The sequence below is a fragment of the Echinicola pacifica DSM 19836 genome (assembly GCF_000373245.1).
Lineage (GTDB): Bacteria > Bacteroidota > Bacteroidia > Cytophagales > Cyclobacteriaceae > Echinicola > Echinicola pacifica.
Genome location: NZ_KB890760.1, coordinates 1 through 57,671, shown reverse-complemented (window position 1 = coordinate 57,671; position 57,671 = coordinate 1). Strand labels below are relative to the sequence as shown.

Here is a 57,671-nt window from a genome sequence, read left to right as displayed (position 1 = left end):
ATCCATCCACACCTGGATCCAGGCCAGGGAAATTCCTTGGAGATACCTTTGAGTGAAATACCTGGCAAGTCTCCTATCACCTCGGATAGAGAGATGGCCTCATACCCATTATAGGTGATGTTTTGATATATCTCATCGGCAATCAGGAGTAAGTTAAATTCCCGAGCAATGGACACAAATCGCTCCAGCACCTCCCGAGGATACACCATTCCGGTCGGATTGTCAGGATTGATGATCAATAAGCCCACAATATTGGGATTATACTTCACCTTATTATAGAGGTCTTCCATGTCCGGATACCAGTTATTATCAGGATCCAGCCTATAGGTGATAGGCAGAGAGTTGGCATGTGCTGCCTCTGCAGAGCTATGGGTGGAATATGCCGGTGAAGGGCCGATAATTCTGGCCGTAGGAATAAGGAACTGGTACAGTTTGGCAATCGCATCGCCTAGGCCATTAAAGAACAAGATATCCTCAGCGGTAATCTGTACACCGCTGCGCTTATTATTCAATGCAGCCAGGTACTGACGGGTTTGCAACATTCCTTTGGAGTCTGCATAGCCGTAAGTTTTGTCATCACTGACCAATTCCTGCACGATTTCCTTCATCCATGCAGGTATGGTATTACTTTTTTGGATTGGATCACCGATATTTTCCCAGGTGATCTCAAAGCCTAAGCTTTCAATAATTTTCGCTTTTTTTACGATCCCGCGGATCTCATAATTGAGTTCGTCCGCTCCAGGAGCAAGCAAAATCTGTCTGATCATAATTCCACCAATAAATCTCTCAAAATTTCGGCCAAAGGTAGGGAAAATAATCTCCCCGACCTTAAGCAAACACCAACAATATTTGGCGCGGCTGCTAAGCGCTAAACTAGATAAAGGCTTATTTCAGCTTTTTGTATTTAATTCGCTTAGGAGCCACATCTCCAAGTCTTTTCTTCTTATTTTCTTCGTAATCCGAGAAGTTCCCCTCAAACCAATACACCTGAGAATCTCCCTCAAAGGCCAGGATATGGGTACAAATACGATCCAAGAACCACCTATCGTGGGAAATCACCACTGCACAACCCCCAAAATTCTCTAAAGCTTCTTCCAAGGAACGAAGGGTGTTTACATCCAGGTCGTTGGTAGGTTCATCGAGAAGAAGTAGGTTTCCATTCTCCTTAAGGGTCATAGCCAGGTGGACTCTATTTCGTTCCCCACCGGATAGTTTGCCCACTTTCTTTTCCTGGTCAGAGCCTGAGAAATTAAATTTGCTCACATAAGCGCGGGCATTCATTTCTTTATTGCCCAGTTTTATAAATTCATTACCTTCCGAAATGGATTCATAGACCGACTTACCGGCATCCAGCTGGTCATGCTCTTGATCGACATAAGCCAGTTGCACCGTCTCCCCTACTTCAAAACTCCCCTCATCGGGCTTTTCATTTCCGGTGATTAGCTTAAAGAGCGTGGATTTACCAGCTCCATTTGGCCCAATAATCCCTACTATCCCTCCTTGAGGTAGGGCGAAAGTAAGGTTGTCAAATAGCAACTTGTCTCCAAAAGCTTTAGAAACGCCATTTACTTCTATCACTTTGGCTCCCAACCTAGGTCCTGGCGGAATATAAAGCTCCAATTTAGATTCTCTTTCTTTGGACTCTTCGCCCACGAGTTTGTCATAAGCGGACAGCCTAGCTTTCCCTTTGGCTTGTCGGGCTTTGGGAGTCATTCGGATCCAGTCGAGCTCTCTTTCCAGGGTTTTCTGACGTTTGGATTCAGTTTTCTCTTCCTGAACCAATCGTTTTTGTTTCTGGTCTAGCCAGCTACTATAGTTTCCCTTCCATGGAATCCCTTCACCTCTATCGAGTTCCAGTATCCATCCGGCTACATTATCCAGGAAGTAACGATCGTGAGTTACTGCAATCACAGTACCTTTATATTGCTTCAGGTGTTGCTCCAGCCAAAGGACAGATTCAGCGTCCAGGTGGTTGGTAGGCTCATCGAGTAATAATACATCTGGCTCCTGGAGCAGAAGGCGGCACAGGGCCACTCTTCTCTTTTCACCACCGGAAAGGTTTTTTACGTTAGCATCACCGGGGGGAAGTCTGAGAGCATCCATTGCCTTATCCAGCATCACATCGAGCTCCCAGGCATTGGCAGCATCGAGTTTTTCCTGGACATCGCCTTGGCGCTCGATCAGTTTATTCATAGCATCAGGATCCTCCATCAGAGCGGGATCCATAAACTTCTCATTTATTTCTTCAAATTCCTTGAGCAGGTTGACGGTGGTGGCCACCGCTTCTTCCACGACCTCCTTCACGGTCTTGTCGGGATCCAGCTGTGGTTCCTGCTCCAGCATTCCAACAGAATAGCCAGGAGACCAGACCACTTCACCCAAGAATTCCTTATCCATTCCTGCAATAATTTTGAGAAGGGAGCTTTTCCCTGAACCATTGAGGCCGAGTACCCCAATCTTAGCTCCGTAAAAAAATGACAGGTATATATCCTTTAGCACTTTTTTCTGCGGAGGATAGATTTTTGATACTCCTGCCATGGAAAATATAATTTTCTCGTCACTCATACTTTTATCTTTTACCTGTTGGTTATAATTTTATGAAGGAACAAATATGGCAAATAATCGCCTTCTTTAGGATAAATGCATCTTAATTAATTAATTTGCAGGAAACAAGCATTGGCCAACTAACCACCAACTTATTTTAAATTGAGATGGAGCATCCATACGGGTATATCAAAGACGACAAAGTTTATTTAAAAGGATTTTTAAATCAGGAAGACAGAGTGATTGGTGAGGTTAAGGAGAGCGAGGCTTCCACCATCAAATACTTTGAGGACCGGTTTGAGCTAGCGAAGAAGAAAGTAGCTGACCTTAAGCAAGATATAGAAGACAATCAGAACAAAGGGTCATTCCTCATGAAGCTAATCCACCTGCGTGAGGCGCTTATGAAATATGATGCTTTGGGAGATTTCATTCCGTTGATTGAGGAGCTCAATGAGCAGGAAGAATCCTTAAATGTAATAATTCAGTCCAATAGAGAGCGGAATTATGAGATCAAGGAAGCATTGATCCAGGAGGCTGAGGAGCTGATGCACGACACTGATTGGAAAGAAACCAGTGAAAAATTTCGTGATATCAAGCTACGATGGATAAAAACCGGACCTGTTGACCCTGAGCATAAGGAAGAAATCGATAGGAGATTTAAAAATGCGCTGGACACTTTCTATGAAAGTCGTACCAACTTCTTTGAAGGCCTTGCCCTACAAGCGGAGCAAAATATCGTGGTATATGAAGCTTTGGTAGAACAAGCCAAAGAAGCCTATAATATGCATGATGTGAAGCAGGCCTTTGAAATAAGCAAAAAAATCCAAAAGCAATGGAAGGAATCCGGTAAAGTACCCGCCGAACGTCGCCAGCCATTGTGGGATGAATTTTCACGGCTGAACAATAAGATTTTTGGACGGTATAAGAGAACCATGCAAAGCAAGCAGCAGCTCAGACCCTTTGAAGTGGTCAAGAAAATCGAGCAGCTGGCCCAGTCCATGAGAGACCTATCACTAGGCATCACCAATCCAGAGAAAATATCCAAAGCCAAACGCCTCCAGGCGGAGTTTAAAGCACTGCCTCCCAAAAAACCAAGAGAGGCACAACAATATTCTAGATTGTTCGTCTTCTTTACTGATATTGTTTTTGAGAAATCATTCTTACATAAACTTGCCAGGTCAAAATATGATAACTATTATGACTTAAGCGAAACCGAACAGAATCAGATCAAAATCAATATATTGAAGGACCTCATCAATACTGATGAGAAAGAATTAAGCACTGTTAAAGAGAATTCAGAGAAGTTTCGATCTCAGGAGAGTGATTTTGAAACCATGTTATACCGAAAAATATCCACGTACAAAAGGAAGCTTGATGTAAAAAATCATATACTTAAGGAACTTTCCAATAATTAATTGGTTAGAGTTTAACAAAATAAAAGATTTTATATTTTTGCTTCACCGTGTACAGCGGAAAACTTAAAATGTTGAGACTATGTATTGGACTTTAGAATTAGCGTCTTATCTTGAAGACGCACCATGGCCAGCGACCAAAGATGAATTGATCGATTACGCTATCCGTACAGGTACTCCTCTGGAAGTAGTAGAAAACCTGCAGGAACTGGAAGATGATGGCGAGCCTTATGAAAACATCGAAGAGATTTGGCCAGATTATCCAACAAAAGATGATTTCTTCTTCAATGAAGACGAATATTAACTAAAAGCCCTTAATTGGGCTTTTTTTTATATCCCTAGCACCTTCTTCAAGCGGACCATTCCCGTGCGGCTCACAGGAATCCCCTCCCCTGTCCTGAGCCGAACCACATATCCATCCTTCTCATAATTTTCCACTTTCTGGATAAAACCCACATTCACAAGATAGGAGCGATGGACCCTGACAAACTGCGCCTCATCCATGCCCGACTCAAAATATTTCAATGTCTTATTCTTCAGGAACTTCTTACCTCCACGATAAATATTCACAAAATCGTCATTGGCCTCCATATGCGAAATTTCCCTAGTCGGGATCACAATTATCTCATTCTTATCCTTCAGCACCACCCGCTGCGCCACGGAAGACTGCAATCCAGACTGCACCAGGTCAGCCACCTCGGCCTTTGCCCCCAGCTGATAATAGCGCTTCAAGGCGGCATCAAAGCGTTCTCGCGAAAAAGGCTTGAGTAAATAATCCACCGCATGACTGTCAAAGGCCTTCATCGCATACTGATCAAAAGCCGTGGTAAAAACAATGGCAGGAGGCTCCTCCAATAGCTCCAGCATCTCAAAACCAGAAATCCTTGGCATCTGCACATCCAAAAAGACCAAGTCAGGCGCATGCTTTTGGATTGATTTCAAGCCTTCAAAGCCATCCTGGCAAATATCCACCACCTCAAAGTCCGGGTATTCTGCAATATACTCCTCCACCAAGGAGGCCGCCAGAGGCTCATCATCTATAATAATTACTTTCTTCATACCAGTGTATTTCTTATTGGGATTTTCATCACTACACTAAACAATCCATTCTCCGAAGATACGGAAATCAGATCTCGCCGTCCAAAAAGTAAATAAAGCCTTCGGCGAACAGAGTCCAGGCCAAAGCCGGTCCCACTTTCTGCCACTCCATTGGGATCATAAGGATTCTGAACGCTGATCAAGATCATGCCTTGGACCACCTTCACCTCCACCTCTATTTTTACCTTGCCCAAGAGTCCATACACCCCGTGCTTGACGGCATTCTCCACCACGGGCTGGATCAGCAAGGGTGGGATGATACATTTCTCCACGGAGGTATCCTCAGCGATATCCACCTCCAGCCGATGGCCGAACCTAACCTTTTCTATACTTAGAAATAGACGTACCGTATTGATTTCTTCCGCCACAGTGACCCATTTCAAGTCATTCTTACGGATAGTGCTGCGGAGAAACTCAGACAGCTGTAAAATCATCTCACGTGCTTGCTCAGGCTGTCTTTTGAGCAAAGCGCTGATGGAGTTGAGGCTATTGAAGAGGAAGTGGGGCTGAAGCTGCTGACGGAGATGATATAGCTCTGCCTCCTTGGACAGCTGCGCCATCTGCTCCTCGCGCTCATGAGCGGCCAGCTGGTCTTCCAGGCGCCCGGCAACGATCATGAATATCGCAAAACCCGAAAGAATCAGCATCATATACGCTAGGCGAAGCCAGGATATATAGGCAATCCACTCCAGGTACATAGGATCATCGGTCACCAGTTTTCTAAGGGCGAAATTGCCGCCAAACACAATGGTAAAGGCCAGCAAAATAACTAGAAATAAGACCACCCCATAATTCCTTTCCTCGGGTTGGTAATATCGAAAAATATTGGACAATAAAAACAAGCCCCCCACCAAGAGTCCCCCAAAGACCAATGCGTCCATAATCGAGCGATAGGGACTCAGTCCATAATGGTAAAGCAATAAAGCCTGGCCGCCAGCAATGACGACCAGGCCTATTAATACTTTGATCCAGGCCTGCTTAAAGCCATTTGCAAATCTATTATTAATCATCCGGGGCAAGGGCTTAAAAGGACTTGATTTCCAATCCGCCAAATAGCACCGTACCGGTTATTCTAAGCACTTTAGGCTGCTCTTCGCTATGCTGGGGATACATGCGCTTGTCTTCCACTCCGGCGAATACGTTGGTCACATCCATTTTGACCTCCCAGTTGGCTGGCATCATTAACTTGACGCCACCAAAGGCCACCTCAACATTCAATACCGCATTGGGGCCGAGCTCTGCCTGAGTAAGGTCAATTTCCGTTCCTCCAAAAATAGCGGATACCTTGCCGCCAATAAAATTTTTGGACAATACCCTCTTCTGAATCCCACAAAATAAGGCCTGAGAGAAAACCCGGTCATTTTGCTCAGTGGTAAATCCCGCCGACCCCAGGTCAGAATAGGAAGATGAATCACTGGTTTTGGAGCTACCTCCTATCCCTTGTTCCTTGCCATAGTCCATACTATTCATACCGGACCAATTGAGATAATCCTTTTTCCCTTTGGTCAACATCAAGAAAACACCCAAGGCGATTAAGCCTGCCGGAATCAGAAACGTTTCGATTTCATGGGGGATATTGAGCTCCTTCTTTAACAAGAAATACCCTCCAAAAATCACCATAAAGAGCCCAAAACCACTTTGAAAATTATGTTTAGCCAAGGAGATGATCCCTACAGCCACAAAAATCATTGGCCAGGAGAAGATCCAATCAGGGATAAAAATCCCCATCTTACGTACCAGTAAAAATAAGCCTACAGCCAAAACAATCATTCCAGTGGTCATACGTCCACCATCTCCACTTTTATAATACTTTCCCATTGTTAAAATAGTTTTTGGTTACACTTTCGGTTTTCTTCTGAAATTCATCTTTCGGATGCGACCGAGTCTTAGATGATCAGTTATAAGATATTCGAAGGTAAGCAGACCACTCGCGCCAGACTATAGGAAATATGCAAATGGAGACAAAAACTCGGTTAATCAACGAAAAATGGCGGTAAGTGGATCAGGACTTCAGCAGCAAAAACTGCGCGTAATCCATATCCTCCGGACTGGTGATTTTAATGTTTTCAGCATTCCCTGCGATCAGGTGCACCTGCCATCCCTGATGCTCAAACACCGTGGCATCATCGGTAAAATGATGCAGTTCGGTAACGTCAAAGGCTTTTTTGATACGAACCAGGTCAAAAGTCTGTGGGGTCTGGACCAGCCTAAAGTATTGTCTTTCCTGGTAGAAGGATTTTCCTTCATCGGTCAGTTTCCGGATGGAATCTTTTAGCGGCACCACAGCTATGGCACTTCCGTACTGCGAGGCCATCCGGAAGCTCTCTGCGATCACTGAAGGGCTCACGAAGGGTCTTACACCATCATGTATCGCCACCACTCCTTGGGTGTCCGCAATGGCATTTAAACCATTTTTGACAGACTGGAACCTGGATGGTCCTCCAGCCACGAGCTGATGTGGGATCTCAAAGTCGAACTTGTCACATAATTCTATCCAAAAATCCATATCCACTTCGGGGATCACCAGGATCAGCCTGATCTGGGCATCTAGCTGGTAAAAAACCTCCAGCGTATGCATCAACACTGGCTTGCCACCTATCTCTAGATACTGTTTTGGTATGGGTGAGCCCATGCGGGTCCCCTTTCCTCCTGCTACAATTATTGCAGACTTATTCATATATCAACGATCTCTAATTCAGCGCAAAAGTAAAAATAAATTCTGAAACAGGGCCCATGTGTATATTACCCTACCATGAAATAATGGTCAATAAAAAAGGCTCCTTTCAGAGCCTTTTTTATTAAAGTATTAACATGGCATCTCCATAGGAGAAGAACCTATATTTCTCTTTGATCGCCTCTTGGTAGGCTTTCATGATCAGATCATAGCCTCCAAAAGCGGCCGTGGTCATCAGCAAAGTTGACTCTGGAAGGTGAAAATTAGTCACCAAAGCATTGGCAATCTTGAACTCATAAGGAGGAATGATGAATTTATCCGTCCATCCGCTGGAAGGCTTCAAGCGATTGCTAGCGGTCACGGAGGATTCCACGGTCTTGAGGGAAGTGGTCCCCACAGCGACAACGCGTCTCTTCTGGTCCAGCGCGTCATTTACATAATCGACGGTTTTTTCCGGGATATTATAATTCTCAGAATCCATCTTGTGCTTGGTAAGGTCTTCCACGTCCACCTGGCGGAAAGTACCTAAGCCAATATGTAAGGTAATTGGAGAAACTTCCACACCCTTGATCTCAAGTCTTTTCAGCAAGTGAGGGGTGAAGTGCAAGCCGGCCGTTGGAGCGGCTACAGCGCCTACGTGCTCAGCATATATGGTCTGATAGCGCTCCCGGTCTTCTGCTTCCACCTTACGGTCGATGAAGTCTTTCAGGATAGGGGTCTCCCCAAGCGTATCTATGGTCTTATAAAACTCCTCATCGGTACCATCAAAAAGGAAACGAATGGTACGGCCACGAGAAGTGGTATTGTCTATCACCTCAGCGACCAAATCACTGTCTCCAAAGTAAAGTTTGTTCCCAACACGGATTTTACGAGCAGGATCCACAAGTACATCCCAAAGTCTCAATTCCTGATTAAGTTCTCTCAAAAGGAAAACCTCGATCTTCGCGCCTGTTTTCTCCTTATTACCATATAGTCTGGCTGGGAAAACTTTAGTATTATTAGTGACAAAGACATCGCCTTCATCAAAATATTCAATAATATCCTTGAAAATCCTATGCTCAATCTCACCAGTGTCGCGATGGACCACCATTAGGCGGGATTCATCCCTGTTTTCTTGTGGATAAAGAGATATGAGTTTTTTAGGAACTTCGAATTTGAAATCTGATAATTTCATATGTATTTTTATAGAAATATGATGAATATTTTGATTTACGATTTAGTCGTAAAAACCGCAAAGTTAATAAGAATAATAGCGAATTCTAGTTATATTGGCAAATAGTTTTTTACTAAAGTTTTGAAAAGTGGTGGTTGTTAGACAGATTTTGGAGAGTATTAGGTTTGCGATACAAGCGTTGAGGTCTAACCTTACACGAACAGTATTATCATTATTGGGTGTAACCATTGGTATTTTTGCGATTATAGCGGTATTTACAATGGTTGATTCATTGGAGAAGAATATAAAGTCCAGCTTCTCATTCTTAGGAACTAACGTATTAAGAGTGGATAGGTTCCCATTTTCTAACGGGCCTGGCGAATACCCCTGGTGGAAGTATTTCCGTCGACCCCCGGGGACTTATGGGGAATTCGTATATCTCAAGGAGCGGCTGAAGAACGCGGAAGCGATCACCATTTCTGCCTCCGCCAATACGACGCTCAAAAGGGGCAGCAGTTCCTTTGAAGGCGCTGACCTGCAAGGGGTGGTGTTTGACCATCAGGAAGTCTATGATGTTCCTGTGATGGATGGGCGATATTTCACCGAATTAGAGATCTCTGCCTCACGGAATGTCACCATTCTTGGAGCCAAAATAGCCGCTGCCCTCTTCCCCCAAGGCACGGCCATAGGTAAGGAACTTAAAATTAAAGGGCAGAAATTCGTGGTGATCGGCTTATTGGAGGAAGAAGGAGAAGGCTTATTTGACCTTCCTTCCAAGGACAATGCCTGCTTGATCCCATTTGGCGCTTTTGGAAAGATGTTCTATATGGGTCGCTGGGGAATAGAGCCCACCATCGCCGCCAAAGGCAGCGACAGCGACAAAGGATTGGTCGCCTTGGAAAATGAAATGACAGGCCTTCTTCGAGGAAAAAGAGGCCTAAAACCTATAGAAGTGGACAGTTTTGCCTTAAACAAATCGGAGTTTATTCAAAATGCCATCGGAGCGGTATTTGACGTTATCAGTATTGCAGGAGCGGTGATTGGCGGATTTTCTATTCTCGTAGGAGGATTTGGGATAGCCAATATCATGTTTGTCTCCGTCCGTGAGCGTACCAATATCATCGGTATCCAGAAGTCCCTTGGTGCCAAAAACTATTTTATTTTATTGCAATTCCTATTCGAATCCACCTTCCTTAGTATCATAGGTGGTCTCACAGGCTTAATGATGGTCTTTGCTTTCACCTTTGTGCCCTTTGGTTCATTAGAGATTTTCATGTCTGCCAATAATATCATCCTTGGGCTTGGGCTTTCGACGGTCATTGGGATGCTGTCAGGGGCCATCCCCGCCGCGATGGCTGCACGAATGGATCCTGTGGAAGCGATTAGAACAAATTGACAGGCGGCACAAAATGACAAGGCCATAAGAAGAAACTTCAAGCCAATGTCCCGCCCTAACAAGCTGACACTTTCTAGTCTTCCAGCCTCTCATCCTGTCTCACAGGGCCTCACTTCATTATCCTAATAAGTGGATATTATACAGGCGGATTATTCGATTCATTTTGCGGATCATCCGCATCATATAAAACTAAAAAGGGCATCCTGATATTCAGGATGCCCTTTGCAATAAATCAATCTTGAGGTATTGTATTATTCTTTTACTGGTTCTTCTTCCACTGCTCCACCCAGGCCCGCTTTGGCTTTAATCTTCACTTCTAGTTCTTCCATCAATTCAGGATTATCCAAAAGGAGATTTTTCACTGCATCACGTCCTTGTCCTAGCTTATTTCCTTCATACGAGAACCAGGAACCGGCTTTTTTCACAATTTCAAATTCCACTCCCAGATCGATAATCTCCCCTACTTTGGAGATCCCCTGACCGTACATAATGTCAAATTCCACCACTTTGAAAGGGGGAGCCATTTTATTTTTGACCACCTTTACTTTGGTACGGTTACCGAGGATATTGTCTGCGCTCTCCTTGATTTGGCCTATCCTACGGATATCCAATCTTACAGAGGCGTAAAACTTCAAGGCATTACCACCGGTGGTAGTTTCGGGACTTCCGAACATCACCCCGATTTTATCCCTTAGCTGGTTGATGAAGATGCAGGCACAGCCAGACTTATGGATTGCACCGGTAAGTTTTCTCAAGGCCTGAGACATCAATCTTGCCTGAAGGCCCATTTTGCTATCTCCCATTTCACCTTCTAGCTCGCCCTTAGGCACTAGAGCAGCTACGGAATCAATCACAATAATATCAATAGCGCCAGAGCGGATCAGGTGCTCGGCAATTTCGAGTGCTTGCTCCCCATTATCCGGCTGAGAGATCAGCAGGTTTTCCGTATCGATCCCCAGTTTTTCGGCATACGACTTATCGAATGCGTGCTCGGCATCGACGATGGCCGCTAAGCCTCCTTTTTTCTGCGCCTCAGCAATACAGTGCATCGCCAGCGTGGTCTTACCAGAAGATTCCGGCCCATACACTTCGATGATTCTTCCTTTGGGCACCCCTCCTATTCCTAATGCCATATCGAGCCCCAGAGAACCGGTGGAGATGGATGGTACGTCCATTACCTTATTATCACTGAGCTTCATCACGGTACCCTTACCGTAGGTTTTCTCCAACTTATCAATGGTAAGCTGGAGGGCTTTTAGCTTTTCTGTATTTTCACTCATACGTATATCTATAGAATCTTTGTTTGCAAATATTATGTGAAAGTAAACATTCGACCGCTGAATATCAACTTTCATGATAAGCATTGTTTTGTTGTCTTGTTTTATTAAATTAGAAATTTGTACGGCATGGCGATAGTCTGTTTGGTATAACTTTTGAAATTGGAATAAATAAAGTAACAAATCTATATATGCCCTTGCTAAAAATACTATTTACAATTATCCTGCTGACCGCCCTTCCACTTACGGGCGCTCACGCTCAATATTTGTCCCCGCCCTATCAGCAAGGCGAAGAGTTAACGTTTAAGGTAAAGTATTTGTTTTTTAATGCCGCTGAGGCAAAGATGATCATCGATGATGACATTCATAAGATCAATGGCCGGCCGACCTATAAGATCGATGTCTATGGCAAGACCCTAAGTATATTCAGCTTATTTAAGGTGAAGGACAATTGGGGCACCTATATGGACACCACTAAAAACATCCCATACCGGTCTTTTCGTCATATAGAGGAAGGTGGATATCGCAAGCACGAGGTGATCGACATAGACCATAAAGCCAAGACTGCGACGGTAAAGGAATATGACAGGGACAATAAAAACATTAAAAGCGAGAAAGAATTTATTATCGAATCCGGGATCCAGGATCTGGTGAGTGGATTTTATTATACCCGCCATGTTGACTTCAGGCTTTACCGCAAGGGGGACATCCTCACCGTAAAGGGATTTTTTGACGAGAAGACTTATAACCTAAAGCTGATCTATGAAGGCCGGGAAACGATCTCCACAAAAATCGGGGATTTTGAAACGATCGTCCTGTCCCCTATCATGCCGAGCAATAAATTATTCAGTGGAGAAAATCCCATCAAAATGTGGATTACCAATGACAAAAACAGGATTCCCGTGAAAGTGGAAGCCGACTTGGTGGTAGGCTCGCTTAACATGGAGATAACACAGGTGAAGGGCTTACGTAATCGATAGGTAATATTGCTTTAACAATTAGGTAATAAGGATGGAATGATCCAAAATAATACCCACTTTAGCTGGCGATTTTAACCAGATAAACTCATTTCTTTTGATACTTTTTCTAAATTAGCGGTGTTTTAAAGCAACCTAAACAGGCAAAGTCTAATGAGTGACAAACCGAAAATCAAAGTTCTGGTAGTCGATGATGAACCAGATATTATTGAAATCTTAACTTATAACCTCGAGAAGGAGGGGTATGAAGTAGCCTCAGCGGGTGACGGCATCAAGGGGGTACAAACCGCCAAAACCTTCAATCCAGATGTAATCCTCCTAGATATCATGATGCCCAATCAAGATGGGGTGGAAACCTGCCGGCAAATCAGGGATATCAAAGAGCTGAAAAACACCTTTATTATTTTCCTAACGGCACGCTCTGAGGAATATTCCGAGGTGGCGGCATTTGATGTGGGAGCGGATGATTATATCACCAAACCGATCAAGCCTAGGGCCTTAATGAGCCGAATTGCGGCTTTATTCCGCCGGGAATCCAAGAAAGAGCAGGAAGTATCCCAAATCAAAATCAAGGATCTTACGATTGATAGAAGCAGCTTCACCATCGATCAGGCAGGCAAAACGATCACTTTACCTAAGAAGGAATTCGAATTACTCTACTTCCTGGCCAAGAATCCCAATATGGTATTCAGCAGAGATGAGCTTTTACAGAATATCTGGGGCGTAGATGTATTTGTGCTTGCCAGGACGGTGGATGTACATATCCGAAAAGTGAGAGAGAAAATAGGTGACCACTATATCACCACGGTGAAAGGTGTGGGATATAAGTTCGATAATAATTAACACATGCTTACCACTTCCAGGGGAATATCACTTGTATTAGCCTTTGCCATTTCAGTACTTACCGTGGCTTTCCTGTCACTGACTAAGGACGCCACTCCCATGCTACTCACGGTCTCATGGGGACTGACGATGGCCATTTCCTATTTACTGACCAATATTACCTTGGAGTTTCTTATTTTTAAAGAAATCAGCAATATCTATACGGCTTTGGAGAAGATCCAGAAAAAGGATTTGAATTCCATAGCTGAAAAGCCCAAAAAAACCTCTATCTCCCCCCTGCGGAAAATCAATAGTACGATTAATTCCTACGCAATAGCCAAAAACAAGGAAATCGAAACCTTGCAGAAAAACGCAGCCTTCCGCAGGGAATTCATTGCAGACATATCACATGAGTTAAAGACGCCAATATTTGCAGCACAGGGCTATGTGCACACCTTATTGGATGGAGCGGTGGACGATGTAAATGTCCGGGATAAGTTCCTCAAAAGAGCTGCTAAGAGCCTCAATGCCCTAGACCATCTGGTACAGGATCTGCTTACGCTCAACCAAATGGAAAGCGGAGTAGTAAAATTCAATTTTGAGGTATTCAATATGGTGAGGCTCCTAGAAGAAGTAATGGAGGACCTAGAGCATAAGGCAGAAAAGCGAAATATCACCTTAAAATTAAATTTCAATCCCGAAAAAAACTATCTTGCCCGTGGAGACCGGGACAAGATCTATAGAGTTTGCCAAAATTTAATCTCCAATGCCATCAAGTACAATCATGAAGGCGGGGAGGCTGAGGTCTCGATCAAATCATCGAAGAATAACCTCATCATAGACATCAAAGACAATGGGCTTGGGATTCCGCCAGAGGACATCAAGCGAATTTTTGAACGCTTCTACCGTGTGGACAAGAGTCGGTCTAGGGAAATGGGAGGCACAGGATTAGGTTTGGCGATTGTCAAGCATATTTTGGAGGGGCATAAGAGCAAAATTTCGGTAAGCTCCACATTGGGCAAGGGTTCTATGTTTAGTTTTTCGTTAATTGCGGAAAAACATCCTGATACTCAGAAGAAATAAAAACGCTACGACAGCAATAATATTCCTACAACTTCTTTCATACTACTCAGGGATTAGTTAGTTTTGCACCTTAAAATTCAGAAGGAGTAAGCCAGGCGGTATGAAAAAAGTAGATTTTGAGGAACTGATCTTATTTCAAAATAATGACTATTTAGTCATCAATAAGCCTCCATACCTATCGACCTTAGACGACAGGCATGAAAGACAAAACATCCTTCACTTGGCAAAAAGTCACACGCCAGATGCCCAGGTGTGTCACCGATTAGACAAGGAAACATCAGGATGTTTGGTAATTGCAAAAAATCCGGACGCGTATAGAAATATTGCGATCCAGTTTGAAAACAGGACAGTTTCGAAAATTTACCATGCTGTGGTAGAGGGACTACAGGAGTATGATCACTTATTAGTGGACAGAAACCTAATTGCGACCAATAAAGGTATCGCAAAGATCAGTCTCAAAGGCAAGCCTGCAACGACCTACTTCACGACGCTAAAGACGTATTCGGCGCATACCTTAGTGGAATGCAAGCCGGTAACGGGGCGCCTTCATCAGATCAGGGTACACCTATCTTATATGAATGCGCCGATCTGCGGAGATGAGATGTATGGTGGCAAGCCTTTATATCTTTCTGATTTAAAAAGACGATTTAACCTAAAAATGGGAACAGAAGAGCTTCCTATTATGCAACGTGTTGCGCTGCATGCCAAGTCGATTAGTTTTGGTGGGACGGATGGAGAGACGATAAGCGTCGATGCTCCCTACCCGAAGGACTTATCGGTATTGGTAAAGCAGCTAGAAAAGAGCCTTTAGTGAGAATAAAGGGCTTTTTGGACTTATACTAAGAGGAGTAGTGGAAAAACCCCGCGGCTATCTTGGTGAAAATAAGGCAGTAAACACAAATAAATTTTGCATAGTAGTGAAATTCCTTCTATCTTTGTGTCCCTTTTTGAGGGTGAAATGTATTTAACAAGCTAATAATTAAACATTTACACAGTGGATACTTTAAGCTATAAGACCGTATCAGCAAACAATGCTACAGTACAGAAAGACTGGGTAGTGGTGGACGCCTCTACACTGGTACTAGGTAGATTTGCAAGTGAGGTAGCGAAAATCTTAAGAGGAAAAAACAAGCCTAGCTTTACTCCTCATGTGGATTGCGGAGACAATGTAATTGTCATCAACGCAGACAAAATCAGATTAACCGGTAAGAAGTGGGATGACAAAGTATATGTACGTCACACAGGCTATCCAGGTGGTCAAAGGATTTCTACCCCAAGAATTTTGAAAGACAAATCTTCTACTATCCTTATAGAAAAGGCGGTAAGAGGGATGCTTCCAAAGAACAGACTGGGAAGAAAACTATACACTAACCTGTATGTATATGAAGGTGCTGAGCATCCTCATGAAGCACAACAACCAAAAGAAGTTAAACTTTAATTTGATCATTCCATGGAAGTTATCAATACAATCGGTAGAAGAAAAACATCTGTTGCGAGGATCTACATGAAGCCTGGCAAAGGTGAGATTATTGTAAACAACAGAACTATTGAAGCTTATTTCCCATTTGATCTTCATCAAATCGTGGTAAGACAACCTCTTGCCTTGGTGAATGAAGGGGAGACTTTTGACATCAAAATCAACGTAGATGGTGGTGGTATAAAAGGACAAGCTGAAGCAGCACGTATGGCCATCGCTAGAGCCTTGTGCGAAATCAATGAGGAGCACAGAAGCCCATTGAAAAAAGAAGGATTCCTGACTCGTGATCCAAGAATGGTAGAACGTAAGAAGCCAGGACGCAGAAAAGCAAGAAGAAAATTCCAGTTCTCCAAGCGTTAATCCTTACCTTACACAGATATTTTATAAAAATCATATATTTAAATGGCTAAAATCGAATATAAAGACTTACTGGATGCTGGTGTTCACTTCGGACACTTAACAAGAAAGTGGGATCCGAGAATGGCACCTTATATCTTCATGGAGAAGAATGGTATCCATATCATCGATCTTAATAAAACGCTCGTGTGCCTTGATGAAGCATCCAACGCACTCAAGCAAATCGTACGCTCTGGCAAAAAAGTAATGTTCGTTGCTACTAAAAAGCAAGGAAAAGACTTAGTAGCTGAAGAAGCGGCAAGACTTAAAATGCCTTTTGTTACAGAAAGATGGCTTGGTGGTATGATGACCAACTTCGCTACTATCCGTAAGTCACTTAAGAAGATGTCTTCCATCGACAAGTTGATGAAAGAAGAGGCTTATTTGGTTTTGGCCAAAAAAGAACGTTTGATGATCACCAGACAACGTGAGAAACTGGAAAGCGTACTTGGCGGTATCGCTGAGCTTACCAGACTTCCTGCTGCTTTGTTTGTCGTGGATATCAAAAGAGAACATATCGCTATCGCAGAAGCCAAAAAACTTGGTATCCCTGTGTTCGCTTTGGTAGATACTAACTCCAATCCTGGAGAAGTGGATTTCCCAATCCCTGCCAATGACGATGCATTTAAATCCATTTCATTATTGGTGAAAGCTATCGGTTCAGCCATCGAGGAAGGTCTATCTGAAAGAAAGAGAGACAAAGAAGATGCTAAACTTTCTGAAGAGGAAGAAGCAAAAAAAGCTGTGGACGCTGAAACCAAAGAATAATCCACTATGAATTAATTCATAACAGAAAATTGAACATACGGTAAACTACCTATGTTCAATTTTTTTGTTATTGCCTACTCGTTTTATCCCGTTGTCTCAACGTATGCTAAGCGAGTTCTTTTATAAAAAGTCAACATCACTTTAAAATATATCAAAAATGGCTATTACTGCACAAGATGTAAACAAACTAAGACAAATGACCGGTGCCGGTATGATGGACTGTAAAAAAGCCCTTACCGAAGCTGAAGGAGATTTTGAAAAAGCGGTTGATATCTTAAGAAAAAAAGGACAGAAAGTCTCTGCTTCTAGAGCTGACCGTGAAACCAAAGAAGGTGTAGTAGTTACTAATGTAAGTGACGACACATCCCGAGGTGTACTTTTGACCCTTACTTGTGAAACTGACTTCGTTGCTAAAAACGATCAGTTTGTAGCTTTTGCTAATGAAATCCTTGCCCTCGCCGTTGCTAATACAGCTGCTACTAAAGAGGAAATCATCGCTCTTCCTTTTGACACGATCACCGTAGGAGAAAAGATTATCGAAATGACTGGTAAAATCGGTGAGAAAATCGAAATCAGTGATTACGTAGTCGTTGAAGGTGAGGCAGTTGTCCCTTATATCCACTCTAATGGTAAATTAGGTGTATTGGTAGCCCTGAAAAACGGAACTGGTGCAGAAGTTGAAGAGGCTGGAAAAGACGTAGCTATGCAGATCGCCGCTATGAACCCAGTAGCTGTAGATAAAGATGGCGTTGACTCTTCCTTAGTAGAAAGAGAAATCGCCGTAGGTAAAGAGCAAGCTCTTGCCGAAGGTAAGCCTGAAGCTATGATCGAAAAGATCGCTATGGGCAAACTGAACAAATTCTACAAAGAAAACACCTTGCTTAGCCAGGCTTTCGTAAAAGACAGCAGCAAGTCTGTTTCTCAATACCTTGACGGTATTACCAAAGGTCTTACAGTAGTGGACTTTAAGCGTGTATCTATCGGATAATCCAATCCGTAATCACATAAATAAAAAAACCGTGAGTCGTAAGGCTCACGGTTTTTTTTGTGACTTTTCCTTAATTCCACACCACCTAAAAGCCCATTTATCGTAAAACCCCAGCCTGATCACACTATTATATAAGTATTTTACCTATTTTTGGGACTTATGAAACTGATTTTAAAAAATGCCGAAAACGTTGTCAATGAACGGGTAAACATCTGTAAAAAGGAAATCCCCTGTCTTGACTCTTCTTGGCATTACCATGCTCAGTACGAATTACTCTATATCTCCCAAAGCAGCGGAATTCGATTTGTAGGCGATAGCGTTTCCCAATTCTCCCCAGGAGACCTCGTATTAGTGGGGCCCTACTTGCCGCATTTATGGAGAAATGACGTTTCATTTTATGAGGAAAACAATTACGAAAATCAGGTCAAAACAATTATAATGAAATTTACCAATGACTTTATTGGTAATGGAACATTCAAAAACCCTGAATTTTCTGAAATTGACAAACTCCTCGATCTGTCAAAGTTTGGAGTGTGCTTTGGTAAGTCCATCAGCGAGGAGCTCCATGAGGAATTGATTAGAATTCCCGAGCTCAACCCCGCCATGCAATCCATCAAATTATTGGAAATCCTCTCGCGGCTATCGGTAACAACGGACAAGAACGTCCTCTCCTCCTCTGATATGAGACAGTACACCACCGAAAACTCCCAGCGATTGGATACCGTCTTGAAGTATATTTCTGACAACTACGCCAGCAATATTACCCTTGAAGATATTGCCGATGTAGCTTGCATGACCACCAATTCCTTTTGTAGGTTTTTTAAGAAGTTGACCAATAAGTCCTTCACCCAGTTCCTGAATGAGGTGCGCATCAGGAATGCTTCACGACTCCTGATTCAGGATGACTTGCTGGTTTCTGAAATATGCTATATCGTCGGATATAATTCCATCACAAATTTCAATAATCAATTCAAGCAAATCATGGGATGTACCCCAAAACAATTCAGAAAATCTGTTTAGCGTAAGCCAGTAAACCCACAGGATAAAATAGAGGTAAGGATGGGTAATTTCCAGCGAATCAAATTTGTAAGTTTTATTTAATTTGATCCGTCACCATCCAAAATAACCGAACAGATGAGCATCCCTATCCTAACACTTATTCTATTTTTAGTTCTCCTGATATTTTCCATTTCTAAATGGAAGGTACATCCCTTTGTAGCTTTGCTATTGACTGGCATTGGCCTAGGGCTCACCATGGGTTTGGGAGGAGAAGGGACCATCACTATTCTCCTCGAAGGTTTTGGAGATACCCTTCGCTGGATCGCTATTATCGTGATATTGGGAGCCTTTATTGGGGAAGTTTTGCAGGAGACGGGTGGAGCTTTCCGCATTTCATCCAGAATCGTCTCCTGGGTGGGCAAAAAAAAGCTTCCCTGGGCCATGGGTATGACGGGGTATATCGTGTCCATTCCAGTATTTGTGGATGTAGCTTATATTCTCCTGCAGCCGGTGGTGGAGTCCCTTTCGGGAAAAATAAAAAAGCCAGTTCTGTACATCGCCTTATCGCTGACCGCAGGCCTCACGGTTTCCCATACCCTGATCCCTCCCACTCCCGGGCCCATGGCAGTAGCCTCACTCATGGGAGTGGAGATTGGGAATATGCTTCTGATTAATCTATTTGTTGCTTTATTTGCGATGACTGGGGGCATTCTTTTCGTGATCTATTTTTGCAGTAAGTCCTGGATTCCCTATGACCAGACTCTGCAAACGCAGCAAAACTCACAAGTTCCCGATTCTACTCATCAAAAAAATCAATCTATATTCCTTGACCTTCTGCCGATCATTATCCCTATTCTCCTAATTGGCCTAGGGTCCTTAATACCAACAGATACCGCCCATTTTATAAGCCCAGCACTCAATTTCCTAAGCATTCCTATGGTCGCTGTGCTGATCGGAGCGGCCATAGCGGCCTATACCTATATCAGGAAAGTTAGCCAATCCAGCTTAAACAAAATGGTGGAGCAAGCCATTATAAAATCCGCACTAGTGATCATGATTACGGGAGCGGGTGGTGCATTGGGACAGGTTATTCGAGCCACAGGAGTCCAAAATGAACTCATTTCCTTATTTTCTGACTCCCCACTACTGGGAGCTTTATTACCATTTTTTATAGCGGCTATATTGACGACCTCCACAGGATCGATCACGGTTTCTCTGGTGGGCACCGCTTCTATGATTGGGCCCATAGCCTCCACATTGCCAGTGTCACCCGAAATCTCCGCTGCACTAATTGGCTGTGGATCCTTCTGTGTATTCCATGCCAACTCAAGCTTTTTTTGGCTATTGAATCGACTCCATCAGGTGCCCCCACAGGTGCTCTACCGTACTTATACCCTCCAGTCATTGGTAATGGGCCTTTCGGGCCTTATTGGGGTATTCATCCTTCTATTTTTTGGCTTATAAAATTTATATCAGTGTATATTCCTTATTTGACCTAAGCAATACAAAACAGGGTAAAATACGGTAAGCACGGGTTAAAATCTATCAATAGCAAAGGCCTTCAATCCATTTTCTTTGTAGAGGTAATCAATGGGAGCATTTCTGGAGTAGGCATAGCCCAGAGTTCATTGCTTACCGGGACTAAGCATATATCAGCCAGTCTCTAAAAACAATCTAAAACCCAAAAGACCAATAGATACGGGAATCCTCCTGCGCAAATCGACTTGGTTTCTGATATCGATCAAAGTATGGATACTTATGTTATAGCCTTTGCTTTAGTACTGTTCGCCAGTTTTTTCCAAGGAACTTTCGGACTGGGAATGAAACATATTTCACCCCTCAAATGGGAAGCCTGGTGGTTGGTCTATTCCTTCATCGCCATGATACTGCTACCCATAGGCTGGGCCTTGGCGGTGGTTCCAGATCTATGGACGGCTATAGCCTCTGTCTCGGTATCGGTTATCTTCTTCTCCATGCTCTTTGGTTTTCTCTGGGGCATAGGCGGGATTCTTTTCGGCATTAGTGTGGAATATACTGGAATATCCATCACCTATGGGATCGTCATGGGCCTAGCGGCTTCAGTAGGCTCCGTCCTTCCCTTGTTTTATATCAACGATTTTACGGAACAAGCCTCCTTTCCATTCATTCTAATTGGAGTGGGATTATTACTAATTGGAGTGCTGATCACCGCAATAGCGGGCATCAATAGAGATAAGATTCTACAAAGCCATGAAAGTGGGCAAGGCCGCAAATCAAGCCGCAAGGGGATATTGATTGCAGTGACCTCGGGGGTGCTTTCAGCCCTGCTAAATGTGGGTTTTTCTAATGCTAGTCCTATCATTAAGGCTGCCGAAATGCATGGCGCCAGCACCCAAAATGCAAGCTTGGCTGCTTGGGTGGTCGTTTTATTAGGGGCATTTCTGATGAATGCAGGTTACTCCATTTATCTGCTGTTCAAGAATAAATCATGGGGCTCATTCCAGGTAAAGTCCAGCAAACAGGCTTATAAATGGGCGATTATATCAGGCGTCTTCTGGTTCGCCGCTCTGGGAGTTTACGGGCAGGGTGCCGCATTGATGGGGGCCTTGGGGCCTGTGATTGGCTGGCCCATATTACTGGGGCTGGCACTGATCATAAGCAATATATGGGCTTACCGAGCTGGTGAATGGAGCAATGCTAAAAAGCCATTTTCCCAATTATTGATGGGGCTAGCCGTTTTGATTGGCGCCATTTGTCTGCTAGGATATTCCAACTATCACTAAAATTATAGGGTGATAAGACTCTCCGTTGGAACTGAATATTTGATTAATACTTTAAAATTTTTAAAATGAAAATTGCTGAAATAACACCCTTTGTAATAAGCCAAAAATTAGATACACCCTTCTATTTTTCGCAGTGGCAATACGATACGCGCAAGATATGCATAGTAAAAATCACCCTGGATGATGGCACCTATGGATGGGGAGAAGGATATGGGCCTGCGCATGTATTGAAGGCAGGGATTGATTTTTTCAAGCCTTTTCTTCTTGGGAAATCGGCCCTGGAGCATGAGATTTTATGGGAAGAAATGTACCGTAGATCTATGGATTATGCACGAAGTGGCATTTTGCAAGCGGCAATAAGTGCCATCGATGTGGCACTGTGGGACCTCAAAGGTAAGCTCTTGAATCAGCCGGTTTCGGTATTACTTGGGGGGGTAAAGAATCCTATTATTGAGCCATACGCTACTGGTTTGTACTTCACCCGAGTGGATAATCTTTCTCAAACCTTAGCCGAAGAAGCGTTGATGTACAAATCGCAAGGCTTCCGCGCCACCAAGATGAAAGTGGGGCTAGGCCTCGAGCAGGACATTAAAAATGTGGCCAGTGTCCGGAAGGCTATTGGGCCCGAAATGAAACTGATGATCGATGCCAATCACGCCTATAGTTATAAAGAAGCTATTGAACTCGCCAGACAGGTAGAGCAATATTCCATCAGCTGGTTTGAGGAACCCGTCTCTCCTGAAGACTATGAAGGGTACAGGCGAATGAGAGACCATACCAGCATCCCAATCGCAGGTGGGGAATGTGAGTACCTAAAATACGGCTTCAGAAGACTGCTCGAAAATGAGAGTGTGGATATTGTACAGCCTGATATATGTGCCGCGGGAGGACTCACTGAGGCTAAAAAAATCGCCACCCTTGCTCAGGCTTTTAACAAAGACCTAGTCCCTCATACCTGGGGAACATGGATTGCGATCAGTGCTGCTATCCATTTTGTGGCAAATCTGGACAAAAACCCAGGAAGGATGTATAACGGAAGGCCCATGCTGGAGCTAGACCGAACCGAAAATAGCCTGCGGGACGAAGTCACGCTACATCAGGTAAAACTAGAAAATGGGCTGATTCAAGTCCCTAATTCCCCCGGACTTGGCGTGGAAGTATGCATGGATTCCCTCGAAAAATACATTGACAATGAAACCCCAGAAGAAAATGAAAAATTTGAAATTCGGTCATAAAAAATTATACCTGGGCGGTGAACTCAGAGATTCCTCAAGCCATGAGAAATTTGAAGTTATATGTCCAGGCACAGAAGAGCCTATTGCCACCATTGCCTGGGCGAGTAAGCAAGACAGCCTGGATACCTTGCAGTATGCGCAGAGTGGTTTTGCCTATTGGTCCACCCTGCCTCTGGAGGAGCGGTTGGAGTGGATCGGGAAACTCCGCAAGGCAATATTGCACTACGGAGATCGACTCAGAGAGAGTATCATGTATGAGATGGGAAAAGTATGGGAAGGAACTGAGGAAGACCTTACGAGCCTGACCAATTCCCTGGCCTATTACACAGAAGAAATCAAAAAAAAGAAAGATGTGCCCATCCCGGATAAGGAAGGGACTCATGAGCACAGCCTCGTATCCCAGCCTCTTGGGGTGGTGGTGGCTTTTTTAGCTTATAATTTCCCCTTGCTAAACCTCGGCTTTAAGCTAGGCCCAGCCCTAGCCTCTGGATGCAGCATTATCATCAAACCATCTGAATTCTCTCCTCTATCGGCCTATATCATTGGAGAGATATGCGATGAAATCGACTTTCCTAAAGGAGTAATCAATGTGCTATGTGGATCGGTGGAAAATGTAGGAAAGCCACTTTGCGAAAGCACAATTCCTCAATTAATAACGATGATAGGCTCCACCGAAACGGCGCAAAAGCTCATTGGGCAAAGCTGCAAAACCTCCATCAAACGCTATAGCATGGAATGTGGGGGAAATGCTCCTTTTATTGTTTTTGAGGATGCGGATATGGATCAAGCGATAGCCATCGGAGCGGCTTTGAAAACGGGCAATGCGGGGCAGATTTGCGTGGCTCCCAATCGTTTTTATATCCATGCCTCTGTAATTGATGAATTTATGGAGGGGATAAAGGCAAAATTCAGCACGACGAAAATTGGTTTTGGAAGAGAAAATGCTGTTCAGATGGGCCCTCTAGCCAATCAGGCCTCAGTGAAAAAAGCAGCCTCAATAGTGGACATGGCCCTGCAGCAAGGAGGAGAATTAGTCTATGGCGGAAAGGCCCCGGACACTAAGGGCTTTTATTTTCAACCTACGATAATAAGGATGGACAATGCAGAGGCTCCAGTATTACAAGAGGAGATCTTTGGACCTATTGCCATCATCATCCCCTTTGACACTAAGGAGGAAGTATTGCAATATGCCAATGGTACAGAAGCAGGTTTGGCCTCCTATGTCTTCACCAAAGATAAGTCCTTCTTAGAATTCTTCTCCGAGAAGCTGGCGTTTGGGGAAGTTCACCTCAATGGGTTGAAATTCGATATTTATCTTCCACATGGAGGGATAAAGAATAGCGGCATCGGCGTGGATTGTTCCTCCTATGCCCTGGACGATTACCTCATCCGAAAGCGGGTAACCAAAGCTATTATTTAGATGGAAACTTCTGCTTATTTCATCAGCTGTGATTGGGGAACCACGAATTTAAGGCTAAGGCTGGTGGAAACTAAATCACTGAAGGTCCTCGCCCAGCATCAAGCCCCCGTGGGTATCAAGGTCCTCAATGAGGAATTTATGAAGCAACGTGAGCTCAACAGGGAAACGTATTTTTCTTGTTTTTTGGCGAGCCAAATAAATAAGTTGCCCATAGACCCAATAGGAGTCCCTGTAATCGCTGCTGGGATGATCACCTCCAATATTGGTCTTATCGATCTCCCTTATGCCAGTTTGCCCTTTGCGGCTTCCGGGGACCAGCTGCCAGTAACCCTACTCCAAACAGCCTCTGGCTTGGACTTATTATTAATTTCTGGAGTGAAGAGTGAAGATGGAATGATGAGAGGCGAGGAAGTTCAGGCGCTGGGTTTAGAAGAGACCTTAAAGACCTTCTCCGAGGCGACCTTGATCCTCCCTGGCACACACAGCAAGCATATTCGATATGTTTCGGAAGTGTTCACGGATTTCAGCACTTATATGACGGGGGAGCTGTTCGAATTGCTCACCTTGAATAGTATTCTAAAAACATCGGTGCAGGCTACCTCCTTAAATCCACAGACGCAGGCTACTTTTGAGGAAGGACTTAGCCTAGGTTTCACAAATGGCTTTACGGGCTCTTTATTTTCAGTGCGAGCCAAGGAGGTCTTAAGCCAGCAGAGTAAGGAATTAAATTACAGCTATTTGAGTGGGATATTGATTGGCGATGAACTCTCCCATCTCAAATCTTATAAAGAAAAAATCGTGCTTGCGGCCTCTAGTCCTATGTTCGAAAATTATGCTCTAGCCCTTAATTATTTATTTCCTCAGGAGCTATTAGTATTGCTAGATGGCGAAGCACTCGAAAAGGCCTTTTTAACTGGTCAACGTAAACTAATGGGATTGTATGAAAAATATTGAGACATTTTCCTGGGAAAAATTCTATGAGGCGCCAATTATAGGGATTGTGAGAGGCATGGCTCCTTCGCTGCTGACCGATATTACAAGGGTCTATTCCCAGTCAGGCCTTACGACCTTGGAGATCACGATGAACAGCCCTTCCGCGGCAGAGATGATCCATCTGCTCCGGCAGACCTTTCCAGATCTTAATATAGGGGCAGGCACTGTCTGCACCATGGAAGATTTGGATATAGCGATTGATTCAGGTGCCCAGTTTATAGTCACCCCCATAGTGGACAAGGCCGTAATCCAACAATGTGTAGCGCTAAAAATCCCGGTATTTGCAGGGGCCTTCACTCCTACTGAGATCCATCTAGCTTGGTCCGCAGGGGCATCAGCGGTAAAGGTCTTTCCCGCCACTCAATTAGGGACTACTTATATCAGGGATATTTTAGCCCCATTGAACCAAATCAAATTGCTCCCTACTGGAGGCGTTGATGCCTCCAATATCCGCTCCTTCTTTGCAGCAGGGGCAATAGGCGTTGGCATGGGAAGTTCCCTATTTGACAAGAAGTTAATAGAAATGGAGGACTTGGTAGGCCTTGAGCGGCATTTCAGACATATCAGATCAGAAGCCTTATATAATCAAATACAGTAACACTTAATTGGAACCAAAGTGAGTAGTAAGAGGCCCGGATAGCATTCTGGGCCTTTTATTTTGCCTATTAGGCGAATAAGGTAAAATAGTGTAATACCAAGGTAAAATCCACAAACAGGAGGGCTGAATTTTACGGCTCTTTTGTAATAGAGATTGATTAAGTCGGATAACCCACCGAAATCACATTGAGAGAGGTGAAAAACAAGTGGAATTATACCATTTGACTACTTAGGGATTCTGCTTATTCATAATCTATAAATGAGGTGGTGAGGCAATTGACAAGGCCGTTACTGGATCACTTGACCAATCATTGAACCCAAAATAATTACTAATATGAAGATTCATATCAATGCTACTGGAGTAGAAGATAAAAAATTGAGGACGACTAGTCTTCTGAAGGAGAAGCATTTAATTGCCCCCGCAAAACCATTTTTAATTATATATCTGCTTCTATATATTAGTCTGGCAGGACCGCTGCACGCTCAGGGTACTCAGCCCAATATCCTCTTTATCGCCATAGACGACCTTAGGCCGGAATTGGGAGCATACGGTTCTGAGATAGCCGTCACGCCAAACTTAGACGCCCTGGCTGCAGAGGGAATTCTTTTTGAAAGGGCCTATTGCCAGCAGGCAATCTGCAGTCCTTCCCGAGCCAGTGTAATGACAGGTGCTAGACCGGAAACGATCGGTGTGGTCGAAAACTACACTTATTTCCGTGATCTTAACCCTGATATCATCACCCTTCCTCAGCATTTTATAAACAACGGATATGAGGCGGTGAATATTGGTAAAATATACCATGGGGAATATAATGATCCGGAATTATCATGGAACAGACGCCCGGCAAAAGACAAAATGGAGGTAAAGGAACCTCAGTTGATCGGAGGCTATGCCTTGGCGGAGAACCAGGAGATTTTCAGAAAATATAAGGCAGAGATGATAGCCCGGTATGGAGATGCGGCAAAACGCGGTCTCGGCAATGGTCCAGCCTTTGAAAGTGCAGATGTGCCGGACAATACCTATGAAGATGGATACGATACTGAGCTGGCTATAGCCACGATGAAGGACCTCGTTGCGACGAGTGATAAGCCGTTTTTTATGGGGCTAGGTTATTATAGACCCCATTTGAACTGGGCAGTGCCTAAAAAATACTGGGACTTATACGACCGAAAAGACATCAAACTCTCCACCCAAACCTCCCCTCCCCTGGATGGAGCAGCGATGGGGATCCATCCTTCTTTTGAGCTCCGAGTGCGCTATGGAATCCCCAAAGAAGGCCCAATTAGCGAGGATTTAGCCCTCAGCCTAAAGCATGCCTATCTGGCAAGTGTCAGCTATGTAGATGCACAAATAGGGAAAGTGATCGCTGCTCTGGAGGAGTCTGGTCTGCGAGACAATACGATCATCGTGATCTGGAGCGATCATGGATGGCACCTGGGAGAAATGGGGATTTGGGGAAAAGCAACCAATTATGAAATCGCGACTCGCGTGCCACTGATCGTGTGGAGCCCTACAATGAAGGAAAAGAATAGAGGGCGGCATACGGATGCCTTGGTCGAGCTTATCGATTTATATCCCACACTTTCAGAATTAGCGGGTTTGCCTATACCAGACCATGTAGAAGGTCAGAGTTTTGTCCCCCTGCTCAGCGAGCCAGATCTTCCCTGGAAGGCGGCTGCCTATAGCCAATTTCCCACGCCTGCTTTGCGGGAGTGGGCGGCGAACCCACTTTCTCAAGGGATGCGGGAGACTTATTTTGGCCCTTTGATACAGGAAGTAGAGGAACGAATAAAAGAACAGCAAAAAGATAAATGGGATCGGGATTTATTTGAAAATCACCTAATGGGCTATGCCATGAGAACGGATAGGTACCGGATGGTGGCATGGAAAGACCGCAGGTCACCACAGGAGCGGCCCATCTTTGTGGAGCTCTATGATCATCAAAACGATGGCTCTGAGACCGTCAATATAGCAGATACCGTCCCCGGTCTAGTGGAAGAAATGCTAAAGCAACTTAGTCAGGATTTATTCTAAACGTATCTATCCCATTTAGCAGTCCTATTATTATTCTAAAGTCAAAAGCTGTCCATGAATACCTATAAAAGAAACGCTTATGCATATTCTTCCATCGTGGCGATGGGCGGATTCATTTTTGGGCTTGATGCTGCGGTGATCTCCGGCACCGTGAAGTTTATTGTAGAGGAATTTTCTCTCAGCGATTTGCAGCTCGGTGCAGCGGTAAGTGCACCAGTTTTGGGAGTATTATTTGCCTTACCCCTGGCGGGAATTTCCTGCAATAAACTAGGCCGGAAAACCACCTTGCAGATTGTGGCATTCTTGTATTTAATTTCGGCCATCGCCTCGGCGTTGGCCCCCACCTTTATTCACCTGGTCATTGCCAGGTTTGTGGGTGGCCTGGCGTTTAGCTCGATCTCCCTGGCCTCCATGTATATCGGGGAGATCGCTCCTCCCCGCTGGCGCGGCAAGTTGGTTTCGATGACCCAAATCAATATCGTGCTGGGCCTATCTGCCGCATATTTTCTGAATTACCTCATTCTTATTTGGGCAGATTCTGGAGTGGACTGGGTACGCAGCATTGGTCTGGACCAATATACCTGGCGATGGATGCTGGGCATGGAGGTGATACCTGCCTTACTATGGCTGGGCTTATTGATGATAATCCCCCGCAGCCCTGCCTGGCTTATCTATCAGGGAAAAATGGATCAGTCAAAAATCACCCTTAGCAAAATATATCCTAAGGATAAAGTAGAGTCCCAACTAGAAGAGATGAAGCTGAGCATGGCCGATCACAGCAGCAATCATAAAGTGGCGGAGCAAATCCGAACCATTTTTAGTAAACGTATGCGTGTAATACTTGTCATTGGTCTGACGATGGCCATTGTCCAGCAGGCGACCGGTATCAATGCCATATTATTTTATGCCCCCACAGTAATTGAACAAATGGGCCTGGGTACGGATGCGGCATTTCTGCAAGCCATCTGGATAGGGATTACGAGTATTGCCTTCACCTTTTTGGCGCTACTGCTTATCGATAAAATAGGCAGAAAAATAATGGTCCTTGGTGGGCTAATATGGATTATTATAAGCCTAGCGGTATGTGCCTATGGGTTTCATTCCGCAGAATACCTACTCACCGAGCAGTCAATATCGGAATTATCCGAGCTCCCAAACGCCTCTACATTACGGGATCTAAGGGGAATTAAATATGAAGGTGATATCGCTTTTAAGCAGGCCATTATAAAAAGCATGGGGCGTGAAGCAGGAAAAAAGCATGAGGCCATAATTCTCCAAAAAGCTGCCTCATTAAACTCAGGACTTATATTCATAGGAATTCTGAGCTTCATCGCAGCTTTTCATTTTTCTGTAGGGCCCATCATGTGGGTGTTATTTTCGGAGATATTTCCTATACCGATTCGAGGGGTAGCCATCCCCTTATTCACACTGATCTCCAGCTTTACCAGCTATTTGGTACAGCAGTTTTTCCCCTGGCAGCTAGCGGAGATGGGAGCCGCCTCCACCTTTCTTTCTTATGGATTTATAGTATTGATCGGCTTCCTAATATTGAGTGCATACTTAAAAGAGACAAAGAATATGAGTCTAGAAGATATTCAACGAAAACTAGTAAGGTCATGAGCAATAAAATTGGAAATACAGAAATGACAGGGTTTAGAGAACCTACATTATCTCCAACTAGTGGCTATGTCAAATTTAGGAATCTGCCTATTGGGCACAGCCGATGGACGAAGGGCTTCTGGGCGGATAAATTCCAGAAGGCGACGGATACCATGGTTCCCTATATGGGAGAGCTGCTCTGCGGAGACGTGGGTCATGCGTTGAATAATTTCAAAATTGCTGCGGGAGAAAAGACTGGAGAACATCAAGGCATGTACTGGCACGATGGAGACTTCTATAAGTATATGGAGGCAAAATGCTACGTCTATGCCATCCGGCAATCGCCACAGCTATTAGAGGAGCTGGATGAATATATCCGAATAATCGGCAAGGCGCAGGAAGAGGATGGGTACTTACAAACCCAGATCCAGCTCCGGGAAGAACTGGGTCGGTACCAAAACAGAAAGTACCATGAAATGTACAATACGGGGCACCTGCTGATCAGTGCCTGTATCCATTATCGTATCACTGGCCAAAGGAATTTTCTGGATATCGCCCTACGGCAGGCGGACCTGCTCTATAGCTTATTTATGCCGGAAAATGATCATTTGGCTCGATTTGGATTCAACCAAACTCAAATTATGGGCTTGGTGGATCTCTATCGGGTGACCTCCGAATCGAAATACCTGCAGCTAGCTGAGAAATTTATCAATAATCGAGGAAAGTATAAAGTGGAGCATAACGCCACCACAGAAGGCTATCCCATCGGTGATATGGTGCAGGAACGACTGCCACTGCGAGAATCTGAGGAAGCGGTGGGGCATGCCGTTTTGGCTTTGTATTATTATGCAGGAGCCGCTGATGTCTATGCAGAGACTGGAGAAAAAGCGCTTATAGAGGCATTGGATAAGCTGTGGAAAAATGTGACCGAGCAAAAAATGTATCTGACGGGTGCGGTAGGTCAGGCGCATTATGGTGCTTCCAGCAATAGAGATATGATCGAGGAGGGCTTTATCGATGGGTATATGATGCCCAACCTGACGGCCTATAACGAAACCTGCGCTAACCTCTGCAATGCCATGTTCAGCTATCGGATGTTAGGGATCCATGGGGAGTCCAAATATGCCGATATCATCGAATTGGTGATGTTCAACAGTGGTATGGTGGGCATCAGCGATTCGGGAAAAGAGTACTTCTATTCCAATCCGCTAAGAATGGTAAATGATACGCGGGATTACCATTCTCATGAAAATGTCACGGAAACCCCCAATCGCGAACCCTATTTGGCCTGTTTTTGCTGCCCTCCAAATCTGGTAAGGACTATTGCCAACTTCTCCAACTGGGCTTATAGCTTATCCGAAAAGGGACTGGCGGTAAACCTCTATGGCAGCAATAGACTAGATAGCCAGTTGCAGGATGGAACTGAGATACATTTGGTCCAGGAAACAAACTATCCTTGGGAGGGGCTAATTAATATAAGCCTAGAAAAATGCAAAGAGGCTGCTTTTGAAATCGCTTTCAGGATTCCTGACTGGGCAAAGGGAGCTTCTCTACGTATCAATGGTGAGCTTTGGGAAGAAAGCTGCAAGGCCGGCACCTACTGCAAAATACTGCGAAAATGGAAAGCTGGAGACCACATCGGTCTAGATTTACCCATGGAAATCTGCCAAATGGAAGGTCACCCAAGGATCGAAGAGGTTAGAAACCATATTGCACTGAAGCGAGGACCAATAGTCTATTGTGTTGAATCACCAGATTTGCCAAAAAGCACCTCAATTCTCGATGTATATATCAGCGCCGACACGCAGTGGACCCCAGTATTTCAACCTGATTTCCTGGGAGGACTCTGTACGCTAGAAGGCTCTTTATTGGTACGTAATAATAAACAAAGCACCCTTTACGGGTCTATTTCTAAACCGTCATTTACTCCCATCAAAACCAAAATGGTCCCTTACTTCTCTTGGAGCAACCGGGGGCAGGCGGAGATGAGCGTGTTTTTGCCGGTAGTGTGGAACATAAATTAATACTTGATATGAAACTTTATAATCGTCATTTCTTCCTATTCTTATCGCTTCTAGCTTTATCCTTAGGTCAATCCTATGCACAGGACCAGCGGCCAAACATTCTCGTGATCCTATGTGATGATCTTGGATATTCAGATGTGGGCTTCAACGGATCCCAGGATATTAAGACTCCCACTTTAGACCTTCTGGCCAGCCAGGGAACTATTATGACCTCGGGCTATGTCGCTCATCCATTCTGTGGTCCCAGTAGAGCGGCATTTATGACCGGTCGATATCCTCATGAATATGGTGCTCAGTTTAACCTGCCCCCCAATAGTGAGACTATCGGCAAAGGGATCCCATTGGAGGAAACCTTTATCAGCAAAGTCCTGCAGCAGTCGGGATATTATACTGGGATAGTTGGCAAATGGCATTTGGGTGCAAACCCAGAATTCCATCCCAACGAACGTGGATTTGATGATTTCTATGGTTTTCTGGGAGGAGGGCATAATTATCATCCTGAGGAATATGAGCCCAGGTACAAAGCTCAAAAGGAAAAAGGTGTAGAAGTAATTTGGGATTACCTCAAACCACTTGAGCATAACGGGGTGGACATCTATCCTAAGGAATACCTGACCGATGCACTTTCCAATCATGCGAGGGTATTCGTCAAGGAAGCGGCCAGGAAGGACAAGCCCTTTTTCCTTTACCTATCTTATAATGCACCACATGTCCCTTTAGAAGCAAAAGAGGAGGATTTAGCGCTTTTTTCATCGATTAAAGATGAAGATAGAAAGACCTATGCGGCCATGGTCTATGCGGTGGATCGAGGGGTAAAAGACTTGATCGCCACCTTGAAAGAAACCGGTGAATACGAAAATACCTTGATCTTATTTCTGAGTGATAATGGCGGCAATCTAGAGCATGGAGCCACCAACTTTCCTTTGCAGGAAGGAAAAGGAAGCACCCATGAAGGCGGGTATCGAGTGCCTATGTTTTTCCATTGGCCGGGACATATTGCCGAAGGTGAGCTATTTGACCATCCGGTTTCAGCGATTGACTTTTATCCTACCTTCGCCGCTCTTGCCCAACAAGCCTTGCCTCAGGGCAAAAAAATCGATGGTAAAAATATATGGGGGGACTTAATGTCTGGAAAAAATCCTCACCAAAATGATATGATCTATACCTTAAGACATTGGGAAGGATATACCGATATCGGAGCCAGAAAAGACGAGTGGAAGGCACTAAAATCAGGAGAAAAATGGGAGCTCTTCAATATTGTCTTAGATAAAAGTGAAGTGTATGACTTAAGTAAACTATATCCCGAAAAGCTTAAGGAAATGGTGAAGGAAGTAGAAGAATGGAGCCAGTCAAATGCCGAACCCCAGTGGTTTACCCCGCTGGAACTTGAGGAAATATGGAAGGATAAAAACATGGCCACTTTTAATGACACATTCAAGATTAAGTAAACCCACCTATCGATGAAGATATTAAAGATCTATTTCACCTTTACCAGCGTAGTGATTCTACTGTTTGCGGCTAGTTCAGCGGTTTTTTCTCAGGAAAAAAGGATGATATCCGTAGAGCATAATTATAATAGCTGGGGCTGGGATAGTGTATTTGTAGCCAAAAATAATTTTATATCCGTGGCGGTGGTTCCTCAAGCTGCTGGCCGGGTATTGGAGTATAATCTTGGCGATACACCTTCGCTCTGGGTAAACCCCAAGCTCTTTGGGAAGGAATTTCCTCCTAATGAGTTGGTAAAAAAAGAGGATTGGAGAAATTTTGGTGGTTACCGATTGGTGCCCCTACCGATCAATACTACCGCTATCACTCAGGATGGCGGCAGGTCAAACAGATGGCCTCCACCAGCGGTCATTGGGGATAACCCCTATTCGGCAAGTATCGTAACCGATAAAAAAGGGGACCAAAACATTCTCGTCATCTCTGGAGTCCAGGACCTCCCTGTCCCGCAGTTTAACTATAAAACCGGGGAATACATACTCCCTGAGGAAATCGATGAGTCCCTTCGCTATAGCCGTATGCTTAAGATTCAAGACCATAGCAGCTTGGTATTCATCAATCACCGCCTAGAAAATGTCGGTAACCAAGCAGTAAAAAGAGGGATTATGATCTCCAGTCAGCATGTCTCAGAAAGTAAACCAGGCTTATACGATGGAGAAAACTTCCTTGCTTACGTTCCATTTGATTCCAAATACTTATTACCAAATGGAGAGCAGTATGAAATCATGGGCACGGCCGAAAGTCGGTGGAATTATGTAAACAGAAACATAAAGCCCCTCAATAAGGATAATCCTGAGGATGTAAAAAAATACCATAATCATGGCACTAATTGGACTGGGGAAGTGGCGCCTGGGATTTTTGAGATTCACTATGATTATGAGCTCATGAGTGGCTTTCATATGGTCGCCTCCGAAGCTTGGTTATGCTATGTAAACAAGACCAATAATACTGCATTTGTAAAAATCATGGAACCTTACGATCCTGACCTAGATTACGAGGACGGAACCAATGCTGCTATTTTTTGTAGCGGATTGGAAACTGGATATATCGAAACAGAGGTGAAAACACCACTTTATGATCTGAAACCAGGGGAGCATTTCGATTATAAGGAAATCCAGGGAGCAGCAAAGATTTATGGAACGCCAGTATTGGAGGTCAATATGGCGGGAATCATCACCCAAAAATTATCTTGGGATCAAGCCAAAAAAACTATAAATGGAAAATACGGAGTTTTTGTCGCGGGAGACATGATCCTTAGAGTCCTGGAAGCCTCAGGCAAAACACAGGACATCGTTTTGGCAAAGGGAATAAGCCCATTAAAGCCTGTATCCATTGATTATGAATTTACAGAAATACCATCCAGCAAGGTTTCCCTGCTTATCAAAGACCAAAAGGGAGAAAGCCATTTGCTGGATGAGTTAAATTAAAATTTACCAAAACAAGAAAATAGCCTTAAAAACATATGAAAACCAAAATCAAAAATTCACATGCCTTCACATGGATAGCCATAGCGCTTCTGTCCATCAGTATCTATGCTTCCTCCAAGGCTGAGTCCACGGGAGAAATCAAAAATATCGCTTTAAAAATCTTGGAGAATGAACTGATAAAGGTCACCATCGACGATACGTCAGGAAATTTCTCCGTTTTGGAAAAAACAACAGGGCAAGAATGGATCCCTGATCCATGGGAAAATGCGGCTGGACTGCTGACTATAACCGATAAAAAAGGCAAGAGGCAAACCTTAAATTTATCAAAAAGCAAGGCGATAAATGTACAGGAAAAAGCAGATGGCAGCATCAGCATTGAATTTTCCGAGCCCGTATTTGACAATGGGGACCTTGCAAAAGGGGCAAAAGTCGGGGTAAAGCTAAGCTTAAATCCAAGCACCGCTGGTCTGGACATAGAGATTACTGACGTGGAAGCGGGCAGTTATCAGCTAGTTGACCTTAGGTATCCAGCAAGGCATTTCAGCCTGGAAACTGATGTGGACAGGGGGGCGGCAGTGATCCCACAGAAACAAGGCATAATCAGCCCTTCGTATATATTCCCGATGAATGGTGGTCGATTTTGCAAATGGGATGATGCCACTTATAATAATAAGTCCATTGGCACCTTACAATTATTCAATAATGGCACAGGGTTGACCATGCCTTGGTGGGGTACCTATAATGAAAAATCTGCGGTAATGGTCATCCTAGATGAGTCCTCTCGTCCAGATATGTTTTATAATATCAATAATAATGGACAATACCTCTTCAACCCTGAAGGAAAGATGTCCACTTATCAAAGACGTGTTTTCCTGGATCCGGTATGGAACCTTGCGAAGGAAAACACCAGCATGAAAATGTCCTATCGTTTTCTTCCTGCTGGCGATTATGTCACCATGGCAAAGACCTATAGAGAAGAGGCCAAGGCTAAAGGATTCTTTGTTTCCCTAGAAGATAAAGCGAAGGCCAACCCAAATGTAAATAAACTCGCCGGCGCCATCTATGTCGGGATTTATGGAGGCTACCCTCATTATGTAAATATGCCGGGTATGCAGTTTACTTTTGAGGAACTTAAGGATATTATTAGAACCACCCACGATGAATTGGGAGTTGAAAACGCCTTCATTCATGCCTGGGGAGTATTCTCCAATTTTGCTCCAGTATGCTGGCCGATCAATGAAGACCTGGGAGGCCCCACGGTATTAAAAGAAGCTGTGGACCTTACCAAAAAGTACAACTACCTTTATTCCTCTTACCATGCTTACTCCCCTGTATTGGAAAATGATCCTGCTATCAATATTGGTCTGATGGAACGTGATGAACAGGGCAAACTTCAGCATACCGGAAGTCGCTGGGCGCGGGTAGACACCGATAAACTGAAGTCTCTCGCTAGTGCCAATTTAGAAAAAGAAGTGGCCACTTTAGGCCTTGAGGCAGATATTACTGATATTTCCTTTGCTGTATTTCCAGAAAAAGGAAGTGAGGGGATTCGGGATTTGGCCCGTTACCTCAGATCTTTAAATCTGGTCATGGGCACTGAACATGGCCAGGAGCAGTGGATTCCTTATTTTGATATGTTTGAAGGGCTGGTTTATCTTGAGGATGCCCCCTTATCCGAGATTTCCCATCCAGCGCCATTATTCAGCTTGGTATATCATGATGCGATTGCCAATTTTGGCAAAATCCAAGATCCAAATAATGAGGTCACCGCCAATGGTGACTATAGAATAAAGTCGCTTCAAAGTATGCTATTTGGCATTGGCTCAGCGATTTTCTTTTCCCCATATGAATTTGATGGTATGAAGGAAATGCTAAAAATGTCCAATGCGCTGGTAAGTCCAGTTCATCGGGAAACGTTCTATGCCGAATTGCTAAGCCATGAATACCTCAGTGCCGACTTCAAATTGCAGCGCAGCACCTTCTCAAGCGGTACCGAGGTAATCGTGAATCTAGGACCAGTCAGCCAAAAGACAGATACTGGTGTAAGTATTCCCGGTTACGGCTACCAGGTAACTGGCGCAGATGGAAAAGTCAAAAAAGGAGGCTTCCAAATGACACTAACCATGGAATAGTAAATTGCCAATCTTCCATCTGGAAGAAAATTCATCCAAAAAACCCACAAAATAGAAGCGATTCAGATTTAGGTCTTGAATCGCTTTTTGGTTTTACCCCTGTCTTATTCTAGGCCTATATTACCCATTCTCTCATCAGTTAATAGCTGAGAATGGTTTCCCACCTGGTAATCATCACCAAAATAAAATTATATAACAAATTGAAATTCAGAATTTTACATCCAACACCTTATTCACCCACTCTTATCGATTTCTATTTAGGTGTCAGTTTTTCAAATATAAAACAAGGGTAAAATAGAGTAATTCGAGGGTAAATAAGATGAATAGATTAACTCCAGAAAGTAGGTTATTTATACTATAGAAATGACACTTAAAAAGTATACTGATTGTCAAGATGAATTTCTAATTAAAGAAAATTAATCATTAATAATAACCCAAAACTATCCGAACTATGGATACACTCAAACTCTGAGAATTTACAACACCAGATAGGGCAAGGCTTAGCGCTTTACCCTAAAGTCATTTGAAAGATGACCTCTTATCCGCAATCCCAACCTCGGGGAATGTAAAAATTAGTATCTATCTAAACGTATTAAATATGAATTGGTATAATCTCGAAAAGCCTCAGCGGTTTTTCAGTAGTAGGCATTGCTATGCAAAAATTGGAATGATCATATTGCTAATTTCAGCCTACCAAAGTCAGGTAAAGGCAAGTCCCTTTGTGACTAAGCCTCACATGGAAACGGCGGAAGATCTCCCCAAAAAAGTAATAAAAGGAGTGGTCTCCGATGAGACAGGCCAGGGAATGCCCGGAGCGAGTATATTAGAGAAAGGCACCACTAATGGTACGGTTACCGGACTGAATGGCGAGTACGAAATCAGTGTTGCTGAGGACGCCATATTAGTCTTCTCCTTTATTGGATATCAATCCCTCGAGATACCCGTGGGGGACACCAATGTAATTAATGCATTAATGGAACTGGATGATTCGGAGCTGGATGAGGTGGTAGTTGTAGGCTATGGAACCAGGACTCGCGGCGAACTAACAGGCTCTGTCAGCACAGTAAACTCTGAAGATATCTCCAGATCATCCAGCAGTAATCTTAGCAAATCTCTGGCGGGCAAAGTTCCCGGGTTAATAGTGGCTGACCGAGGAGGCTATCCCGGCACAGACCAGACCACCTTCCTCATCAGGGGTACTTCCACCTTGAATAATAATTCCCCGTTAATCATCCTTGATGGGGTACCCACTGGGAATTTCTCGTTCCTGGCACCAGGGGACATAGAAAGTATTACGGTATTGAAAGACGCCGCAGCAGCGATTTATGGTGCGAGAGCAGCAAATGGAGTGATTTTGGTCACCACCAAGCGCGGTAAGGAAGGGAAACCAGTGGTCAACTTCACTACTTCCAATCAGTGGGGAGCATTCACAAGGGTACCACAAATGATGAATTCTCAGCAGTATGCTACCTATAAAAATGAAGTGGATCAAAGCAATGGAAACCCTCCTCAATTTAGTCAGGAAGATATCGCAAATTATGCCGCTGGGGAGGATCCTATCAATTATCCGAATACCAACTGGTATGATTTGACCATGAGGAAATATTCATTTGAAACTCGGAATAGCCTCTCCATTTCTGGCGCGGGTAAGAATGTAAAATACTTTATAAGTGGAAATCAGTTTGACCAAGGGGGACTATTTCGATCAGGCGACCTGGACTTCAAGCAATACCAAATCAGATCAAACCTAGATATTAAGGTAAATGATTTCTTGTCTTTTGGAGCGGATTTATATGGATCTAATGACAAGAGAACCCAGCCGGGTGTGGACGCCGGATTTATCCATAAGCAGCTACAAACCAATCTTCCTACCCGAGTAGGGCAATATCCGAATGGCCTATATGGGATAGGTGCTGAAAATGGAGCAAACCCTGCTGTAATGGCCAGCGCGGCATCTGGCTTTAATGAGACAATCTACAACGAAATGCGCGGCAGGTTTTCTATGGATTTGAATTTGGAAAAAGTCACCAAAGGACTTACTGCCAAAGCTATTGCAAGGTATATTCTAAGCAATAATAAAGGGAAGGAATTCAATGATACCTGGACCGTATATGATTATGATCAGACTTCCGGGGAGTATATCCCATTCAATGGATTCAATTTCAATTCTGGGAATTTCCTAAGCTTGAGAGATTCTCATATCAAGACAAATGATGAATATTATAGTGTGCAAGTGCATTATGACCGCACTTTTAGCAGCCATACGGTAAGAGGTTTTGTGGCTTTTGAGCAGATGTCAGGAAATACCTCTTCTTTTGAAGCGTATAAAAGGGATTTGATTTCTGCTGAGCATCCTTCACTCTTTGCTGGGGGAGCAGATGGTCAGACAAGCACAGGAGTGGAATCTGAATATGGGCGACTCAATTATTTCGGCTCGGTATCTTATGATTTTCAAAAGAAATACTTGCTTGATTTTACCCTGAGATATGATGGCTCCAGTGTTTTTGCTCCTGACAAGCAGTTTGGCTTATTCCCGGGTGTTTCGGCAGGATGGGTACTTTCTGAAGAAGGATTTATGTCGGGATCAAAAATGTGGCTCTCCTTCCTGAAAATCCGTGCCTCGTGGGCAAAGATGGGAAATGACCGCGTACCTGGCTACCAATTCCTAAGACAATACCGCTATGGTGATTATAATGGACAAGTACAAAACTTCTATTTCTTTGGTGAAAACCCTACTCAATATAATGCCTTCTATAATAATAATGTCCCAAATCCTAATATCACTTGGGAAACAGCTGACTCCAAAAATATAGGCTTAAGCTTCGCTATGTTTGGAGACAAACTGTCGGGAGATTTCAACTATTTCTATCAGAAAAGATCCAATATTCTTATTCAAAGAAATGCCTCTATCCCGGATTATGCGGCGATCCAATTGCCACAGGAAAACCTGGGGATAGTAAATAGCTTCGGATATGAAACCGAATTGAATTACTCCGATACCAAAGGGGGGATTACTTACAGGGTCGGTGGAAATTTTACCATGGCTCAAAATAAGATCGTCTATATGGATGAAGCCGCCAATGTGCCCGAATACAGGAAGCAAGAAGGCCATCCTATGAATTCCTTCGTGATCTATCCCTCCGATGGTTTGTTTAAAACTCAGGAGGAAGTGGATCAAACGGAGGCCAAACTGCCAGGAACAAAGCCTGGAGATGTCAAATATATTGACACTGATGGGGATGGCCAAATCACAGGATCGGATCAAATCAGAAAATACACTTCCCCGGTTCCAAAGTTCCAGTACGGTCTCTCTGGAGCCCTGATGTATAAGGGATTTGAGTTAAATGTATTGTTCCAAGGTCAAGGTGGAGCTGAAATAGAAGTACGATATGACAATGAAGGCAATAGACCGGTATTTGAATACGAGCAGCGATGGACACCAGACAATATAGATGCGGCCTACCCGCGAGCTTTTGGTCTGAACGACACCTATAATTCCAGGCTTTCGAATATTTGGATAAGAAATGCCTCATTCGTTCGCTTAAAAGACGTAGAGGTCGCCTATAATATTCCGGAGCAACTGGTGAAGTTTGCCCGAATCAGGGTGTATGTAAGAGGGTCTAACCTTGTCACCTTTGACCATATGAAAGACCTCAAAGGATTTGACCCTGAGATGAATCGCTATTACAATTTTGAAGCTGGACTTTATGGGCCACTTAAAACTTATACGATTGGGGCAAATATTCAACTTTAATTTATTCCTGAAATGAAAAATATAAAAATAGTAATCCTAGCCGTGCTGACCACCTTCCTTTCTATTGGATGTGCGGAAGTACTAGACACTAAACCCGGAAATGCCTATTCGGATGTGGATATATTCAGCAATATTGAACTTACCGAACGATATGTATTTTATGCCTATAATAGCACCGAAAACTGGGGCTTAAACTTTGATGATTGGTGGACAAGAAGGGTCAATATTGAAAATGCTTCTGATGAAGCATGGTTTCATTTCGTCCCCCAAAACTTCCTTATCACTCGATCATTAATTGCCCCCAATAATATGGGCTTCTTCCGAAACAAATGGAGAAACTACTTCAGCTTCGTCGGGGTGGTCAATCAGTTTTTGGTAGAGATAGATGATACCCCAGTGGCAAAAACAAACCCTGATGAGGTGGCCATTTTGAAGGCGGAAATGCTATATCTCCGTGCAAATGCTTACGCAAGGCTCATCAACTTTCATGGAGGTGTCCCCATTATTGATAAGCCGTTTAATCTGAATGATGACTTTGTAGTTCCTAGGGATTCTTACGAAGATTGCGTGGACTTCATCGTCAGCGACCTTAATACGGCCATCTCCTTACTCCCTTCCTCGAAGATGGTGAGAGATGGAGGTGAATTTGGTAGAATCTCCATCGGCGCCTGCATGGCATTAAAATCTCGCGTACTGCTCTATGCCGCCAGTGAGCTACATGATCCATCCACCATCCCCAACGGCCCACTTTATGATTATACCAAATCCACCAAATGGCAGGATGCAGCAGATGCCGCCATGGATTTGATAGAAACCAATGCCTATTCTCTGCTGCCTATAAGCAATTCCAAAGAGTATCAGGAAATGTTCCTAAGACCTAACAGAGAGCTTATACTAGGCCGTCCTTATAGCCCAGAATTCCCGAATACCCCAAATGACTTCAACACCCTGCCAGACAAAGCACAGTCTCCTCACAGCTCTGGCGGCTGGGGTCTGAGTAACCCAACGCATAATTTTGTGATGGATTTTAAGATGGCCAATGGTAAAAGAATCGATGAGCCAGCAAGTGGTTTTGATCCGAATGACATATATGCCAATAGAGAACTCCGATTTTACTCCAATATCAATTTCCAGGGAGCCAGTTTTAGAGGAGATAAGCTAGACTACTCCTCCCCAGGAGGGGCGGATGCCAAGGAAGCGCCTGGTCAGGTGCATTTTGCTGCCTCTGGATATAACCTACGCAAGTTTCTTGATGAGTCCATCACCATAGATGCGGAGCAGTCTCCACATCGTCCTTACCCGCTGGCTAGGTATTCCGAAATACTCCTCAACTATGCCGAAGCACAATATCACTTAGGCAATGAAGCCGAAGCCAGACTGTATGTAAGTAGAGTAGCCGAGAGAGTTGGCTTACCGGCCATTGTGTCCAGTGGAGAGGCCCTGCTTGCAGACATCAAATATGAGCGCCAAATGGAGCTAGCCTATGAGGGGCATCGCTTCTTTGACCTTAGAAGATGGATGGATGATGACAAGATAGCTGAGGATATCCAAGGAGTGCAGTGGAAAAAAGTGGATGCTAACGGTAACCTGGATGAAAATGGAACGCTGGTAATGACCCAGGTCCTCATTGAAGACCGCTCCTTTAATGTAGCCAATTATTACCTTCCCATTCCTCTGAACGAAGTTGAAAAAACCGGCATCGCCCAGAATTTCGGGTATTGATCAGATTTAAAGTAATGGATAAAATAAAAAAACCGTAAGCCTTACGACTTACGGTTTTTTTATTTTAGCTCTCCGTTTTTTTCCTTTGAGAAAATTTACCTTTACCTAAATTATTTTTCATTCATCAAGCCCTCAATTTCCTCCACCTCAATAGGAATACTTCGCATCAGGTCCAGATTTTCCTTTGCCCCTATCACATAATTATTTTCTAATCGAATGCCAATGGACTCTGCTGGAATATAAATACCTGGCTCGATGGTAAACACCATATTTTCTTTGACGGGAACATAAACCGAACCTATATCATGTACATCAAGGCCCAGTGGATGGGAGGTTCCATGCATAAAATATTCTCGGTATAAGGGGCTTACAGGATCCTGCTTTCGCACATCATGGCGATCCAAAAGTCCCAAGCCTATTAGCTCAGATTCCATCGCTTTACCCACTTCCTTCTGGTAATCCTTAAGCATCACCCCTGGTCTTAGCAGCTGTTCGGCCAGCCGCATCACCCTTAATACTGCCTGATATACCTCTTTTTGGCGTGGGGAGTATTGGCCACTGACGGGAATGGTCCGCGTCATATCCGCATTATAATTCCCATATTCAGCACCTATATCCATTAGGATCAGCTCCCCTGAATTGCATATCTGATCATTTTCCACATAATGCAGTACGCAAGAGTTTGCGCCAGAGCCCACAATGGGTTCATAGCCAAAGCCACGGCTTCCTTTACGAACAAATTCATATAGGAATTCAGCTTCGATTTCATATTCCCTTACTCCTGGCTTCACAAAACCCAATACACGTCGAAAACCGGCCTCTGTTATTTCACAGGCTCTTTTTAGTTGAGTAATTTCCTCCGCGGCCTTGATAGACCGCAGTTCTCCCATTATTGGCGCGAGTCGATGGTAAGAATGCAAAGGGAATTTTTCTTTTAACGATCTTACCATTCTCCCATCACGCGTTTCCACGAGATTGGCGGCTCCGCGATGTTCATTAGTATTGAGGTAGATATTTTGAAGATAAGGAAGAAGTAAGCTTAGTACCTGGTCAAATTCCGTCGTCCATCGCACATTAGAAACCCCAGACAGGGTCAGTGCTTCCTTTTTGGTGATTTTTTTTCCTTCCCAGATCGCAATTTGCTCATTGGTCTCTCTTATAAAAAGTACCTCGCGCATGGACTCATCAGGAAAGTCAGGGCAAAGTAAGACGATCGTTTCCTCCTGATCAATTCCTGTACAATAAAAAAGATCGTTGTTCTGCCTAAATTTCATCGTGCCATCGGCATTACTGGGCATGAGGTCATTGGAATTCAAAAGTGCTAAAGACCCTGGCAGCAATCGCTCTGAAAGGTTTTTTCTATTTTGAATATATAAATCTCTGGGTATGGGCTCGTATCTCATTTCTTCACGTTATTTCTTTAACTAAGGCCATTTGGGCTTATTACACAATTTTATATTTCAAGATGCCGCCGGTTTTGGGTGGGATAAGGAATTAATCCTCTTTGATCAGCCCATTAGCACATCTATAATTCTTTAAGGCTATATTATTTTCCATCATTTTCCAATTTTCTGCTTGATCTGTCCAACTTTCCTTATGGTATAAGTGATATTGAACGGCTCTATTTCTTACGGAATCAATCTTAAAACCTAAGCCCTCAAATCGCCAAAGCAAATCTATATCCTCTCCCACTGCAGGCCGAATATAATCCTCATCGAAACCATTGATCGCCCGAATGGCCTCTTTATGAAAAGACATATTGCAACCCTTGATTTGCTTCATCTTCCGCTTGCCCATTAGTTTCCCTAATAGCCCCGAAGGGTCAATAAAAAAACCTTCCTCCACGAATTGAGCGCCATTTTTCTTGATCTTGCTGAAGTTATTGAGGAGATAGCGATTCATGGTGATAGGGCTAAGGGTACCGTCCAATAAGCATAAGGAGGTCCCTGGGTCCAATTTGATGCGCTTCCCTGCCAAAATCCTTTGTGGGTCGGCATCGGCTATATGAAATTCCATAAATCTAGGGTGAAGGACACAGTCCCCATCGATAAATACCAGCCAGTCGGCCTTGGCATTTCGAATGGACTCATTCAGGGCATGGTTTTTTTGCCATCCCTGATCGGGCCTGCTGAGATGCTGATAAGAATGGGTAAAAGGGTAATTCTTAATAAATTCCGCCATATTGGCGTCCTCCCCATCCTCGGAGATGATGACCTCAAATCTGTTGTCCGTTTGAAATTGCAAGGAATCTAACACCACTTTCAAAAACGCTGTATTGGTGTAAACAGAAATTATCAAGCTGGCTTTTATTGTTAATTTAGTATTCTCCATATGGAATTTATGAATTGCTATTGAATAAGGCATTACCAAAGATTAAAGTAAAAATAGCATAATAAGCTAGTGGAAAAAAATATCATTAACATGCGCATTATTTTTGTAATTTCATGGTTTATACCGACAAGCATTCTTGATCATATTTCCCTGTTCAGGATTTAGGGGAAGATCAGGAATAGAATGAATTTTATTAAAAGTATCCGAGAGAACATAGTTATACATGTCATTTCATATTAAGGAGTTGCCGAATGGCATCAGAATAGTTCATCAACAAGTCACACATACCCGATTGGTTCATAGCGGTTTTGTGCTTGATATAGGAAGCAGGGACGAGACCATGGAGCAGGCAGGCCTTGCGCATTTTTGGGAACATATGGCCTTTAAAGGCACTCATAAGCGCAAAGCTTTTCATATCCTCAATCGCCTGGAATCTGTGGGCGGGGAGCTAAATGCCTATACTACCAAGGAGAAAATCTGTTTTTATTCCACCGTATTACAGGAGCATTTTAATAAGGCTGCTGAATTACTATTTGACATCACCTTTCATAGTACTTTTCCAGAAAAGCAAATCGAGAAAGAGCGGCAAGTGATTTTGGAAGAGATGGCCATGTACCGCGACTCGCCTGACGATGCCATCCAGGATGAATTTGATGAGCTCATCTTTCAAAATCATTCTCTAGGAAGAAATATTCTGGGCACAGAGCAGACAGTCAACTCTTTCCAACAGCAAGATTTTATCGATTTTATCTCCACCAGGATGGACACCGAGCGGATCATTTTCTCTGTGGTGGGAAATATCAGTTTCGAAAAAGTACTGAGGCAAGTAGAGCCTATGCTAAATGAAATCACCCTCAAGAAGTCTCTCTTTGAGAGAAGCACCTTTTCTAATTATTCGCCTAAAAACCTGGTGGTGCATAAGGACATCACCCAGGCGCAATGTGCCATTGGGAAGCCTGCTTTTTCACTTTACCATCCTTCCCGGTACAAGTTATTTTTGCTCAATAATATCCTGGGGGGGCCCAGCATGAACTCCCGCCTAAACCTAAGTCTGCGCGAAAAGCATGGATATGTCTATAGTGTGGAGTCGGTATTTCAGGCTTATAAGGACACGGGATTTGTAGGGGTGTTCTTTGGAACGGATGAAAAGACGCTGCCCAAAGCAAAGAAGCTAGTCATGAATGAGCTCAAGAAAATCCGCACCAAAAAGCTAGGCACGATGCAATTGCATATGGCCAAGGAACAAACAGTGGGTCAAATGGCGATGGCTGAAGAAAATTACGCTGGATTAATGCTGGTTTACGGAAAAAACTTATTGGACAAAGGTAAAATTGACCCATTGGATGATATATTTACCATTATTAAGGAAACCACCGCAGAGGAATTATTATCCCTCGCCAATGAGGTATTCGATGAAGATCAATTAAGTTCTCTAACTTATCTACCCAACTAATCATGGAATTTATTAGTGAAGAATTACTTACCTATTGTGAAGCGCATACCAGCCCTGAGGATGCTTTATTGCAGAAGATAAGCAGGGAAACTCATGCAAAAGTTTTGATGCCGCGGATGCTTTCGGGACATCTGCAAGGCAAAACCCTGGAGTTATTTGCGAAAATGCTTCGCCCTCGGCGAATTTTGGAGGTGGGAACTTATACAGGCTATTCGGGTATTTGCATGGCTCGGGGATTAGCCAAAGAAGGCAAGCTCATTACCCTTGACAAAAACGATGAGCTGGAGGAGATGGTCAGAGGGTATTTTGAGGAGGCGGGTCTGACAGACCGGGTCCAATACATCCTTGGCAATGCAATGGAAATCATCCCTACTTTGGAAGAGCAATTTGACCTGGTCTTCATAGATGCGGACAAGAAGAATTACAGTAATTATTACGATATGATCATCGACAAGGTCAATCCTGGAGGAATCATCCTCGCCGATAATGTCCTGTGGTCGGGAAAAGTTATTCAAAATTCTGACAAAAAACCAGATAAAGACACTCAGGCAATCTTAGACTTCAACCAAAAGATTCAGGATGATCCCAGGGTGGAAAATGTCCTGTTCCCCATTCGGGATGGAATTATGATTGCGCGGAAATTATAGCCTTCTCATGCCGATCCTGCCCTATTAAGCCAAGCCTTATTTCAGATTAATTAGCTGCATGAAATGAATAAAACTATTTCGCCACCCTTTCCACCACTGTTTATAGCGCTATTTTTATTATTTGCCCATAGCGCTGTCTGGGCTCAAGCTCCGAGGGTGCCTTCCACCATTTACTTTGCGGACCTTACGCTACAGCTAAATGCCCAAGCGCAGAAGGATATCCAGCTGGATGTGGACGCCCTCTATCGGAATCCTGAATATTTTCAAGTTAAGCTAGACCGGGTAAACTTATATATGCCCATCATCGAGAGGGTCCTGGAAGAGTCTGGAGCGCCATCTGATTTGAAGTATTTGGTCATCCAAGAAAGTGGCCTTATTCCCGATGCCGTTTCCACTTCCAATGCCGTGGGATTTTGGCAGTTTAAAAGAGAGACAGCCCATGAGGTGTTTATGCAGGTGGATCATCATATTGATGAACGCAAGAACATAGTCTCGAGCACCCAGGGAGCGGCGGCCTATTTGGGAAAGCATAACAGTTACCTAGACAATTGGCTCTGTGCCACGGTCTCCTATCAGATGGGTTTGGGCGGAGCCCAAAGGTATTTTGGCTCTCAATACAAAGGCCATAAAACGATGAAAATAACTGCCAGTACCCATTGGTATTTTAAGAAGTTCTTAGCCCACAAAATTGCCTTTGAAAGTCAGCTGGGGAAATCAAATTACTCTACCCATCTGGCCGAAATCTCCGTCCAAGGACCTACAGACCTGAGGGAACTTGCAAAAAACTTAGGGGTATCGGAGACCCACCTAGAGGAATACAATAAGTGGGTTCTGAAAAGAAAAATCCCCGAAGGCAAAACCTATAGCCTCACCTACCTAGCCTCTGGAGCTCCCGACTGGAGCCCCTCAGTAGCTTCCAACACCGCTCCTCAGCCAGGCCCCGTGAAGGTATCCACCCCGAGTCCCCCCATTACCAGCAGTGGATATCCCAAGGTTTCAGGAAGCCAGACGGCCCCTTTTGAGAAAAATCAGATCAAAATCAACGGGATCAAAGGAATCATCGCCGCAGCCACCACCAGTCAGGAGGATTTTGCAGAACGAATAGGAATCGGAGACGGGAAACTCCGTAGGGTCAATGACCTACCCAAAAATGTCTCTATTCAAAAAGGAAAACTCTATTACACGAAAAGAAAAAAGTCAAAAGGTCCAGTCCCCTACCACGTCGTACACTCTGGGGAGACACTCTGGGCCATTTCGCAAATGTACGGCATCAGGCTTCATAGCCTAAAGGCGAAGAATAGACTTTATAAAGATGAGGACCTTAAGCAAGGAATGGTACTAAACCTCCAGGATTACCGAGGCAAAAATGAAAGCATAGCCTATCAAAACACCTCCGCACCCACTCGTCCCTCCTCTACGCAGCCAAGTAATAATCCACGTCCCACCACTCCAAGCTCAACACCTGCTAATACTAGCCAGCGAATGCATACAGTAAGTAAGGGCGAAACATTATATAGCATTTCTAAAAAATATAGTGTGAGCGTGAATGATATAATAGAATGGAATAGGCTCAAAAATGCCTCGATGATCCAGGTTGGGCAGCAACTAATTATCAAAAAGCCATAAGCATTAAATAAAGGCCTTATATTTGTACCCAAAACCGCAATTGATTAAAAACAATGTATAGGATTTGCCTCTATATCTTACTTTTTTTGTGCATAAGTATCCCTCGGGTGCTGGCGCAATCCGGCAAAGTGAAGGTCGTTCCCGATACGGTACTTATCAATGGCGACACCCTGATTATGTTGGGTGATAGCCTTATTATTGAGGAGAAGGTAAAGGTGACTTTTTGGAAGACCGGGGGAAATTATAATTTGAGTGTGCAGCAAGTAAGCCTGGCCAACTGGGCTGCGGGTGGGGCAAGTTCATTTGCGCTTAATACCGGCGTAAATTTATTTGCCAACTATAAGAAAACCAATAAGATTTGGGAAACCTCTCTTACGGTAAATTTCGGTTTTAACCGACAAGCAGACCGGTCCTATAGAACACGAAAAACCAACGACAACTTTAAGTTTGTGAGTAAGTATGGCCGTGAATTAGCCAAAGGTTTCTACCTCTCCACCCAGCTGGAGGCTAGAACCCAGCTATTGGAAGGGTATAAATATTATAAAGAAAGTGGCTCGGAACTGGACAGCAGGAATTTAATTTCAGACTTCCTCAGCCCCGCATATGTGCAGTCTTCCACGGGTCTCAACTATCAAAAAGAAAAGAAGGGGTTTAAGTTTTCCTCCATCCTATCACCATTCACGGGGAGGTTTACCTTAGTGCTCAACGACTCACTAAATCAGGCGGGAGCCTTTGGGATCATCCCTGGAGATAAGGTAAAGCCTGAGGCGGGTGCTTCCCTAGGCACCTCGGTGGATATGAAAGTAATGGACAATATCCAATGGAAAGCAGATCTAAACCTCTTCTCCAACTATGGGAAATTTGGGAATATGGTAGTCAATTTTAACTCCACGATCAGTATGAAAGTGAATAAATATATTAGCACGCGTATAGAAACGGTGATGATATATGATGAAAATGTATTGATAGAGATGGATGATGGCACCAAGTCTCAGGCCATTCAGCTTCAGAATCTAATCAATTTTGGCCTAGGGATAGATTTCTAAAAATCAGTTTCCAGGCCAAAACGCTTAGTGAGCTCCTTCAGCGCTGGCGACTTCTTAGTCAGATAGGCCAGTTTATCGGTCGAAGTATAGAGTTTTTCTTCCTCACTTACCGCATCCTCCTTCACCTCGAGATCAATTTCAATGAGATCATTATTGAGCTTCTTCCTTACCAAGCCTATTAGCTCAGGTTTCAGCTGCATAAATCGATGCTGCTGAAGCTCACCATTCATAAAGAAGCGGATTTTATTCCCATCGACCTTATAGGGTTGCTTTAATAAGGAGCCTTCAAGGTGGCGTTTCTGCTGCTTATACTTAATTATAAGCTCCTCTACGAAGGCGCCAAATATCGCCTTATCAAAAGGCGTTTCCCTTATTTCACCAGGCTCTTTAAACTGGACGGTCGAGTCTCTCTCGGCTTTTTCCTTTGCAAGTTGTGCTTGTCTCTGAGCCAGATCTTTGGCCTCATTTAGGTTTACAGGAATAGCTACTGTCTTTGGCAGTTCCCGCTTTCCTTGCACAGCAGAGGTAGTCTCAGGAAGAGATTCTACTTGTTTTTGTTTCTGCTTAGCTAGTCTTTTTTTTTTATCTCCTCACGAGCAAGGGCAGCTAAAGAAATCGCTTGGGGCAATTTGGCCAATTTCATCAGCGCCAACTCTACATGTAGTCGCTGGTTTTTACTGCTCTTATAGTTGATATCACATTGATTACAAATATTAAGGGCAGAGAGCAAAAAGGAAAGGTGAGATTTGGCAGCTTGCTCAATATAACGATCCCGGGCACTTTCAGAAACTTGCAATAGCTCCACCGTGGCGGCATCCTTACACACCATGAGGTTTCGCAGGTGCTCACTTAGTCCTACAATAAAATTATGCCCATCAAAGCCCTTTTTAAGAATCTCATCAAAGGTGAGCAGTACGCTGGACACACTCTCCTGAAGAAGGGAATCTGTCACTTTGAAATAGTAATCATAATCGAGGATGTGCAGGTTGTCTATGGTCTCCGAATAGGTCAATTTACCACCTGCAGAATAGGTGACAATTAAGTCAAAAATCGACAAAGCGTCTCTCAATGCTCCATCCGCCTTAGCTGCTATTAGTCTTAACGCCTCGTCTTCATAAGTGATTTCTTCCTCCTTGGCAATATACTGCAAATGCTCAGCAATGTCCTTTATCTGAATTCTATTGAAATCAAAAATCTGACATCTCGAAAGGATGGTAGGTATAATCTTATGCTTCTCTGTGGTGGCCAAAATAAATATGGCATACTTTGGAGGCTCTTCTAAGGTCTTTAGGAAGGCATTAAAAGCCTGAGTGGACAGCATGTGAACCTCATCAATAATATAGATTTTATATGACCCTTTTTGGGGTGCATATCTCACCTGGTCCACAAGATTTCTGATATCATCCACGGAGTTGTTTGAGGCAGCATCTAGCTCATGCACATTGAAGGAGCTATTATTATTGAAGGCGGTACATGAATCACATACATTACAGGCTTCATAATCTGCAGAAAGATTCTCGCAGTTGATGGTTTTGGCTAATATCCGTGCACATGTAGTCTTACCGACCCCCCGAGGCCCACAAAACAAAAAGGCCTGAGCCAAATGATTGTTTTTAATAGCGTTTTTTAGCGTGGTGGTGATATGCTGTTGTCCCACAACACTCTTAAAATCGGAAGGCCTGTATTTTCTTGCTGATACTACGAAATTCTCCATCACTGCAAGATAAAAAATTCCTCACACATGGGCAGGCGAATTGCAATAATATCCTTCACAAAAAGTGTAAAATTCTGTAAATCAAGATGAATTTTTAAATCAATCCTAACATCAATTCATCCTATCAAATACATTGTATCTAGAGGTTTTGCTGGTGTATTCGGGTACGATGGCTTTGAGGTGGCGCACCATATCCATGGAAGCATTCTGCCTAACCATTTCATCGAAAAGCTCGATTTGGTGATTCAGCTTTTGGAAGGCAGCAGGCTTCATTTTCACCACCCGGATTTTGGGATGATGAGTGATCTGCAACTCCTCACAATGACAAACTAATTCCTCATGGAGCTTCTCCCCCTCCCGTAAGCCTGTAAAGATGATAGAAACATCCTTCCCCACTTGCTTATCACTCAACTGGATCATTTTTCTGGCCAGATCGAGGATTTTCACGGGATCTCCCATATCAAAAATAAATATCTCACTACCTTTTGACATCGCTCCAGCTTCCAAAATCAAATGGCAAGCCTCGCTAATAGTCATAAAATACCGGGTAATTTCAGGGTCAGTAACCATGACCGGCCCACCTTGCTCGATTTGCTTCTTAAATAATGGGATGACAGATCCATTGGAGCCTAATACATTCCCAAACCGAGTAATAGCAAACTTGGTGGTCTGGCCTTTATCCGCTTCCAAGTATTCACTTAAACCTTGAACATATAATTCTGCGATGCGCTTAGAGGCGCCCATTACATTGGTCGGGTTTACGGCTTTATCGGTGCTGACAAACACGAATTGGCTTACATTATATAATACGGAGAAGTCCGCCAGAGATTTAGTAGCCAAAATATTACTACTTACAGCCTCCTCAGGGTAGTTTTCCATCATGGGTACATGCTTATAGGCCGCAGCATGATAGACGATATCTGGTCTGAAATTTTTAAAAACCTGCTCCAGTTTTCTGGAATTCCTGATGTCCAATAAAATGGGTATTACGATGGTATTCCATTTAACGAGTTTGAAATCTTGCTCCACATTATATAAGGCCGATTCATCCTTATCGATCAAAATCAATGTTTTGGGTTTATGAGCAATAATCTGCCGGCAAAGTTCACTCCCAATAGAGCCTGCTGCCCCTGTCACCATGACAACTCTATTGGTAATCTGACGAAAAACCTGAGGATTATCCAAGCTGATTTCTGGCCTGGACAACAGGTCCTCAATTCTTATTTTCCTAATCTTACCCACACTAAAGCCACCTTTTACCCATTCCTCTATGGAAGGTACAATATTGGCTTTTATATCCAGACGAAGGCATTCATCAATGATCTCTCTCTTTCTTCGCGGAGAGATATACATAACCGAAATAATCAAGTCGGTAATTTTACATTCAGTTTTTAACTGGCTTAGGTTTTCCAGCCCACAAAAAACGGGGACCCCTCCGATCTTCTCTCCTTCTTTTGCAGGATCATCGTCCAGAAAAGCTACGACGACCTGATTGACTCCCGCCTGACTAGTAAGAACAGTTTTGGACAAACGTCCCGCTTCTCCCGCTCCAAATATTACAATTTTCTTTTGTGGCTGCCTATTGGTGACCACGGCCGCATAGATTTCCTTTACCAATAACCGATAAAGAGTCATCGCAAAGAAGGCTAATAAAGAAGCAATGATTAGTACAGAAAGAGATAAATGGTCCAAAGGAAGAAACCGCTCCCCAAGGCCGAGTTTTAAGGCGTAAGCAATTACCATCAACCCAATCACTAACCGGGTGACAAATGATAAATTACCTAATCGAGATCTCTTTCCAATCCATTTCCCTTGATCAGGAAGCAGCATTAAGACAAAGCCTGTAAAGGCATAGAAAAAAGCACATTCAGCCACCGGATAATCACCGATGAGTTCCCATTCAAAATTTAACCTTAAAAAAAATGCTAGGATGATTGACTGAAAGAGAATCACCGAATCGGTCATACGAGTGATCCACTTTACCATATTACTATGTTTATTTAAAGTTGCTACAAATACATCTAAAAATCAAATCTGAAATACCAAACGATCGTTTGAAAACCTATTGCAAACCGTTAAAAATAGAGGACAAGAAGCTATGCAATGCACTATTTATCAATCAAAAATCAATTTAATGTATTTAACTATCAAACCGAAATAAATCTACATTTTCTTAAAAAATTTAAATTATTTAATCTTCTAGCCACTATTATCCCAAAGCCAGGGAGCTGACATCCGACCAACTATTAGTTGACTTCTTCATCCACAAGTCAATTCTATCATTATAATAGCATTCTCATAAATAGGATATAATGAAGGGCTTCACCTTTTCCGTATAATTTTGTGGTATGGAACCTGGCATTAGGTAAAGCTGATAAAAGAAGAATAAAAAAACCTGAGGCAAAATGGCTTGGCATAAATCGATCAATTAGTCCCATCGAAAGGAAGGACCGCATCTTGGCTATTATATATCCCTGTTCGGTCAAAGGGTTTAAGCAGGCTCTTAAAAAAAATATTGAGGTCAAGTTTAAAACTCAGCTGATCCACATATTCCACATCGAGGGCGAATTTCTCTTGCCAGCTAATGGCATTTCTTCCACTAATTTGCGCCAAACCAGTAATACCCGGCTTCACCTCATGTCTACGGATTTGATGAGAATTATATAAAGGAAGATACTCTTCGAGCAGGGGTCTGGGACCAATAATACTCATTTGTCCCATCAACACATTGAGCAATTGAGGCAATTCATCTAATGAGCTATTCCTTAAAAAAGCTCCAAATGGAGTGACTCTATTCATTGTGCCATGGTGGCCAAGCTCATCTTGCCTAGGGTTTCTCATGGTTTTAAGTTTAAGGATCTTAAAACCACGATTATGCTTACCGATTCTTTTCTGGACAAAAAATGGATTCCCCCGGTAATAAAACCCAAGAAAAAGCGTCAGGACAATTAAAAGGGGTAAAAAAAATAAAAGTCCCAGCAATGCAAACAGCCACTCCCAGAGGGGTTTGAAGAATTGTTGGTACATCATTCTTTTATTTAGTGAGGAAATTAATAATTAAAGTACAGATTTTCTTTATCGCAGCTTGATCCACACCTCCTCCAGATGGCAAGCATAGGCCTCTCGAAAACAGCATTTCTTCCACTCTATCCCCATAATAAGGCGCATCAGCATATAGGGGCTGAAGATGCATTGGTTTCCACACATGTCTTGCTTGAATCTCCTTACTCCCCAGAAAGCTCAATAAGTCAGTAGCTAGAGTCCCTTCAGGCAACAAGATGGCTGTTAACCAGCGATTACTAAAGCTATCAGTCCAACCCTCCTGAAATTGAATATCGCTGACTACGGATAAATTTCTTCTATAGTCCTCGAAACGTCTAATGCGAGTATTGACCTTTTCTTCCAAAGATTGGATTTGGTTATAACCGACCACTGCGTTGAGATGCCCAAAAGCATAATTATATCCCATAATGGAATGTTGATAATGGGGCGCAGGATCCTTGGCATGCAGGGCCAGAAATTGAGCTTTTTGAATAAGGGCAGGGTCGGAGGAAATCAAGGCTCCGCCACCACCGGTGGTAATTATCTTATTGGCATTAAAAGAAAGAATTCCAAAATCCCCCAATTGACCACAAGGAATCTCCTTCCAGGTGGAGCCCAAAGCTTCAGCCGCGTCTTCAATGAGTGGGATATTATATTCTTCGGCAATGGCGCGAAGTTCATCCATCTTTGCCGAGACCCCAAAAATATGCACGACCATGATGGCTGAAGGCTTCTTACCTAGCCTTATGCGATCCTTGATCGCCTGCAGAAGTGCATTGGGGCACATATTCCAGGACTGGGATTCACTTCCTACAAAGACTGGCTTAGCACCTAAGTAACGCACGGGATTAGCGGAGGCCACGAAGGTCAGAGACTGGCATAATACCTCATCTCCCTCTCCCACACCCGCCAATGCTAATGCTAAATGGATGGAAGCTGTCCCAGAGCTAAAAAGCCCGATATGGCTATCTTTATAAATTGCGGATAAGGACTGAATAAATAAGTCTATGTATTTACCAAGGTACCCAACCTCATTGGCTGCTAGGATTTCCTGAAAATCAGAAAAGCCACTGCTGTCAAGATCGGGATGCGCTAATTTAATTAATGACATTTACGCTCAGTACTGAATAGGGGAAATAGGGTTAAACCACCTGGGGTAATTAGTTTGGGTTTGCACCTTCATTTTGAAAGATTTCTTGATCAATCTTCACCTTCTTCCTAACCCCAAAATATTTCCTCTGAGCTAGGACTCTAGGTGAATCTCTTACTATTTCCTTAACCCTCTTTAGGGTAAGGTTATCCAAAATAATTCCACCGATAACAATAATGAAGGCCAAAGCAGGTAACATCACGATATCAGGAAGCTTGTGAAATGCAAAAACAAAAAGTATACATAGGATTTTTACGCTACCAAGGATAAAGGCCACTTGATCATGGCGGAACCCCATGCGCATCAGGAAATGGTGAACATGACTCTTATCTGCAGCCATGGGAGATTTACCTTTTTTGGCTCGCTTGATAAACACTCTCAAGGTATCATATAAAGGAACAATCATAAAGGCTGCTGCGGCGGCAAATGGAGCATTAAAAGTAAAGGAATTTAAAGGCAAGCTGCCATTTACCTCTACGAATTTCACACACATCACTGAAAGTGAAAATCCAAGAACCAAGGAGCCCGTATCGCCCATGAAGATCTTGGCGGGATGCCAATTGTACATAAGGAAAGACAATATGGCGCCAGCGTAAGTAAAGGCGATAAAGCCATAAGTAACACTCCCCACCGAGATAAACCAGGTACCCAACACCACAAAGGATATAACACTAAGGCTTCCCGCAAGGCCATCAAGACCATCGATTAGGTTAAATGCATTGGTAAGGCCGATAATGGCAAATACGGTAAATACGTAGCTAAACCACAGCGGTAACTCCTCTATTCCTAAAAACCCGTAAAAACTATGAAACCGTACATCTCCCAGAACCACCACGGTGGTAATAGCGATTAGCTGCCCAATTAGTTTTTGGTAAGCGGTAAGCTCAACGATATCATCTCTAAGGCCAAGCATAAACATGATTGTAAGACCTATGAGGAAAAACCTAATTTCTATAAGTTGGGAGTAATTAAGCCATAGCAGAATCCCACCGCAAATCCCCATAAAAATAGCAATCCCACCCATGGAAGGAACTGAATATTTATGGATTTTTCTTCCTCCTGGTTTATCTAGAATATTTCCTTTTTTGATTAGAAATATCAATAAAGGGGTTACGATAACCCCGATAAAGAAGGCGGTAAGTATAGAAAATAATAACAACATAAAAGTATACAATTACATGCGTCAAACTATAGCTTTAATATACCCAATATCATTTTTAGGATAATGCAAAAAACGCATTAGATAATTAACATTCTACTTATAGATTACAAATATACTAAAATTTTATCAATACAGAAGAGTCGGAATAACGCTTAAGGATTGACATTCAGACATAAATGAAAAATAGCTTATAATCATTCCAGGGGTATTTTACCTATCTCATGTACAAACGATATGTTGTTAGGTAATAACTACAAAAAAAGAGGCACAATATCCAGTTGGACCCTAGACATTATCCTCCATCAAAATAAATCATAAAATACAAGTCGCCCCAAAATAAAAGGTATAAAAAAGAAAATAAAACTAGTATGAACGGGGATATATTGATCAGGAGGATATTGTAATTTGGGCGCATTAAGACAAAAAAACACGAATCCAGTCAAGGATAAAAACTTCTAGTAAATATTAAATAGATCCAAAAGGACATGACAATAGATGACTAGACGAACGTAGTCCTAAGCTTTAGATTGCTGTCATTATTATAAGTTTATTGACTTATTTATAAGCAATATTATGCGAAGGAGAATAATAAGAATGCTCTAAACGCAAAAAACCGGGCGGCGAACTACTCTCTCAGGTGTAAGCCCTGTGTCATTAGCGCAACAAGGCTTATCTTCTCTGTTCGGAATGTAGGAGGTGGATCCTTGGCGAGATATCAGTTTAAAGTCATTGGGGAGCAGCCCTAAGCTTCATATCGATGCTATTAATATTAGTTTAATGACTCAATTAAAAATGATATTACGCCATCCCAAGTATTCAGTTTTCAGGGAACATTCCGGATAAATCCTCCTCTAATAGACAAATACCTCGTGATCTTGAAAAATAAGGGGATAATAATTATCGCTCCTATTTGGGATGGAAAATTGAAGCATCATCCTAGGGATTAGAAGGGGTAATTAGCAAGGCATTAAACGCAAAAAAGCCTTTCACATTTCTGTAAAAGGCTTTGTAATAAAAGCGGGCGGCGACCTACTCTCCCAGGTGTAACCCCAGTACCATCGGCGCGACAAGGCTTAACTTCTCTGTTCGGGATGGAAAGAGGTGGATCCCTTGCGCCGTACCACCCTAAAGTCGTTGGGACTAGCCCCACAGCTTTAGTTCGCTGTTAATATTTTTAGGTAGTTTATTGACTACTGATAAGATAATACAACCTTGTAACAGGTAAGCTTTCGG

General features: G+C 43.4%; 46 protein-coding genes and 1 rRNA gene (1 of these 47 running past the window's edge). 30 read left to right on the top strand and 17 right to left on the bottom strand.

The annotated features are described in order from the left end of the window. Positions 1 to 764 carry the 5' portion of a pyridoxal phosphate-dependent aminotransferase gene (locus tag B050_RS0121490; protein WP_026236080.1) on the bottom strand. 544 nt of this gene lie to the left of the window's left edge, so only the first 764 of its 1,308 coding nucleotides appear in the window; its start codon is at positions 762 to 764; its stop codon lies beyond the left edge, outside the window. 121 nt (positions 765 to 885) lie between these two features. Further along, complete coding sequence (gene ettA / locus B050_RS0121485) at positions 886 to 2,565, bottom strand: energy-dependent translational throttle protein EttA (RefSeq protein ID WP_018476025.1); 1,680 nt, start codon at positions 2,563 to 2,565, stop codon at positions 886 to 888. A 146-nt stretch (positions 2,566 to 2,711) separates the two neighbouring features. Between ettA and B050_RS0121480 the strand changes: the two genes are divergently transcribed. Next, positions 2,712 to 3,959, top strand: a complete 1,248-nt coding sequence (locus tag B050_RS0121480) for a DUF349 domain-containing protein (protein WP_018476024.1) — start codon at positions 2,712 to 2,714, stop codon at positions 3,957 to 3,959. Positions 3,960 to 4,038: 79 nt separating this feature from the next. Beyond that, positions 4,039 to 4,260, top strand: coding sequence for a DUF2795 domain-containing protein (locus B050_RS0121475; protein ID WP_015263907.1), 222 nt, complete (start codon positions 4,039 to 4,041; stop codon positions 4,258 to 4,260). Between the two features lie 26 nt (positions 4,261 to 4,286). On the opposite strand, the gene B050_RS0121470 is transcribed toward B050_RS0121475, so the two are convergent. The 5 genes from B050_RS0121470 to queA form a co-directional block, all read right to left on the bottom strand. Continuing rightward, positions 4,287 to 5,015 (bottom strand): LytR/AlgR family response regulator transcription factor, encoded by a 729-nt coding sequence (locus B050_RS0121470; protein WP_018476023.1) that lies wholly within the window; start codon positions 5,013 to 5,015, stop codon positions 4,287 to 4,289. Continuing rightward, positions 5,012 to 6,064 carry a sensor histidine kinase gene (locus tag B050_RS0121465; protein WP_018476022.1) on the bottom strand — a complete coding sequence of 351 codons (1,053 nt, stop codon included), beginning with the start codon at positions 6,062 to 6,064 and terminating at the stop codon, positions 5,012 to 5,014. Before B050_RS0121465 ends, B050_RS0121470 begins: the two co-directional genes overlap by 4 nt. 13 nt (positions 6,065 to 6,077) lie before the next feature. Next, positions 6,078 to 6,872 carry a LiaF transmembrane domain-containing protein gene (locus tag B050_RS0121460; RefSeq protein WP_018476021.1) on the bottom strand — a complete coding sequence of 265 codons (795 nt, stop codon included), beginning with the start codon at positions 6,870 to 6,872 and terminating at the stop codon, positions 6,078 to 6,080. Positions 6,873 to 7,056: 184 nt separating this feature from the next. Next, on the bottom strand, positions 7,057 to 7,731 hold the full coding sequence (locus B050_RS0121455) for a 2-C-methyl-D-erythritol 4-phosphate cytidylyltransferase (RefSeq protein ID WP_018476020.1): 675 nt from the start codon (positions 7,729 to 7,731) through the stop codon (positions 7,057 to 7,059). Positions 7,732 to 7,852: 121 nt separating this feature from the next. Next, on the bottom strand, positions 7,853 to 8,902 hold the full coding sequence (gene queA / locus B050_RS0121450; RefSeq protein ID WP_018476019.1) for a tRNA preQ1(34) S-adenosylmethionine ribosyltransferase-isomerase QueA: 1,050 nt from the start codon (positions 8,900 to 8,902) through the stop codon (positions 7,853 to 7,855). Between the two features lie 127 nt (positions 8,903 to 9,029). Here queA and B050_RS0121445 point away from each other — a divergent pair, with 127 nt between their 5' ends. Beyond that, positions 9,030 to 10,277: an ABC transporter permease gene (locus B050_RS0121445; protein ID WP_026236079.1), complete on the top strand. Its 1,248-nt coding sequence runs from the start codon at positions 9,030 to 9,032 to the stop codon at positions 10,275 to 10,277. Between the two features lie 251 nt (positions 10,278 to 10,528). Here B050_RS0121445 and recA read toward each other — a convergent pair whose 3' ends face one another. Then, a complete protein-coding gene (gene recA / locus B050_RS0121440; RefSeq protein ID WP_018476017.1) occupies positions 10,529 to 11,557 on the bottom strand; it encodes a recombinase RecA in 1,029 nt (342 codons plus the stop codon). 188 nt (positions 11,558 to 11,745) lie between these two features. Between recA and B050_RS0121435 the strand changes: the two genes are divergently transcribed. From B050_RS0121435 to B050_RS0121325, 23 genes are all read left to right on the top strand, one after another. Next, on the top strand, positions 11,746 to 12,534 hold the full coding sequence (locus B050_RS0121435) for a DUF3108 domain-containing protein (RefSeq protein ID WP_018476016.1): 789 nt from the start codon (positions 11,746 to 11,748) through the stop codon (positions 12,532 to 12,534). A 150-nt stretch (positions 12,535 to 12,684) separates the two neighbouring features. After that, the gene (locus B050_RS0121430) at positions 12,685 to 13,374 is read left to right on the top strand and encodes a response regulator transcription factor (protein ID WP_018476015.1); all 690 of its coding nucleotides are present in this window, start codon (positions 12,685 to 12,687) and stop codon (positions 13,372 to 13,374) included. A gap of 3 nt (positions 13,375 to 13,377) precedes the next feature. Next, positions 13,378 to 14,436, top strand: a complete 1,059-nt coding sequence (locus B050_RS0121425) for a sensor histidine kinase (RefSeq protein ID WP_018476014.1) — start codon at positions 13,378 to 13,380, stop codon at positions 14,434 to 14,436. 100 nt (positions 14,437 to 14,536) lie between these two features. Continuing rightward, positions 14,537 to 15,247 carry an RluA family pseudouridine synthase gene (locus B050_RS0121420; protein WP_018476013.1) on the top strand — a complete coding sequence of 237 codons (711 nt, stop codon included), beginning with the start codon at positions 14,537 to 14,539 and terminating at the stop codon, positions 15,245 to 15,247. Positions 15,248 to 15,430: 183 nt separating this feature from the next. Next, positions 15,431 to 15,874 (top strand): 50S ribosomal protein L13, encoded by a 444-nt coding sequence (rplM, locus tag B050_RS0121415; RefSeq protein ID WP_018476012.1) that lies wholly within the window; start codon positions 15,431 to 15,433, stop codon positions 15,872 to 15,874. 12 nt (positions 15,875 to 15,886) lie between these two features. Continuing rightward, complete coding sequence (rpsI, locus tag B050_RS0121410; RefSeq protein ID WP_018476011.1) at positions 15,887 to 16,273, top strand: 30S ribosomal protein S9; 387 nt, start codon at positions 15,887 to 15,889, stop codon at positions 16,271 to 16,273. 42 nt (positions 16,274 to 16,315) lie between these two features. After that, on the top strand, positions 16,316 to 17,077 hold the full coding sequence (gene rpsB, locus B050_RS0121405; RefSeq protein WP_018476010.1) for a 30S ribosomal protein S2: 762 nt from the start codon (positions 16,316 to 16,318) through the stop codon (positions 17,075 to 17,077). A gap of 157 nt (positions 17,078 to 17,234) precedes the next feature. Next, positions 17,235 to 18,065 (top strand): translation elongation factor Ts, encoded by an 831-nt coding sequence (gene tsf, locus B050_RS0121400; RefSeq protein WP_018476009.1) that lies wholly within the window; start codon positions 17,235 to 17,237, stop codon positions 18,063 to 18,065. A 159-nt stretch (positions 18,066 to 18,224) separates the two neighbouring features. Next, on the top strand, positions 18,225 to 19,085 hold the full coding sequence (locus B050_RS0121395; protein WP_018476008.1) for an AraC family transcriptional regulator: 861 nt from the start codon (positions 18,225 to 18,227) through the stop codon (positions 19,083 to 19,085). A 114-nt stretch (positions 19,086 to 19,199) separates the two neighbouring features. Beyond that, complete coding sequence (locus tag B050_RS0121390) at positions 19,200 to 20,528, top strand: GntP family permease (RefSeq protein WP_018476007.1); 1,329 nt, start codon at positions 19,200 to 19,202, stop codon at positions 20,526 to 20,528. A gap of 284 nt (positions 20,529 to 20,812) precedes the next feature. Next, the gene (locus B050_RS0121385; protein WP_018476006.1) at positions 20,813 to 21,826 is read left to right on the top strand and encodes an L-rhamnose/proton symporter RhaT; all 1,014 of its coding nucleotides are present in this window, start codon (positions 20,813 to 20,815) and stop codon (positions 21,824 to 21,826) included. 65 nt (positions 21,827 to 21,891) lie between these two features. Beyond that, a complete protein-coding gene (locus B050_RS0121380) occupies positions 21,892 to 23,061 on the top strand; it encodes a mandelate racemase/muconate lactonizing enzyme family protein (RefSeq protein ID WP_018476005.1) in 1,170 nt (389 codons plus the stop codon). Next, positions 23,036 to 24,481 (top strand): aldehyde dehydrogenase family protein, encoded by a 1,446-nt coding sequence (locus B050_RS0121375; protein WP_018476004.1) that lies wholly within the window; start codon positions 23,036 to 23,038, stop codon positions 24,479 to 24,481. The genes B050_RS0121380 and B050_RS0121375 overlap by 26 nt, the downstream gene beginning before the upstream one ends. Next, positions 24,482 to 25,435, top strand: a complete 954-nt coding sequence (locus B050_RS0121370; RefSeq protein WP_018476003.1) for a 2-dehydro-3-deoxygalactonokinase — start codon at positions 24,482 to 24,484, stop codon at positions 25,433 to 25,435. It abuts the gene before it with no gap. Beyond that, positions 25,422 to 26,072 carry a bifunctional 4-hydroxy-2-oxoglutarate aldolase/2-dehydro-3-deoxy-phosphogluconate aldolase gene (locus B050_RS0121365; RefSeq protein WP_018476002.1) on the top strand — a complete coding sequence of 217 codons (651 nt, stop codon included), beginning with the start codon at positions 25,422 to 25,424 and terminating at the stop codon, positions 26,070 to 26,072. Before B050_RS0121370 ends, B050_RS0121365 begins: the two co-directional genes overlap by 14 nt. Before the next feature lie 333 nt (positions 26,073 to 26,405). Next, a complete protein-coding gene (locus tag B050_RS0121360) occupies positions 26,406 to 28,106 on the top strand; it encodes a sulfatase (RefSeq protein ID WP_018476001.1) in 1,701 nt (566 codons plus the stop codon). Between the two features lie 54 nt (positions 28,107 to 28,160). Beyond that, entirely contained in the window at positions 28,161 to 29,726 is a 1,566-nt protein-coding gene (locus B050_RS0121355; protein ID WP_018476000.1) for an MFS transporter, read from the top strand. Further along, a complete protein-coding gene (locus tag B050_RS0121350; RefSeq protein ID WP_018475999.1) occupies positions 29,723 to 31,729 on the top strand; it encodes a glycoside hydrolase family 127 protein in 2,007 nt (668 codons plus the stop codon). The genes B050_RS0121355 and B050_RS0121350 overlap by 4 nt, the downstream gene beginning before the upstream one ends. Before the next feature lie 8 nt (positions 31,730 to 31,737). After that, positions 31,738 to 33,177 (top strand): sulfatase family protein, encoded by a 1,440-nt coding sequence (locus B050_RS0121345; RefSeq protein WP_018475998.1) that lies wholly within the window; start codon positions 31,738 to 31,740, stop codon positions 33,175 to 33,177. Between the two features lie 12 nt (positions 33,178 to 33,189). Next, positions 33,190 to 34,659, top strand: coding sequence for a hypothetical protein (locus tag B050_RS0121340; protein WP_018475997.1), 1,470 nt, complete (start codon positions 33,190 to 33,192; stop codon positions 34,657 to 34,659). 35 nt (positions 34,660 to 34,694) lie between these two features. Further along, a complete protein-coding gene (locus B050_RS0121335; RefSeq protein WP_018475996.1) occupies positions 34,695 to 36,791 on the top strand; it encodes a glycoside hydrolase in 2,097 nt (698 codons plus the stop codon). A 598-nt stretch (positions 36,792 to 37,389) separates the two neighbouring features. After that, the gene (locus B050_RS0121330) at positions 37,390 to 40,545 is read left to right on the top strand and encodes a SusC/RagA family TonB-linked outer membrane protein (RefSeq protein ID WP_157492941.1); all 3,156 of its coding nucleotides are present in this window, start codon (positions 37,390 to 37,392) and stop codon (positions 40,543 to 40,545) included. 12 nt (positions 40,546 to 40,557) lie between these two features. Then, positions 40,558 to 42,267 carry a RagB/SusD family nutrient uptake outer membrane protein gene (locus B050_RS0121325; RefSeq protein WP_018475994.1) on the top strand — a complete coding sequence of 570 codons (1,710 nt, stop codon included), beginning with the start codon at positions 40,558 to 40,560 and terminating at the stop codon, positions 42,265 to 42,267. 110 nt (positions 42,268 to 42,377) lie between these two features. Here the strand turns inward: B050_RS0121325 and B050_RS0121320 are convergent, their stop codons facing one another. Together B050_RS0121320 and B050_RS0121315 are read right to left on the bottom strand one after the other, a co-directional pair. Then, entirely contained in the window at positions 42,378 to 43,670 is a 1,293-nt protein-coding gene (locus B050_RS0121320) for an aminopeptidase P N-terminal domain-containing protein (RefSeq protein WP_018475993.1), read from the bottom strand. Between the two features lie 91 nt (positions 43,671 to 43,761). Continuing rightward, on the bottom strand, positions 43,762 to 44,598 hold the full coding sequence (locus tag B050_RS0121315; protein ID WP_026236077.1) for a glycosyltransferase: 837 nt from the start codon (positions 44,596 to 44,598) through the stop codon (positions 43,762 to 43,764). Between the two features lie 223 nt (positions 44,599 to 44,821). On the opposite strand from B050_RS0121315, the gene B050_RS0121310 reads away from it, so the two are divergent. The 4 genes from B050_RS0121310 (at position 44,822) to B050_RS0121295 (ending at position 49,370) form a co-directional block, all read left to right on the top strand. Continuing rightward, positions 44,822 to 46,051: a M16 family metallopeptidase gene (locus B050_RS0121310; RefSeq protein ID WP_026236076.1), complete on the top strand. Its 1,230-nt coding sequence runs from the start codon at positions 44,822 to 44,824 to the stop codon at positions 46,049 to 46,051. A gap of 2 nt (positions 46,052 to 46,053) precedes the next feature. Continuing rightward, entirely contained in the window at positions 46,054 to 46,698 is a 645-nt protein-coding gene (locus B050_RS0121305; RefSeq protein WP_018475990.1) for an O-methyltransferase, read from the top strand. 63 nt (positions 46,699 to 46,761) lie between these two features. Next, positions 46,762 to 48,324, top strand: coding sequence for a LysM peptidoglycan-binding domain-containing protein (locus tag B050_RS0121300; RefSeq protein ID WP_018475989.1), 1,563 nt, complete (start codon positions 46,762 to 46,764; stop codon positions 48,322 to 48,324). Between the two features lie 86 nt (positions 48,325 to 48,410). Then, positions 48,411 to 49,370 carry a DUF3078 domain-containing protein gene (locus B050_RS0121295; RefSeq protein ID WP_018475988.1) on the top strand — a complete coding sequence of 320 codons (960 nt, stop codon included), beginning with the start codon at positions 48,411 to 48,413 and terminating at the stop codon, positions 49,368 to 49,370. Here B050_RS0121295 and B050_RS0121290 read toward each other — a convergent pair. The 7 genes from B050_RS0121290 to rrf all read right to left on the bottom strand — a co-directional run bounded on the left by B050_RS0121290 (position 49,367) and on the right by rrf (position 57,566). Continuing rightward, positions 49,367 to 49,888 (bottom strand): hypothetical protein, encoded by a 522-nt coding sequence (locus B050_RS0121290; RefSeq protein WP_018475987.1) that lies wholly within the window; start codon positions 49,886 to 49,888, stop codon positions 49,367 to 49,369. The two genes, B050_RS0121295 and B050_RS0121290, sit on opposite strands and share 4 nt — an antisense overlap. 50 nt (positions 49,889 to 49,938) lie before the next feature. Further along, positions 49,939 to 51,084 (bottom strand): DNA polymerase III subunit gamma/tau, encoded by a 1,146-nt coding sequence (locus tag B050_RS0121285; RefSeq protein WP_018475986.1) that lies wholly within the window; start codon positions 51,082 to 51,084, stop codon positions 49,939 to 49,941. A 111-nt stretch (positions 51,085 to 51,195) separates the two neighbouring features. After that, positions 51,196 to 53,070, bottom strand: coding sequence for a polysaccharide biosynthesis protein (locus B050_RS0121280; RefSeq protein ID WP_018475985.1), 1,875 nt, complete (start codon positions 53,068 to 53,070; stop codon positions 51,196 to 51,198). A 438-nt stretch (positions 53,071 to 53,508) separates the two neighbouring features. Further along, on the bottom strand, positions 53,509 to 54,111 hold the full coding sequence (locus tag B050_RS0121270) for a sugar transferase (protein ID WP_018475983.1): 603 nt from the start codon (positions 54,109 to 54,111) through the stop codon (positions 53,509 to 53,511). Between the two features lie 7 nt (positions 54,112 to 54,118). Next, complete coding sequence (locus B050_RS0121265; RefSeq protein ID WP_018475982.1) at positions 54,119 to 55,237, bottom strand: aminotransferase class I/II-fold pyridoxal phosphate-dependent enzyme; 1,119 nt, start codon at positions 55,235 to 55,237, stop codon at positions 54,119 to 54,121. A gap of 49 nt (positions 55,238 to 55,286) precedes the next feature. Continuing rightward, positions 55,287 to 56,279 (bottom strand): MraY family glycosyltransferase, encoded by a 993-nt coding sequence (locus B050_RS0121260; RefSeq protein WP_262485351.1) that lies wholly within the window; start codon positions 56,277 to 56,279, stop codon positions 55,287 to 55,289. Between the two features lie 1,175 nt (positions 56,280 to 57,454). Next, positions 57,455 to 57,566 (bottom strand): 5S ribosomal RNA (rrf, locus tag B050_RS0121250). Positions 57,567 to 57,671: the final 105 nt, after the last annotated feature.

Excerpts from the sequence above, each read along its gene's own strand:
- ettA (WP_018476025.1), bottom strand. The coding sequence starts at position 2,565 with ATGAGTGACGAGAAAATTATATTTTCCATGGCAGGAGTATCAAAAATC.
- B050_RS0121480 (WP_018476024.1), top strand. The coding sequence starts at position 2,712 with ATGGAGCATCCATACGGGTATATCAAAGACGACAAAGTTTATTTAAAA.
- B050_RS0121475 (WP_015263907.1), top strand. The coding sequence starts at position 4,039 with ATGTATTGGACTTTAGAATTAGCGTCTTATCTTGAAGACGCACCATGG.
- B050_RS0121470 (WP_018476023.1), bottom strand. The coding sequence starts at position 5,015 with ATGAAGAAAGTAATTATTATAGATGATGAGCCTCTGGCGGCCTCCTTG.
- B050_RS0121465 (WP_018476022.1), bottom strand. The coding sequence starts at position 6,064 with ATGATTAATAATAGATTTGCAAATGGCTTTAAGCAGGCCTGGATCAAA.
- B050_RS0121460 (WP_018476021.1), bottom strand. The coding sequence starts at position 6,872 with ATGGGAAAGTATTATAAAAGTGGAGATGGTGGACGTATGACCACTGGA.
- B050_RS0121455 (WP_018476020.1), bottom strand. The coding sequence starts at position 7,731 with ATGAATAAGTCTGCAATAATTGTAGCAGGAGGAAAGGGGACCCGCATG.
- queA (WP_018476019.1), bottom strand. The coding sequence starts at position 8,902 with ATGAAATTATCAGATTTCAAATTCGAAGTTCCTAAAAAACTCATATCT.
- recA (WP_018476017.1), bottom strand. The coding sequence starts at position 11,557 with ATGAGTGAAAATACAGAAAAGCTAAAAGCCCTCCAGCTTACCATTGAT.
- B050_RS0121435 (WP_018476016.1), top strand. The coding sequence starts at position 11,746 with ATGCCCTTGCTAAAAATACTATTTACAATTATCCTGCTGACCGCCCTT.
- B050_RS0121430 (WP_018476015.1), top strand. The coding sequence starts at position 12,685 with ATGAGTGACAAACCGAAAATCAAAGTTCTGGTAGTCGATGATGAACCA.
- B050_RS0121425 (WP_018476014.1), top strand. The coding sequence starts at position 13,378 with ATGCTTACCACTTCCAGGGGAATATCACTTGTATTAGCCTTTGCCATT.
- B050_RS0121420 (WP_018476013.1), top strand. The coding sequence starts at position 14,537 with ATGAAAAAAGTAGATTTTGAGGAACTGATCTTATTTCAAAATAATGAC.
- rpsI (WP_018476011.1), top strand. The coding sequence starts at position 15,887 with ATGGAAGTTATCAATACAATCGGTAGAAGAAAAACATCTGTTGCGAGG.
- rpsB (WP_018476010.1), top strand. The coding sequence starts at position 16,316 with ATGGCTAAAATCGAATATAAAGACTTACTGGATGCTGGTGTTCACTTC.
- tsf (WP_018476009.1), top strand. The coding sequence starts at position 17,235 with ATGGCTATTACTGCACAAGATGTAAACAAACTAAGACAAATGACCGGT.
- B050_RS0121395 (WP_018476008.1), top strand. The coding sequence starts at position 18,225 with ATGAAACTGATTTTAAAAAATGCCGAAAACGTTGTCAATGAACGGGTA.
- B050_RS0121390 (WP_018476007.1), top strand. The coding sequence starts at position 19,200 with ATGAGCATCCCTATCCTAACACTTATTCTATTTTTAGTTCTCCTGATA.
- B050_RS0121385 (WP_018476006.1), top strand. The coding sequence starts at position 20,813 with ATGGATACTTATGTTATAGCCTTTGCTTTAGTACTGTTCGCCAGTTTT.
- B050_RS0121380 (WP_018476005.1), top strand. The coding sequence starts at position 21,892 with ATGAAAATTGCTGAAATAACACCCTTTGTAATAAGCCAAAAATTAGAT.
- B050_RS0121375 (WP_018476004.1), top strand. The coding sequence starts at position 23,036 with ATGAAAAATTTGAAATTCGGTCATAAAAAATTATACCTGGGCGGTGAA.
- B050_RS0121370 (WP_018476003.1), top strand. The coding sequence starts at position 24,482 with ATGGAAACTTCTGCTTATTTCATCAGCTGTGATTGGGGAACCACGAAT.
- B050_RS0121365 (WP_018476002.1), top strand. The coding sequence starts at position 25,422 with ATGAAAAATATTGAGACATTTTCCTGGGAAAAATTCTATGAGGCGCCA.
- B050_RS0121360 (WP_018476001.1), top strand. The coding sequence starts at position 26,406 with ATGAAGATTCATATCAATGCTACTGGAGTAGAAGATAAAAAATTGAGG.
- B050_RS0121355 (WP_018476000.1), top strand. The coding sequence starts at position 28,161 with ATGAATACCTATAAAAGAAACGCTTATGCATATTCTTCCATCGTGGCG.
- B050_RS0121350 (WP_018475999.1), top strand. The coding sequence starts at position 29,723 with ATGAGCAATAAAATTGGAAATACAGAAATGACAGGGTTTAGAGAACCT.
- B050_RS0121345 (WP_018475998.1), top strand. The coding sequence starts at position 31,738 with ATGAAACTTTATAATCGTCATTTCTTCCTATTCTTATCGCTTCTAGCT.
- B050_RS0121340 (WP_018475997.1), top strand. The coding sequence starts at position 33,190 with ATGAAGATATTAAAGATCTATTTCACCTTTACCAGCGTAGTGATTCTA.
- B050_RS0121335 (WP_018475996.1), top strand. The coding sequence starts at position 34,695 with ATGAAAACCAAAATCAAAAATTCACATGCCTTCACATGGATAGCCATA.
- B050_RS0121330 (WP_157492941.1), top strand. The coding sequence starts at position 37,390 with ATGAATTGGTATAATCTCGAAAAGCCTCAGCGGTTTTTCAGTAGTAGG.
- B050_RS0121325 (WP_018475994.1), top strand. The coding sequence starts at position 40,558 with ATGAAAAATATAAAAATAGTAATCCTAGCCGTGCTGACCACCTTCCTT.
- B050_RS0121320 (WP_018475993.1), bottom strand. The coding sequence starts at position 43,670 with ATGAGATACGAGCCCATACCCAGAGATTTATATATTCAAAATAGAAAA.
- B050_RS0121315 (WP_026236077.1), bottom strand. The coding sequence starts at position 44,598 with ATGGAGAATACTAAATTAACAATAAAAGCCAGCTTGATAATTTCTGTT.
- B050_RS0121310 (WP_026236076.1), top strand. The coding sequence starts at position 44,822 with ATGTCATTTCATATTAAGGAGTTGCCGAATGGCATCAGAATAGTTCAT.
- B050_RS0121305 (WP_018475990.1), top strand. The coding sequence starts at position 46,054 with ATGGAATTTATTAGTGAAGAATTACTTACCTATTGTGAAGCGCATACC.
- B050_RS0121300 (WP_018475989.1), top strand. The coding sequence starts at position 46,762 with ATGAATAAAACTATTTCGCCACCCTTTCCACCACTGTTTATAGCGCTA.
- B050_RS0121285 (WP_018475986.1), bottom strand. The coding sequence starts at position 51,084 with ATGGAGAATTTCGTAGTATCAGCAAGAAAATACAGGCCTTCCGATTTT.
- B050_RS0121280 (WP_018475985.1), bottom strand. The coding sequence starts at position 53,070 with ATGGTAAAGTGGATCACTCGTATGACCGATTCGGTGATTCTCTTTCAG.
- B050_RS0121270 (WP_018475983.1), bottom strand. The coding sequence starts at position 54,111 with ATGTACCAACAATTCTTCAAACCCCTCTGGGAGTGGCTGTTTGCATTG.
- B050_RS0121265 (WP_018475982.1), bottom strand. The coding sequence starts at position 55,237 with ATGTCATTAATTAAATTAGCGCATCCCGATCTTGACAGCAGTGGCTTT.
- B050_RS0121260 (WP_262485351.1), bottom strand. The coding sequence starts at position 56,279 with ATGGGGATTTGCGGTGGGATTCTGCTATGGCTTAATTACTCCCAACTT.